Annotated in this window: 51 protein-coding genes and 1 pseudogene (1 of these 52 only partly in view); 31 read left to right on the top strand and 21 right to left on the bottom strand. The window is 74.7% G+C overall.

Going from position 1 to position 55,335, the window contains the following annotated elements:
- The 3 genes from ACZ7JZ_RS33185 to infA form a co-directional block, all read left to right on the top strand.
- Window positions 1–615: the 3' portion of a response regulator transcription factor gene (locus ACZ7JZ_RS33185; RefSeq protein ID WP_470946111.1), read on the top strand. It extends 84 nt beyond the left edge of the window; 615 of the gene's 699 nt are visible here — the last part of the coding sequence; the start codon falls outside the window, past its left edge; the stop codon is at window positions 613–615.
- Entirely contained in the window at window positions 615–1,973 is a 1,359-nt protein-coding gene (locus tag ACZ7JZ_RS33180; RefSeq protein ID WP_470946108.1) for a HAMP domain-containing sensor histidine kinase, read from the top strand. The genes ACZ7JZ_RS33185 and ACZ7JZ_RS33180 overlap by 1 nt, the downstream gene beginning before the upstream one ends.
- A gap of 450 nt (window positions 1,974–2,423) precedes the next feature.
- Window positions 2,424–2,648: a translation initiation factor IF-1 gene (gene infA / locus ACZ7JZ_RS33175; RefSeq protein WP_470946105.1), complete on the top strand. Its 225-nt coding sequence runs from the start codon at window positions 2,424–2,426 to the stop codon at window positions 2,646–2,648.
- Between the two features lie 256 nt (window positions 2,649–2,904).
- On the opposite strand, the gene ACZ7JZ_RS33170 is transcribed toward infA, so the two are convergent.
- From ACZ7JZ_RS33170 to ACZ7JZ_RS33160, 3 genes are all read right to left on the bottom strand, one after another.
- Window positions 2,905–3,300, bottom strand: coding sequence for a hypothetical protein (locus tag ACZ7JZ_RS33170; protein WP_470946104.1), 396 nt, complete (start codon window positions 3,298–3,300; stop codon window positions 2,905–2,907).
- On the bottom strand, window positions 3,297–3,581 hold the full coding sequence (locus ACZ7JZ_RS33165; RefSeq protein ID WP_470946102.1) for a hypothetical protein: 285 nt from the start codon (window positions 3,579–3,581) through the stop codon (window positions 3,297–3,299). Before ACZ7JZ_RS33165 ends, ACZ7JZ_RS33170 begins: the two co-directional genes overlap by 4 nt.
- A 172-nt stretch (window positions 3,582–3,753) precedes the next feature.
- Window positions 3,754–4,158 (bottom strand): hypothetical protein, encoded by a 405-nt coding sequence (locus ACZ7JZ_RS33160; protein WP_470946100.1) that lies wholly within the window; start codon window positions 4,156–4,158, stop codon window positions 3,754–3,756.
- Window positions 4,159–4,311: 153 nt separating this feature from the next.
- Here ACZ7JZ_RS33160 and ACZ7JZ_RS33155 point away from each other — a divergent pair, with 153 nt between their 5' ends.
- Complete coding sequence (locus tag ACZ7JZ_RS33155; RefSeq protein ID WP_470946098.1) at window positions 4,312–5,598, top strand: pyroglutamyl peptidase; 1,287 nt, start codon at window positions 4,312–4,314, stop codon at window positions 5,596–5,598.
- 60 nt (window positions 5,599–5,658) lie between these two features.
- Here the strand turns inward: ACZ7JZ_RS33155 and ACZ7JZ_RS33150 are convergent, their stop codons facing one another.
- The gene (locus ACZ7JZ_RS33150) at window positions 5,659–5,925 is read right to left on the bottom strand and encodes a metal-sensitive transcriptional regulator (protein ID WP_470946095.1); all 267 of its coding nucleotides are present in this window, start codon (window positions 5,923–5,925) and stop codon (window positions 5,659–5,661) included.
- Between the two features lie 68 nt (window positions 5,926–5,993).
- A complete protein-coding gene (locus ACZ7JZ_RS33145) occupies window positions 5,994–6,575 on the bottom strand; it encodes a rhodanese-like domain-containing protein (protein ID WP_470946122.1) in 582 nt (193 codons plus the stop codon).
- A 405-nt stretch (window positions 6,576–6,980) separates the two neighbouring features.
- Here ACZ7JZ_RS33145 and ACZ7JZ_RS33140 point away from each other — a divergent pair, with 405 nt between their 5' ends.
- From ACZ7JZ_RS33140 to ACZ7JZ_RS33130, 3 genes are all read left to right on the top strand, one after another.
- Window positions 6,981–8,609, top strand: coding sequence for an FAD-dependent oxidoreductase (locus ACZ7JZ_RS33140; protein WP_470946093.1), 1,629 nt, complete (start codon window positions 6,981–6,983; stop codon window positions 8,607–8,609).
- A 77-nt stretch (window positions 8,610–8,686) separates the two neighbouring features.
- Entirely contained in the window at window positions 8,687–9,379 is a 693-nt protein-coding gene (locus ACZ7JZ_RS33135; RefSeq protein WP_470946091.1) for a class I SAM-dependent methyltransferase, read from the top strand.
- Window positions 9,380–9,488: 109 nt separating this feature from the next.
- Window positions 9,489–10,148 carry a maltokinase N-terminal cap-like domain-containing protein gene (locus ACZ7JZ_RS33130; protein WP_470946088.1) on the top strand — a complete coding sequence of 220 codons (660 nt, stop codon included), beginning with the start codon at window positions 9,489–9,491 and terminating at the stop codon, window positions 10,146–10,148.
- Window positions 10,149–10,162: 14 nt separating this feature from the next.
- On the opposite strand, the gene ACZ7JZ_RS33125 is transcribed toward ACZ7JZ_RS33130, so the two are convergent.
- The gene (locus tag ACZ7JZ_RS33125) at window positions 10,163–10,702 is read right to left on the bottom strand and encodes a GNAT family N-acetyltransferase (protein ID WP_470946086.1); all 540 of its coding nucleotides are present in this window, start codon (window positions 10,700–10,702) and stop codon (window positions 10,163–10,165) included.
- Window positions 10,703–11,208: 506 nt separating this feature from the next.
- Here ACZ7JZ_RS33125 and ACZ7JZ_RS33120 point away from each other — a divergent pair.
- Complete coding sequence (locus ACZ7JZ_RS33120; protein WP_470946083.1) at window positions 11,209–13,119, top strand: D-alanyl-D-alanine carboxypeptidase family protein; 1,911 nt, start codon at window positions 11,209–11,211, stop codon at window positions 13,117–13,119.
- Between the two features lie 14 nt (window positions 13,120–13,133).
- Here the strand turns inward: ACZ7JZ_RS33120 and ACZ7JZ_RS33115 are convergent, their stop codons facing one another.
- Window positions 13,134–13,727 carry a DinB family protein gene (locus ACZ7JZ_RS33115; protein ID WP_470946082.1) on the bottom strand — a complete coding sequence of 198 codons (594 nt, stop codon included), beginning with the start codon at window positions 13,725–13,727 and terminating at the stop codon, window positions 13,134–13,136.
- A 9-nt stretch (window positions 13,728–13,736) separates the two neighbouring features.
- A complete protein-coding gene (locus ACZ7JZ_RS33110) occupies window positions 13,737–14,693 on the bottom strand; it encodes a LysR substrate-binding domain-containing protein (RefSeq protein ID WP_470946079.1) in 957 nt (318 codons plus the stop codon).
- A 198-nt stretch (window positions 14,694–14,891) separates the two neighbouring features.
- Between ACZ7JZ_RS33110 and ACZ7JZ_RS33105 the strand changes: the two genes are divergently transcribed.
- The 11 genes from ACZ7JZ_RS33105 to ACZ7JZ_RS33055 all read left to right on the top strand — a co-directional run bounded on the left by ACZ7JZ_RS33105 (window position 14,892) and on the right by ACZ7JZ_RS33055 (window position 26,804).
- Complete coding sequence (locus ACZ7JZ_RS33105; protein ID WP_470946077.1) at window positions 14,892–16,364, top strand: 2-hydroxymuconic semialdehyde dehydrogenase; 1,473 nt, start codon at window positions 14,892–14,894, stop codon at window positions 16,362–16,364.
- 62 nt (window positions 16,365–16,426) lie between these two features.
- Window positions 16,427–17,224 (top strand): 2-keto-4-pentenoate hydratase, encoded by a 798-nt coding sequence (locus ACZ7JZ_RS33100; RefSeq protein ID WP_470946120.1) that lies wholly within the window; start codon window positions 16,427–16,429, stop codon window positions 17,222–17,224.
- Window positions 17,224–18,051: a 2-keto-4-pentenoate hydratase gene (locus tag ACZ7JZ_RS33095; protein WP_470946074.1), complete on the top strand. Its 828-nt coding sequence runs from the start codon at window positions 17,224–17,226 to the stop codon at window positions 18,049–18,051. The genes ACZ7JZ_RS33100 and ACZ7JZ_RS33095 overlap by 1 nt, the downstream gene beginning before the upstream one ends.
- Window positions 18,048–18,488, top strand: a complete 441-nt coding sequence (locus ACZ7JZ_RS33090; protein ID WP_470946072.1) for a RidA family protein — start codon at window positions 18,048–18,050, stop codon at window positions 18,486–18,488. The genes ACZ7JZ_RS33095 and ACZ7JZ_RS33090 overlap by 4 nt, the downstream gene beginning before the upstream one ends.
- A complete protein-coding gene (locus ACZ7JZ_RS33085; protein WP_470946070.1) occupies window positions 18,485–19,054 on the top strand; it encodes a 3-hydroxyanthranilate 3,4-dioxygenase in 570 nt (189 codons plus the stop codon). Before ACZ7JZ_RS33090 ends, ACZ7JZ_RS33085 begins: the two co-directional genes overlap by 4 nt.
- Window positions 19,051–20,097: an amidohydrolase family protein gene (locus tag ACZ7JZ_RS33080; RefSeq protein WP_470946068.1), complete on the top strand. Its 1,047-nt coding sequence runs from the start codon at window positions 19,051–19,053 to the stop codon at window positions 20,095–20,097. The genes ACZ7JZ_RS33085 and ACZ7JZ_RS33080 overlap by 4 nt, the downstream gene beginning before the upstream one ends.
- Window positions 20,094–21,071 carry an acetaldehyde dehydrogenase (acetylating) gene (locus tag ACZ7JZ_RS33075; protein ID WP_470946066.1) on the top strand — a complete coding sequence of 326 codons (978 nt, stop codon included), beginning with the start codon at window positions 20,094–20,096 and terminating at the stop codon, window positions 21,069–21,071. Before ACZ7JZ_RS33080 ends, ACZ7JZ_RS33075 begins: the two co-directional genes overlap by 4 nt.
- A complete protein-coding gene (gene dmpG, locus ACZ7JZ_RS33070) occupies window positions 21,068–22,162 on the top strand; it encodes a 4-hydroxy-2-oxovalerate aldolase (RefSeq protein WP_470946065.1) in 1,095 nt (364 codons plus the stop codon). The genes ACZ7JZ_RS33075 and dmpG overlap by 4 nt, the downstream gene beginning before the upstream one ends.
- Complete coding sequence (kynU, locus tag ACZ7JZ_RS33065) at window positions 22,156–23,391, top strand: kynureninase (RefSeq protein ID WP_470946064.1); 1,236 nt, start codon at window positions 22,156–22,158, stop codon at window positions 23,389–23,391. The genes dmpG and kynU overlap by 7 nt, the downstream gene beginning before the upstream one ends.
- 40 nt (window positions 23,392–23,431) lie before the next feature.
- On the top strand, window positions 23,432–25,219 hold the full coding sequence (locus ACZ7JZ_RS33060; protein ID WP_470946062.1) for an LVIVD repeat-containing protein: 1,788 nt from the start codon (window positions 23,432–23,434) through the stop codon (window positions 25,217–25,219).
- Between the two features lie 109 nt (window positions 25,220–25,328).
- A complete protein-coding gene (locus tag ACZ7JZ_RS33055; protein WP_470946060.1) occupies window positions 25,329–26,804 on the top strand; it encodes an amino acid permease in 1,476 nt (491 codons plus the stop codon).
- Between the two features lie 122 nt (window positions 26,805–26,926).
- On the opposite strand, the gene ACZ7JZ_RS33050 is transcribed toward ACZ7JZ_RS33055, so the two are convergent.
- Window positions 26,927–27,358, bottom strand: a complete 432-nt coding sequence (locus ACZ7JZ_RS33050; protein ID WP_470946057.1) for an OsmC family protein — start codon at window positions 27,356–27,358, stop codon at window positions 26,927–26,929.
- A gap of 520 nt (window positions 27,359–27,878) precedes the next feature.
- Here ACZ7JZ_RS33050 and ACZ7JZ_RS33045 point away from each other — a divergent pair.
- Genes ACZ7JZ_RS33045 through xdhC form a run of 3 tightly spaced genes read left to right on the top strand, consistent with a single transcriptional unit; the run spans window position 27,879 to window position 32,549 of the window.
- Window positions 27,879–29,357: a xanthine dehydrogenase small subunit gene (locus ACZ7JZ_RS33045; protein WP_470946054.1), complete on the top strand. Its 1,479-nt coding sequence runs from the start codon at window positions 27,879–27,881 to the stop codon at window positions 29,355–29,357.
- On the top strand, window positions 29,354–31,729 hold the full coding sequence (gene xdhB, locus ACZ7JZ_RS33040) for a xanthine dehydrogenase molybdopterin binding subunit (RefSeq protein ID WP_470946051.1): 2,376 nt from the start codon (window positions 29,354–29,356) through the stop codon (window positions 31,727–31,729). Before ACZ7JZ_RS33045 ends, xdhB begins: the two co-directional genes overlap by 4 nt.
- 1 nt (window position 31,730) lies before the next feature.
- Window positions 31,731–32,549, top strand: a complete 819-nt coding sequence (gene xdhC, locus ACZ7JZ_RS33035; protein ID WP_470946048.1) for a xanthine dehydrogenase accessory protein XdhC — start codon at window positions 31,731–31,733, stop codon at window positions 32,547–32,549.
- A 75-nt stretch (window positions 32,550–32,624) separates the two neighbouring features.
- On the opposite strand, the gene ACZ7JZ_RS33030 is transcribed toward xdhC, so the two are convergent.
- Window positions 32,625–32,936: a hypothetical protein gene (locus ACZ7JZ_RS33030; RefSeq protein ID WP_470946045.1), complete on the bottom strand. Its 312-nt coding sequence runs from the start codon at window positions 32,934–32,936 to the stop codon at window positions 32,625–32,627.
- Window positions 32,937–33,118: 182 nt separating this feature from the next.
- Here ACZ7JZ_RS33030 and ACZ7JZ_RS33025 point away from each other — a divergent pair, with 182 nt between their 5' ends.
- Window positions 33,119–33,907, top strand: coding sequence for a phosphotransferase (locus tag ACZ7JZ_RS33025; protein WP_470946042.1), 789 nt, complete (start codon window positions 33,119–33,121; stop codon window positions 33,905–33,907).
- Window positions 33,908–33,957: 50 nt separating this feature from the next.
- Here ACZ7JZ_RS33025 and ACZ7JZ_RS33020 read toward each other — a convergent pair whose 3' ends face one another.
- Window positions 33,958–34,242 carry an antibiotic biosynthesis monooxygenase gene (locus ACZ7JZ_RS33020; protein ID WP_470946039.1) on the bottom strand — a complete coding sequence of 95 codons (285 nt, stop codon included), beginning with the start codon at window positions 34,240–34,242 and terminating at the stop codon, window positions 33,958–33,960.
- Between the two features lie 248 nt (window positions 34,243–34,490).
- Between ACZ7JZ_RS33020 and ACZ7JZ_RS33015 the strand changes: the two genes are divergently transcribed.
- Together ACZ7JZ_RS33015 and ACZ7JZ_RS33010 are read left to right on the top strand one after the other, a co-directional pair.
- On the top strand, window positions 34,491–36,362 hold the full coding sequence (locus ACZ7JZ_RS33015) for a glycosyltransferase family 2 protein (protein WP_470946036.1): 1,872 nt from the start codon (window positions 34,491–34,493) through the stop codon (window positions 36,360–36,362).
- 202 nt (window positions 36,363–36,564) lie between these two features.
- On the top strand, window positions 36,565–39,702 hold the full coding sequence (locus ACZ7JZ_RS33010) for an SGNH hydrolase domain-containing protein (protein ID WP_470946033.1): 3,138 nt from the start codon (window positions 36,565–36,567) through the stop codon (window positions 39,700–39,702).
- Window positions 39,703–39,737: 35 nt separating this feature from the next.
- Here ACZ7JZ_RS33010 and ACZ7JZ_RS33005 read toward each other — a convergent pair whose 3' ends face one another.
- Window positions 39,738–40,442: a beta-glucanase gene (locus tag ACZ7JZ_RS33005; protein ID WP_470946118.1), complete on the bottom strand. Its 705-nt coding sequence runs from the start codon at window positions 40,440–40,442 to the stop codon at window positions 39,738–39,740.
- A 271-nt stretch (window positions 40,443–40,713) separates the two neighbouring features.
- A complete protein-coding gene (locus ACZ7JZ_RS33000; RefSeq protein WP_470946116.1) occupies window positions 40,714–41,400 on the bottom strand; it encodes an HAD family hydrolase in 687 nt (228 codons plus the stop codon).
- Between the two features lie 117 nt (window positions 41,401–41,517).
- Between ACZ7JZ_RS33000 and ACZ7JZ_RS32995 the strand changes: the two genes are divergently transcribed.
- A complete protein-coding gene (locus ACZ7JZ_RS32995; protein WP_470946030.1) occupies window positions 41,518–42,507 on the top strand; it encodes a TerC family protein in 990 nt (329 codons plus the stop codon).
- 21 nt (window positions 42,508–42,528) lie between these two features.
- Window positions 42,529–42,762: a hypothetical protein gene (locus ACZ7JZ_RS32990; protein ID WP_470946027.1), complete on the top strand. Its 234-nt coding sequence runs from the start codon at window positions 42,529–42,531 to the stop codon at window positions 42,760–42,762.
- Window positions 42,763–42,801: 39 nt separating this feature from the next.
- Here ACZ7JZ_RS32990 and ACZ7JZ_RS32985 read toward each other — a convergent pair whose 3' ends face one another.
- The 3 genes from ACZ7JZ_RS32985 to ACZ7JZ_RS32975 all read right to left on the bottom strand — a co-directional run bounded on the left by ACZ7JZ_RS32985 (window position 42,802) and on the right by ACZ7JZ_RS32975 (window position 44,952).
- Window positions 42,802–43,767, bottom strand: coding sequence for a tellurite resistance/C4-dicarboxylate transporter family protein (locus tag ACZ7JZ_RS32985; RefSeq protein ID WP_470946024.1), 966 nt, complete (start codon window positions 43,765–43,767; stop codon window positions 42,802–42,804).
- Between the two features lie 169 nt (window positions 43,768–43,936).
- Entirely contained in the window at window positions 43,937–44,371 is a 435-nt protein-coding gene (locus ACZ7JZ_RS32980; protein ID WP_470946022.1) for a VOC family protein, read from the bottom strand.
- 125 nt (window positions 44,372–44,496) lie between these two features.
- Window positions 44,497–44,952: an Lrp/AsnC family transcriptional regulator gene (locus ACZ7JZ_RS32975; RefSeq protein WP_470946019.1), complete on the bottom strand. Its 456-nt coding sequence runs from the start codon at window positions 44,950–44,952 to the stop codon at window positions 44,497–44,499.
- A gap of 113 nt (window positions 44,953–45,065) precedes the next feature.
- Between ACZ7JZ_RS32975 and ACZ7JZ_RS32970 the strand changes: the two genes are divergently transcribed.
- Entirely contained in the window at window positions 45,066–46,148 is a 1,083-nt protein-coding gene (locus ACZ7JZ_RS32970) for an asparaginase (protein ID WP_470946016.1), read from the top strand.
- Window positions 46,149–46,180: 32 nt separating this feature from the next.
- Here ACZ7JZ_RS32970 and ACZ7JZ_RS32965 read toward each other — a convergent pair whose 3' ends face one another.
- Window positions 46,181–47,440, bottom strand: a complete 1,260-nt coding sequence (locus ACZ7JZ_RS32965) for a hypothetical protein (RefSeq protein WP_470946014.1) — start codon at window positions 47,438–47,440, stop codon at window positions 46,181–46,183.
- A gap of 176 nt (window positions 47,441–47,616) precedes the next feature.
- Between ACZ7JZ_RS32965 and ACZ7JZ_RS32960 the strand changes: the two genes are divergently transcribed.
- Complete coding sequence (locus ACZ7JZ_RS32960) at window positions 47,617–48,318, top strand: 2-phosphosulfolactate phosphatase (RefSeq protein ID WP_470946011.1); 702 nt, start codon at window positions 47,617–47,619, stop codon at window positions 48,316–48,318.
- Window positions 48,319–48,393: 75 nt separating this feature from the next.
- On the opposite strand, the gene ACZ7JZ_RS32955 is transcribed toward ACZ7JZ_RS32960, so the two are convergent.
- Window positions 48,394–51,342, bottom strand: a complete 2,949-nt coding sequence (locus ACZ7JZ_RS32955) for a M4 family metallopeptidase (protein ID WP_470946008.1) — start codon at window positions 51,340–51,342, stop codon at window positions 48,394–48,396.
- Window positions 51,343–51,517: 175 nt separating this feature from the next.
- On the opposite strand from ACZ7JZ_RS32955, the gene ACZ7JZ_RS32950 reads away from it, so the two are divergent.
- Entirely contained in the window at window positions 51,518–52,579 is a 1,062-nt protein-coding gene (locus ACZ7JZ_RS32950) for a helix-turn-helix domain-containing protein (RefSeq protein WP_470946005.1), read from the top strand.
- Window positions 52,580–52,615: 36 nt separating this feature from the next.
- On the opposite strand, the gene ACZ7JZ_RS32945 is transcribed toward ACZ7JZ_RS32950, so the two are convergent.
- Complete coding sequence (locus ACZ7JZ_RS32945; RefSeq protein ID WP_470946003.1) at window positions 52,616–52,804, bottom strand: hypothetical protein; 189 nt, start codon at window positions 52,802–52,804, stop codon at window positions 52,616–52,618.
- Between the two features lie 304 nt (window positions 52,805–53,108).
- On the opposite strand from ACZ7JZ_RS32945, the pseudogene ACZ7JZ_RS32940 reads away from it, so the two are divergent.
- Window positions 53,109–53,246: pseudogene (locus ACZ7JZ_RS32940) on the top strand (MarR family transcriptional regulator); the annotation flags it as partial.
- 54 nt (window positions 53,247–53,300) lie between these two features.
- Here ACZ7JZ_RS32940 and ACZ7JZ_RS32935 read toward each other — a convergent pair.
- On the bottom strand, window positions 53,301–53,714 hold the full coding sequence (locus ACZ7JZ_RS32935; protein ID WP_470946115.1) for a YciI family protein: 414 nt from the start codon (window positions 53,712–53,714) through the stop codon (window positions 53,301–53,303).
- 100 nt (window positions 53,715–53,814) lie between these two features.
- The gene (locus tag ACZ7JZ_RS32930; RefSeq protein WP_470946001.1) at window positions 53,815–55,077 is read right to left on the bottom strand and encodes an aminotransferase class V-fold PLP-dependent enzyme; all 1,263 of its coding nucleotides are present in this window, start codon (window positions 55,075–55,077) and stop codon (window positions 53,815–53,817) included.
- Window positions 55,078–55,335 lie beyond the last annotated feature (258 nt).

Below are 55,335 nucleotides of genomic sequence, written 5' to 3'. Positions count from 1 at the left end.
CGCTTCGAGGGGTACCGGGTGCTGCTGGCCGCCGACGGCCTCGAAGCGCTCGGCGCCCTCGAAGCGGAGCGGCCCGACCTGGCGGTCGTGGACGTGGGCCTGCCGCATCTCGACGGGCTCGGCCTGTGCCGGATGCTGCGCAGGCGGGGCGACCGTACGCCCGTCCTGGTCCTGACGGCCCGGCACGAGGTCGGCGACCGGGTCGCGGGACTGGACGCGGGCGCCGACGACTACCTCGCCAAGCCGTTCGCCACCGAGGAGCTCTTCGCCCGCATCCGGGCCCTCCTGCGGCGCACCGACCCGCCCCGGGACGGCGCGGTACTCGCGGTCGCGGACCTCACCCTCGACCCGGAAGCCCGCCTGGCCTTCCGCGGACAGCGGCAACTGGACCTGACGAAGACCGAGTTCGACGTCCTCGAACTGCTGCTGTGCCACCCCGGCACGGTACTCACCCGCTCCCGGATGTACGAGCAGATCTGGGGCTACGACTTCGACACCACCTCGCGCTCCCTCGACGTCTACATCGGCTACCTCCGCCAGAAGACCGAAGAGGGCGGGGAGCCCCGGCTGATCCACACCGTGCGCAGCGTCGGCTACACCGTCCGGGCCGCCTGATGCTCCGCACCAAGGTCACGGCCGTCGCCGTCGCGGCCACCGTACTCGCGATGGCCCTGGCGGCCCTCATGTCGTACCGGGGCGTCAGCACCCTGGTCGCCGACGAGCTGGAACGCGGCCTGGAGGACCGGACCAACACGGTCCGTACGCTCCTCGCCGCCGGCCTGACCCCGCCGCCCCGCGACGGCATGACCGAGCAGGTGCTGTCCCCGTCCGGGACCGTGCGCCCGCTCACCCCCGGCGCCCCGGAACTCCCCGTCACCCCCGAAGCCCTGCAGGTGGCCCGCACCGGCCGCGGCGAGCACCGCGCGGACGTCGTCGTCTCCGGAACCGAGTACGGCACCCTGACCCGGCCGCTGCCCGGCGGCGGGGCGGTCACGGCCGGACAGAGCTACGTCGACGCCGCCCGCGTCGACGACGCCTTCCTGTGGCGGATCTCCTGGACCACGGCGGCAGCCGTCGCCCTGTCCGCGCTGCTGAGCTGGTGGGTGCTGGGCCGGATCCTGCGCCCGGTGCGCGAGCTGGCCACTGCCACCGGACGCATCACCGCCACCCGGGACCTCTCCACCGGCTTGCCGCCCGCCGGGTCCGACGAGATCGGCCAGCTGACCCGCAGCTTCGAATCCATGCTCACGGCACTGCGCCGCTCGCGCGCACAGCAGCAGCAACTGGTCCAGGACGCCGGCCACGAACTGCGCACCCCGCTGACCTCCGTGCGCGGCTGCGCCGAACTCATGCAGCGGGCCCGCGGGAGGCTTGCGCCCGAGGACGAGGAGCAGATCCTGACCACCCTGGTCACCGAGACGGCGGCCCTCGACGACCTCGTGCGCGAACTCGTCGAGCTCGCCACCGACCGCCACACGCAGGAGGACCCGGCCGAAGTGGACCTCGCGGCCCTGGCCGAGGACACCGCGCACCGCCACCGGACCAGGACCGGGCGCACGATCACCGTCACCACCGACGGGCCGCCCGTATCCGTCCGGGCCCGGCCCCGCGCCCTCCAGCGGTGCATCGACAACCTCCTCGGCAACGCGGTGAAGTTCAGCCCCGACGGCACCGAGGTCACCGTGCACGTCGCCGGCGGCCGGCTCGCCGTGCGCGACCGGGGCCCCGGCATCGCGCCCGGCGAGCACGACGCCGTCTTCGACCGCTTCCACCGCGGCCCGCGGACCCAGGCCATCCCCGGCTCGGGGCTGGGCCTGGCCATCGTGCACGACATCATCACGGCCGACCACGGGACCGTGTTCGCCGCCGACGCCCCGGGCGGCGGCGCGGAGGTCGGCTTCGTCCTGCCGCCCGCCGCCCCGCCCCGACCGGCCGCCGCACCCCCGAGGCGCAGGCTCCGCCGTACACCGTGAGGCCTCGGGACCGCTAGAAATCCGGTGCCCGGAAAACCGGTTGGAGGGGGCTCAGCCGGTTGCTAGCGTGGGGATCACCGTGACAGGACGCGAGGAGGTGACACCCATGAAGGCTGTATCGAGGTGGGTGCTCCCCCTGCTCTTCACGGTGGACTGCGACTGACCAGACGTCGCCGGAGCGCCCCGCCAACCAGGCGCTCCTGAAAGGCGACACGAGGCCGGCTGGGGGACCATGCCGGTCGAGGTCGTGCACCTCCCGGCCGGGACGGTCCCGGGGGACCCCGCGAACTACTCGGTGGCGGTCCGGGACGGCGAGTACGTCGGCCTGACCCGGGTGGCGCCGATCCCGCGCCGGGCCCGGATCGGACTGCTCACCGTACGCCGCGACCCGCCCAGGAACAGGGATACAGATTCCCCGGACGAGACGAACAGACGGAGAGACGAAGGACATTGCCGAGAACAGCAAGCGGCCTGGAAGTCGAGGGCACCGTCCTCGAATGCCTGCGCAACGCCACCTTCACGGTGGAGCTCAAGAACGGCCATCACGTGCTCGCGCACATCAGCGGGAAGATCCGCAAGAACCGCATCAGGATCCTCCCCTTCGACCGGGTGCTCGTAGAAGTCAGCACCTACGACCTGACTAGAGGCCGAATCCTGTACCGCTACCGCACTTGACCGGGGCAGGACGTGCGCCCGGTCCCTCCGCCGGGCGCACGCTTCCGCCTCCCCGTTCCGCAGCCCCGCCAGCCGCTCCCGTGCCCCGTCCAGCCGGGCCGCCTCGGCGCCCCGGCCGCGGATGCGCTTGCGCAAGTGCCGCTCGGGCCGCCTCCACGGCCTCTTCAGTGGTGGGCGGGACGGGCGCGCCGTCCTCGGGGAGTAGATACGTCGTGGTGCGGCGCGCGCTCGGCGGGCCGAGCGGGGATCCGGGGGTTCAGTGGAAGCCGAGCATGCCGGGGGTGTCGATGCCGATGGCCAGGACGCCGGGCGGGTAGCGGTGTTCGTCCTCGGTGAGGAGGATCGGCATGCCGGCGGTGCCGGTGCGGCGCAGGGCGGTGTAGAGGGCGTGGCAGGTGTCCATGCCGCCGTAGCCGTCGCGGAACATGCTGCCGACCGCGGGTGCGTCGATCTGCCCCAGTGTTTCGACGTCGGTGCACGGGTACCCGAGGACGGCACGTGCTGCGCCGGCCTGGGCGGCTTCGGCCTGGGCCAGGCACAGGGCCGGGACCAGGAGCCGGTCGCCGCTGGCGGTCACGTTCACCGCGAGCGCGTTCAGCGCCTTGTGCCCCGAGGCGAGCGCGGTGACGGCGCCGGTGTCGAGGATGATCACGCGGCGCCCCGGCCGGGCAGGGCGAGGAGCTTCTCCGCCGCGATCCGCCGCAGGTTCCCCAGCACGTCCAGCGAGGCGAACTCCTCATCGCTGATCTCCACCCCGATCACCTCCCGGGCGTGCGCCCGGGAGGCTGCGACCTGCTCGGCCCGCTGCGCGGCGGTGGGCTCGGCGGCCGCGAGGGCGTCGACGAGCTGCCCGATGGACAGCCCGCGCTCTTCCGCGAGGGCGGCGAGGTGGTCCCGGGTCTGCTTCGTCACCTGGATCGTCGTATTCGCCATAGAATCACCGTAGCACCCCTATAGAACCTGGGTCCGGCTTCGGGGAACTCCAGGCGGGTCCGCGCGGCCAGTGGCTGCCCTTGCCTGCACGACCCGGCGGCGCGGCCGTGTTCCGCGACCACGGCCCGAGGATCGCGGTGCGCAGCCTCGCGGCCTGCCGTGCGCGAGCCCGTTAGGAGCAGATGCGCTTGAAGGCCTTCGCGCCGGGGCGGGCGCGGAAGGGCACCTCGTGTCCGGCGTTGTCGGTGAAGACGGCCTCCGTATCGGACTTCAGGGTCATCGTGCCGCGCTGGGTGGGGTTGTCCCATCCGTCGGGCGGGTTGCCCGAGCCGTCGGAGAGCGGGGTCACGGCCTCGAAGTACGTGGAGCCGATCCGGGCCTCGTCGATCCCGCAGTGCGTGTAGAGCTCGAAGGGCATCGTGCGGACGGGCTGTGCGGGTTTGGCGGGCTGTGTCGTGCGGACGGGCGGCGAGGTCCGGGCGGGGCCGGCGCGGTCCTCGTCGGCCGGGACGCAGCCCGCGAGCAGGCCGGCGGACAGTGCGAGGACGAGGACGGCTTTCGCGGCTCTCTGGGTCATGGCCCTTCGACGCCCGGGCCCGGTCGGCGGTTCCGTACCCCGCTGGGCGTGCCCGCAGCCGGGTACGTGCAGCCGCGCGGCCTGAACAGGGCGGGTGAGGGGGCCGGTTCCGGGGTCGTGGGGGTGGGATCCTGCTGTCTAATGTGACATGGCATGAAGTTCTTAAGCCGAGCGGCCCTGGCCGCCACCGTTTTCGGCGCCGTGGGCGCCCTCCTGACCCCCCTGCCGGCGCAGGCCGCCCCGGAGTCCGCCTGCCGGACCGACGCCGGTGCGGTCCTGGACCGGGAGCAGGCCCGGCTGGACGATCCGCGCGCCGTGGCGTTCCCGAAGCGGGCCGGCTTCGGGGAGTTCGTACGCCGCTTCCCCGCGGCGCTGTGCACGGCGCGCAGCCGGGCCGAGGCGGAGCGGCTGCTCGACGCCTGGGGCGCCGGCCTGTGGCAGGCCGCCGTGGACCGGTCGCAGGGGCGCCGGCCCGGCGGGGACCTCGCCGCCGCCGACGACCGGCCGCTGTACTGGGCGCGGCTGGCCATGACGGTCCGCATCGCGCGCTGGCAGCCGGAGTTCGCCGTGGACCGGGCCGCGCTGCGGGCCCGGTTCGAGGACGCCTCCCGAGGGCTCGCCGCCAACGAGTTCCGCGGGACTCCGGGCGTACGGCGGGTGTTCGTGAGCGGGTTCGACCCGTTCGGGCTGGACGCCGAGCTGCGCCGCGGCAATCCGTCCGGCTCCGCCGTGCTCCAGCTCAACGGCCGCCGCCTGACCATGGCCGACGGTACGGTCGCCGAGGTCCGCGCGGTGGTCCTGCCGGTGCGGTACGCCGACTTCGACGCCGGGATCGTGGAGCGCGCGTACACCCCGCGGCTCGCCGCCGGCCCGCGGGCCGCGCACGCGATCACGAGCATCAGCCAGGGCTATCCGGGGCTGTTCACCGTGGAGGCCTGGGCCGGGCGCAACCGGTCCGCCGACCCCTACCCCGACAACGCGGCCGCGCTGTCCGGCGGCACCCGGCAGAGCCCGGTGACCGCGCCGGGGCTCGGCCGGGGCGCGGAGTTCATCGCGTCCACCCTGCCCGACGCCTCGATGGCGGCCGTGCAGACGCCGTTCCCGGTACGGCTCAACACCGCCGTCACGGAGATCCCGGCGGGCGCGCTCCAGCCGGTGGACCGGGCGGACGGGCCGACGCCCGGTTCCCGGGCCGTCGCGGGCGGGGGCGGCGGCTACCTCTCCAACGAGGTCGCGTACCGCTCCAACCGGCTCCGGCTGGAACTCGGCCGTGCGATACCCGGCGGCCACCTGCACACACCCGTCCTGACCGGCCTGCCCGCCGATCCGGCCGCCCTGACGGGCGCCGAGTTCGAGCGGAACACCCTCGCGATCACGGACCAGGTGCGGGAGGTGCTCCGGCACTCCGTACCGGTGGGGGGAGTGGCGGCGGGGCAGTGAACACGGCGGCCCGGCCCCGGTTCGCCGGGGGCCGGGCCTGGTCCGGCCCGGGGCCGCGGGTCAGGCGAGGGTGAGGAAGAGCTTTTCGAGCTCCTCCTCGGTCATGGGAGCCTGGCCCTCTTCGGCGCCCGCCATGCACTGGCGCATACCGCTGGCGACGATCTTGAAGCCGGCGCGGTCCAGGGCCCGGGACACCGCGGCGAGCTGGGTCACGACGTCCTTGCAGTCGCGCCCGGCCTCGATCATGGCGATGACGCCCGCGAGCTGCCCCTGGGCGCGGCGCAGGCGGTTGAGTACTGCGTTGACGGCCTCGTCGTCGACTTTCACCGGTGCCTCCCGGGGCTGTGCTCGGTCCTGGCCACTGTACCCCAGGGGGTATGCGGCGGAGGGAGGGGTCAGTGGCCCCGCAGGGCTTCGAGGGCGGCTTCGAGCTCGCCGCTCCGGGGGCGGTTGTGGGGGAGCCGGGCCAGGAGGGCCGCCATCCCGCAGGTGTCGGTCAGGGCGGAGAAGACCAGGCCGCCGGCGATGCCCGCGGAGGCGAGGCGGAATGCCGCGTGCCGGCGGCCGAGGGCCAGCCCGGCGAGGACGACCGCGCCGGCGGTGAAGCGGACCTGGCGCTCCATGGCCCAGGCGGCGCGGGTGGGACGGGCGGACGCTTCGGGGCGGTGGAGGGCGTGGCCGGCTTCGGCCCAGGCCGCGGTGCCGCCGGTGAGGGTGGCGGTGGTGATGCCCGCCCCGGCCAGGATCCGGCAGGCGTTCGCGGAGCGGGTGCCGGAGGCGCAGACGACGAGGACGCCGCCGCGGTCGGCGGCCCTGCGGATGTCGGGCAGTGCGCGGCCGAGCCGGTCGAGGGGGACGTTGAGGGCGCCGGGGAGGTGACCGGTGGCGAACTCGCCGGGGGTGCGGACGTCGACCACGACCAGTTCGTGCAGGCGGCTGTGCGCCTGGTGGGCGTCGAGGGTGGCGGGGCGGGTCATGGGGTTTCCGTCCTTGTCGCGGGTGGCGTGGGGGTTGCCGGGGATCCGGGTCTCCACCGCAGGGGGCTCCGTACTCCCGTACGGCGGCCGCCGGGGGCCGGGGCTCCGCCCGGATGCGGGGCGGTGGGGCTTCCTGTGGCCCGTGCGGCGGTGGCGCCCGTGGTGACGGCCTCCGTGGAGCGCCCGTGGGTGCTCCTGTCGACCGGCATGTACCCCCGGGGGTATATTCGAGGCTAGCACGGGTACCCCCGGGGGTATTTTCGGCGAGTGCGGGCACCTCCTGCCCGCCCGGCGGGTCGCCGCCGGAGCCCGCTGTTCCGGACCGGACGGGGGCCGTTCGGCCCTGACCGCCGCCTGCCCGGAAAAATACCCTGGGGGGTATCACCGAACATGAGGAGCACTGCTGTGAAGGTCATCATCATCGGAGGGGTCGCCGGAGGCATGTCCGCGGCGACCCGCCTGCGCCGCCTGGACGAGCACGCCGAGATCGTCGTCCTGGAGCGCGGACACCACGTCTCCTACGCCAACTGCGGCCTGCCCTACCACCTCGGCGGGATCATCCCCGACCGCGCGGACCTCCTCCTGCAGACCCCCCGCTCGCTGCACGACCGCTTCCGCATCGACGTCCGCACCCGCCACGAGGCCCTGGCCGTCGACCCCGCCGCCCGCACGGTCACCGTCCGCGACCTGGAGACCGGCACCGAGACCACCGAGCACTACGACCACCTGGTCCTCAGCCCCGGCGCCCACCCGGTCGTCCCGCCGCTGCCCGGTGCCGAGCGCGGCCTGACCCTGCGCGACGTCACCGACGCCGACACCGTCCAGGCGGCCCTGGACGCCGGTGCGCGGACCGCCGTCGTGATCGGCGGCGGCTTCATCGGCGTCGAGCTCGCGGAGAACCTCCGCCACCGCGGACTCGCCGTCACCCTCGTCGAACTCGGCGACCAGGTCCTGGCCCCCCTCGACCCCGAGATGGCCCGCCCCCTCGCCGACGAACTCACCGCCCACGGCGTCGACGTCCGCCTCGGCGCCCGGGCCGCGAAGATCCTTCCCGACACCGTCGAACTCGCCGACGGCACCACCGCCCCCGCCGACCTCGTCGTCTTCGCGATCGGGGTCCGCCCCGAAACGCGGCTCGCCCGCGCGGCCGGCCTCACCCTCGGCCCCCGCGGCGGCATCGCCGTCGACGAGCGCCAGCGCACCAGCGACCCCCGCATCCACGCCGTGGGCGACGCCGCCGAGAAGACCGACCACCTCACTGGCGAACCCGCCCTGGTCCCGCTGGCCAACCTCGCCAACCGGCACGGCCGCCTCGTCGCCGACTCCATCGCCGGCCGCCCCGTCCGCTCCCGTCCGGCCGTCGGAACCGCCGTCGTGCAGGTCTTCGGCCTCACCGCCGCCACCACCGGATGGAACGAGAAGCGCCTGCGGGCCGCCGGCCGCCCCCACCGGGTCATCCACCTCCACCCCGCCCACCACGCCGGCTACTACCCCGGCGCCGCCCGCCTCGCCCTCAAACTCCTCGTCGACCCCGCCACCGAGGCCGTCCTCGGCGCCCAGGCCGTCGGCACCCACGGAGTCGACAAGCGCATCGACGTCCTCGCCACCGCCATCACCGCCGGCCTCACCGCGCCCGAACTCGCCGACCTCGAACTCGCCTACGCACCCCCCTACGGATCCGCCAAGGACCCCGTCAACATGGCCGGCTACATCGCCGACAACCTCGCCACCGACACCGTGCACACCCTCCAGTGGCACGAACTGCCCGCCGCGGCGCAGGCCGGGGCCGTCCTGCTGGACGTGCGCACCGCCGCCGAGCACGAAGCCGGAGCCATCCCCGGCGCCCGCCACATCCCCCTCGACGAACTCCGCACCCGGCACACCGAACTCCCCGCCGGCCGGCAGGTCGTCGTCCACTGCCAGGTCGGACTCCGCGGCCACACCGCGGCGCGCCTCCTCACCCAGCACGGCCACCGCGCGAGCAACCTCGACGGCGGCTACCTCACCTGGTACGACGCCACCCGCACGCCCTGACCGCGCGCCGAACGGGCGGGCCCGGCACGCCGGAACCGGCGGGCGGGCCCGGGGCGGGCGGCTGCGAGGATGCGGGGATGAGAGCCGACACCGCGTACCACGGCGACATGGGTGAGCAGTTCGCCGCCCAGGCCACCGACAGCGCCTACAACGCCCACACCGACCGCCCCGCCATACTGCGCCTGGCCGGCGACGTCAGCGGGCTGCACATCCTCGACCTCGGCTGCGGCGCGGGCCACCTCGGCGCCGAACTGCTCCGGCGCGGGGCGGCGCGGCTCGTCGGCGCGGACGGCAGCGAGAGCGTCCTGCGGGCCGCCCGGCAACGCCTCGGGGACACCGCCGAACTGCACCTCCACGACCTGGAGGAACCCCTGGCCTTCCTGGCCGACGGGTCGTTCGACATGGTGACGATGGCCCTGGTCTACCACCACGTCACCGCCCGCGACCGGCTGCTGTCCGAGATCCGCCGCGTCCTGCGCCCCGGCGGCACCCTGCTCGTCTCCACCACCCACCCCACCGCCGACTGGACGTACCACGGCGGCTCGTACTTCTCCGAGGAGCGGGCCGTCCTGCCCTTCGGCGGCCACGAGCTGCGCTACTGGCGCATGAGCCTGGAGACCTTCCTCGGCGAACTCCTCGGCGCGGGCTTCGTCCTGGAACGCCTCCTGGAACCCCGCGCCACGGAGGAGGCCCGCTCGGTCGACGAGCGCCGCCACGCCAAGACCCACCAGCAGCCCACCTTCCTGACCGTCAGGCTCCGCCGCCCGTAGGGAACTCCGTTGTGAGGCGGCTGCGGAGAGTGCGGCGGCTGTGTCGTGGGAGGGTGGCGGGGTTCGCCGTTGTCGTCGTTGTTGCCGGTATCCGTCGGGAGGACCTCTCATGGCCGTCATCCACCACACCGAGCTCAAGCCGGGCAAGCTGGAGCTGCTCGCCGCCTGGCTTCCGACGCGGGAGTGGTACCGGGGTGAAGCAGGCGGCGGTGCCGGGCTGCGGCTGGAGAAGGCCGGGGGTTTCCGGCTCGACGATCCCGCGGGTGAGGTCGGGATCGAGTTCATGGTGGTCAGCGACGGGGCCGCGGCAGGCGGGGCGACCGCCTACCTCGTACCGCTCACCTACCGCGGGGCCCCGCTCGCCGGGGCCGAGGACGCGCTCGTCGGCACCATGGAGCACGGGGTGCTCGGGAAGCGGTGGGCGTACGACGGCTGTCACGACCCCGTCATGACAGCCCAGTTGGCGGCCCTCCTGGAGGGGCGGGTGCAGGCGCAGGACCAGAACGAGAGCGACCGGCCGGCCGAGGGCGTGTCCGTAGCCGCGTACGACGGCCCCCGGATCGGGGCGCTCACGGCGGCGGACGACGCGGAGGGCACCGTCTTGACCGCGGGCCCGGCCGGGGTGGCGATCCGGGTCCGGCGGGTGCTCGGGGCGGGCGCGGGGGAGAGCAGGGAGGACGCTGGTGAGCTGGGGCGGGTCAGTGCTCCCTGGGCGCACCCCGACGGCAGCAGGCCGCTCGCCGTGTTCGCCACCGTCGGCCGCCTCTGAGGGGGCCGGGCCGCTCACGGCCTGGGCTGCCGCTTCCACTCCGACGAGAGCAGGCCGAGGTAGACCTCGTCCAGGAACTCGCCCATCACCCAGGCCGAGGAGCGCAGGACGCCCTCGCGGACGAAGCCGTTGCGCTCGGCGGAGCGCAGCATGGCGGTGTTGTCCGCGAGGGTCTCGATCTGGAGGCGGTGCAGGCTGCGGACGACGAAGCCGTAGTGGCACAGGACCCCGACCACGTCCGTGCCGTAGCCCTTGCCGCGGGCGGCGGGGAACAGGCCGAGGCCGAGGTGCGCGGACCGGCTGTGGGTGTCGATGCCCCAGAAGGTGGCGGTGCCGATCAGCGAGCCGCCGTCCAGTTCCACGACGGAGAACCGGACGTTGTCCTGGTCCGATGCGTCCGGCATGAAGCGCGAATCGTCGGCGGGGGAGGACGGCCGCCAGGGCGCGGCCTCGGCGCGCGAGCTGTTGACCACGTCGTCGTAGAGCTGGGTGCGCAGGGCCGGTACGTCTTCCTCGTATCGGGCGCGGAGCCCGACTGCATTGCCTCGGAGCATGCACGTTTCCTATCCGGGCGGCCGGGTCGGCAGCAAACGAAATACCGGGCCGGGGCAGCGACCGAAGCGACCGAAGCGACTCAAGGCGGGACATGCCTTGACGGGGTGGGGGTGCTCGTGGTGACTTCAGAGGCGGGTTCAGATTAGGCCAAAGCGGACTTTCTCGGGCATGTTGGTGGGGTGTGTCGCGAGTGCGGGGGAGGGTTCGGTCGCTGCGGACCATGGCTGTGACGTGCAGAAAGATGACCGGACTGTCACAACATCGGTTCGGCGGAACAGTTCCGGGCCTCCGCGCATCTTGGAGGGCGGAGGGTCTTTCCGGCCCTGGTGGACGTATCCGTGAGCAAGGCTGGGCTGGGATGACTGCGACGACGAACAAGACTTCAGGGCTGCCGGAGCGGGCGCCGGGGCCGGCGGCGGGCTCGGATGCGGATGCGGGCACGGGTACGGGTACGGCTTCCGATGCGGGTGCGGGTGCGGGTGCGGGTGCGCCGAAGGATCCGCGGGTGCCCGTGGAGAGGCAGCCGCAGCCTGAGGAAGCGCCGGAGGGGAAGGGCGTGGCGGCCGGTGAGCCCGAGCCCGAGCCGGAGCCGGAGCCGGAGGCTGACCCCGAGCCGGAGCCGGAGCCGGAGGCTGACCCCGAGCCGGAGCCGGAGCCGGAGGCTGACCCCGATCCGGAGCCGCAGCCGGAGCCGGAGGTTGGCCCCGAGCCGGAGACCGAGCCGGAGGCTGAGCCCGCCCCCGAGTCCGAGACGCCCGAGGCTGAGCCGGCCCCCGAGCCCAAGGCCCCCGAGTCCGAGACGCCCGAGCCCAAGGCCCCCGAGCCGAAGGCCCCCGAGTCCGAGGCGCCCGAGTCCGAGGCGCCCGAGCCGAAGGCCCCCGAGTCCGAGGCGCCCGAGCCCGAGGCCCCCGAGTCCGAGGTGCCCGGACGGCGGCCCTCGTGGGCGCGGGGTGGCGCCGAGAGTGAGTCGGAGCGGACCAGTACGCTCGTGCCGCTCCGCGACCTCGACGCTCCCACCAGGGCGTTTGCGGCGCCCGCGGTACCCGTGCCCGCAGCCGTGCCCGTACCCGCGCCGGCCGGGGCACAGGCCCCCGCCCCCGCGGCCCTCGACCTGCTCGCGCAGCTGACCAACACCCCGCCCCCGGCCGAGACCCCGCGCCGGACCGCGGTGCGGCGGGTCAAGGTGTGGACGCCCGTACTACTGCTGCTCGCCGGTGCCTTCACCGGGGCGCAGATGCTGCGGCCGCTGCCCGAGGTGCGGTTGGTGGCGGACGCGCAAGTGCACACCGTGCCGGGGCAGTTCGAGATCCCGTGGCCCGCAAAGGGGCAGGGTGCGGTACGGATCGCCGGGTCCGGGACCATCGGGACCTTCGGGGAGCAGAAGCCGGTGCCCACGGCCAGCGTCGCGAAGATCATGACGGCGTACGTGGTGCTCAAGGACCACCCCCTGCGCAAGGGGCAGGACGGCCCCGGCATCGAGGTCGACGCGAAGACCGTCGCCCAGGGCGACTCCAAGGACGAGTCCCGGATCACGGGGCTGCGCGCGGGCGATACGTTCAGCCAGCTCGACATGCTCAAGATGCTGATGATCCCCTCGGGGAACAACGTCGCCCGCCTGCTGGCCCGTTGGGACACGGGAAGCGATACCGAAGAGGTCTTCGTGCAGCGGATGAACGCCGCCGCCAAGCAGCTCGGCATGGCCGACACCGTCTACACCGACCCCAGCGGCCTGGACAAGGGCACCGTCAGCACGGCCGCCGACCAGCTCAAGCTGGCCGAGGCGGTGATGAAGAACGAGGTCTTCCGGTCCGTCGTGAGCCTGCCCGACGCCGAGATCGAGAACCTCTCCGAGCGGCTCGTCAACAACAACTCCCTGCTGAGCGCGAGGGAGTTGAGCATTCGCGGTATCAAGACCGGTTCGAGCACCCCGGCCGGCGGGGCCCTGGTCTGGGCCGGCTACAAGTCGGTCGGGGACGAGACCCCGCTGATCCTGGGCACCCTCATGGACCAGCGGGCGGACGGGCCCGACCCGAACGCCACCCGCAGTCTGGAACTGGTGCTGGCCAACAGCAGGAAGGTCGTCGAAGCGGTCCGCGGGGCGCTGGCCCCGGCGCAGGTGCTCCGCAAGGGGCAGACCGTGGGCCACGTGGACGACGGCCTCGGCGGCCGCACCCCGCTGGTCGCGGGGAAGGACCTGAAGCTCGTCGGTACGCCGGGCCAGCGGCTGCGCCTGAGCCTGGGCACCGCGGGGCCGGACGGCACGGCAGGCGGCGGTGTGCCGCACGCGGCCGCGGCCGGTACGCAGGTCGGGGTGCTCACCGTGGGGGAGGGGGCCGGGGCGCGCACCGTACCCGTCGTCCTCGGCAGGGACCTGGCCGAACCCTCCTTCGGGACCCGCCTCACCCGCCTCGGCTGACCGGCCCCGGCGGGTCAGCCCGGTCCTGATCCCGATCCTGAACCGGCCCCCGGCGGGTCCTCGCCCGTGAGGCCGTCGACGGACTCGCGGATCAGGTCGGCGTGGCCGGCGTGCCGGGCGTACTCCTCGACCAGGTCGAGGAGGATGCGGCGGAGGTTGGGGCGCTCGCCGCTGCGGGTGGTGTACGCGCCGAGCTGCTCCAGCCCGCCCGTACGGAGCGCCTCCGCGACGACGGCGCGGGAGCGGTCCACCGACTCCCGCCACAGCGCGCGGAGTTGCTCCGGGGTGTCCCCGGCGGCCGACCGGTAGTCCCCGTCGGGGGTGCGGTCCCAGTCGACGGAGTCCCAGGGAGCGCCGACGGGGACGCCGAGCCACAGCCGGGCGAAGTAGCCGTCCTCCACGTGCGCCAGGTGCTTCAGCAGCCCGCCCAGCGTGAGGGCGGACGCGCCCACCGTGGCCCGGAGCCCGGCGGCGTCCAGGCCGGAGCACTTCCAGGCCAGGGTGGCCCGCTGGCGTTCGAGGGCGCCGAGGACGGCGGCGGCCTCGGTGCCGGCGAGCGGGGGTTCCGGCCAGGCGCCGGCCGCGGTGTCGGTGTCGGGATCGGTCACGGGTGCACGTTAGCGAAGGGGGTCCGCGCCCCCGCCCAGGGTGCCGCGCAGCAGGGCCGCCTCCTCGTCCAGGTGGTGCAGCAGCGCCTTCAGGGCGGGGGTGCGGGTGCGGTGGGCGGCCTCCGTGGTGCCGACGGTGCGGCCCACCGACGGGAGGTCCACCGGCAGGGCCGCCAGGCGCTCGTCCTCGCGCAGCACCAGCTCGGGCAGCAGCGCCACCATGTCGGTCTGGAGCAGCAGGGCCCGCATGGTCAGGATGGACGTGCACTCGACGCGGTCCGCGGGCAGGTCCAGGCCGCGTTCCACGAACAGCGCGGCCAGCTCCCGGCGCAGCGCGGTCTGCTCCACGGGCAGGATCCACGGGTGGGTGAGCGCGGCCGCCAGGGTGGGCGGCTCCGCGGCCGCATCCAGCAGCGGGTGCCCCGTACGGACCGCCAGCATGATGCCCTCCCGGTACAGCAGCCGCTGGTGCAGCCGCTCGCCGTCCGCCGGCGCCGGGCCCACGCGGCCCACGATCACGTCCAGCTCCCCGCCGAGCAGGGCCGGGTGGAGCACGTCGGGGGTGCCCTCGCGGACCACCACCGTCAGCCGCGGGCGCTCCCGCTTCAGGCGGGCGATCGCGCGCGGGATCAGCACGTTCGCGCCGGCCAGCAGGGTGCCGACCGTCACCGTGCCCTCGTGGCCCTGCCGCAGCCCCTCCAGGTGCTCCCCGGCCCGGCGGACCTCGGTGATCACCGCCCGCGCGTGACCGGCCAGCGCCTCGCCGTAGACCGTGGGCCGCATCCCGCGCGGTTCGCGCACGAACAGCGGCAGGTCGGCCAGGGCCTCCAGCTCGCGCAGGGTGCGGGTGGCCGCGGGCTGGGTGAGGTGCAGGCTCTCCGCCGCCCGCGCCACACCGCCGTACTGCACCACGGCGACCAGCAGCGTCAGGTGCCGGAACTTCAGCCGGCCGTCCAGCAGGTCCATGTCCTGGGGCTCCTTCCCCGGGGCCGGGTGACTCCACGCCGTGCGGCGGCCCGGTGTCCGCGCACTCTCCCATACCGGTTCCGGTATGGGAACCACCCCCTTTGGCATTGGTTCGGCATACCCGAGTCGGCGCATGATGTCCGCACGCTCCGGGGCCACAGAACCGAACACCCCGGCCAGGCAAGGGAGGTCTGCAAGGTGAGCGCACCTGTGCAGCAGGACGCGCGCAGCGACGCGCAGCACCGCGCGAGGCTCGTGCGGCACTACGTGGGAGGGGAGTTCGACGCCACCGGCGAGCCGTTCCCGCTCGTCGACCCGGTCAGCGGGCGCCCCGCGGGTGTGCTGCCCGCCGCCCCCGCCGAACTGGTCGACCGCGCGGTGCGCGCCGCCCGGGGGGCGCTGCGCGGGCCCTGGGGCTCGTACGCCCCCGCCGACCGCTCGCGGGTGCTGCACCGCATCGCCGACGGCATCGAGCGCCGCTTCGAGGAGTTCGTCGCCGCCGAGTGCGCCGACACCGGCAAGCCGCGCGAGCTCGCCGCCTCCGTCGACATCCCGCGCGCCGTCGCCAACTTCCGTGCGTACGCCGACCTGCTCGCCGGGCGCAGCGAGCGGTCCTGGCACACCGAGACCCCCGACGGGCGCGGCGCCCTCAACTACACCGTGCGCAAGCCGCTCGGCGTGGTCGCGGTCGTCTCCCCCTGGAACCTGCCCCTGCTGCTCCTGACCTGGAAGGTCGCCCCCGCCCTGGCCATGGGCAACGCGGTGGTCGCCAAGCCCTCCGAGCTGACCCCCGGCACGGCCTGCCTGCTCGCCGAGGTGACCGCCGAGGCCGGACTGCCCGCGGGCGCCTTCAACCTGGTCCACGGCCCGGGCGCGAACGCCGCCGGCCAGTGGCTGACCGAGAACCCCGGCGTGGACGCCGTCGCCTTCACCGGCGAGTCCGGCACCGGCACGACGATCATGCGGGCCGCCGCCGCCCGGCTCGCTCCCGTCTCCTTCGAACTGGGCGGCAAGAACGCCGGACTCGTCTTCGCCGACGCCGACCTGGACCGGGCCGTCGCCGGAACCGTCCGCTCCGCCTTCACCCACAGCGGGCAGGTCTGCCTCTGCACCGAGCGGCTGTACGTCGAGCGCCCCGTCTTCGAGGAGTTCGCCGCCCGGCTCGCGGAGGAGGCCCGCGGGCTGAGCGGGTACGGGCCCATGGTCTCGGCCGCCCACCGCGACAAGGTCCTCGGCTACCTGGACCGCGCGGCCGCCGACGGACAGGTCCTCGCGGGCGGCGGCGTACCGCGCTTCGGGGACGACCGCGACGGAGGCTTCTGGGTCGAGCCCACCGTGCTGGCCGGACTCCCCGAGGACCACCCGGCCGTCCGGGAGGAGATCTTCGGGCCCGTCGTCCACCTGGCCCCCTTCGACACCGAGGAGGAGGCCCTCGCCCTCGCCAACGCCGGGCCCTACGGGCTGGCCGCGACCGTGTGGACCGGCGACCTCGCCCGCGCCCACCGCGTCGCCCCCGCCCTGGAGGTGGGCATCGCCTGGGTCAACACCTGGAACCTGCGCGACCTGCGCACCCCCTTCGGCGGGGTCAAGGCCTCCGGGATCGGCCGCGAGGGCGGCGACCACTCCCTCGACTTCTTCTCCGAGCCCATGAACGTGTGCGTGAAGCTGTGAAGACTCCCCGCCCCCACGACACCGCCGGTACCGCCGCAGCCGCGCCCCCCGCCCCCGAAGCCGTGGCGCAAGCCGCCGCCCGGATCGAGGAGGCGCACCGGACCGGCGTCCCCTGCGCCCCCGTACGCGACCTCCTCCCGGCCGGGGACCTGGACGCCGCGTACGCCGTCCAGGACCTGATCACCCGCCGCCGCCTCGCCCGCGGCCGCCGGATCACCGGCTGGAAGACCGGCCTGACCTCCACCGTCGTACAGCGCCAACTCGGAGTGGACACACCCGATTTCGGTGCCCTGCTCGACGACACCGCGGTCCCCGACGGCGCCGACCTGCCCTGGGGGGCGGTCCTCCAGCCCAAGGCCGAGGCGGAGGTCGCCCTCGTCCTCGAACGGGACCTCGGGCACGAGCGCCACACCGTCGCCGACCTGATCCGGGCCACCGCCTTCGCGCTGCCCGCCATCGAGATCGTCGGCAGCCGCATCCGCGACTGGGACATCACGGCCGTGGACACCGTCGCCGACAACGCCTCCAGCGGCGCGTACGTCCTCGGCGGCCGCCCCGTACCCCTGTGCGACCTGGACCTGCGCACCGCCGGCATGGTCCTGGAGCGGCGCGGCGAGCCCGTCTCCACGGGCGCGGGGGCCGCCTGCCTGGGCCATCCGCTGAACGCCGCGCTCTGGCTCGCCGACACGCTCGTACGCCTCGGGCAGCCCTTGCGGGCGGGGGACACCCTGCTGACCGGCGCGCTCGGACCGATGGTGGCCGTGGCCCCCGGCGACGTGCTCGAAGCGCGCATCGAAGGGCTCGGCTCGGTCCGCGCGGCCTTCGGAAGAGACCCGCAGGAGAAGGGAGGGGACATCTGATGGGCACCCGTACGGAGATCCCGGACACCGCCGCCCTCGCCGAGCGGCTCGACGCGGCCGCGCTGGGCGCCCGCACCCTCCCCGGCGGGTCCACCGGGCTGGCCACCACGGCGGAGGCGTACGCCGTCCAAGCCGCCCTGGTGGCGCGGCGGACGGCCCGCGGGGAGCGGATCACCGGGTTCAAACTCGGGTTCACCAGCCTCGCCAAGATGCGCCAGATGGGGGTGTCCGACCTCATCCACGGCCGGATCACCGACCGCATGGAGATCCCGGACGGCGGCCGGTGCGCGCTCGCCGGGCTGATCCACCCGCGCGTCGAGCCCGAGCTCGCCTTCCTGCTCGGCTCCCCGCTGCGGCCCGGCGGCGACCCGGCGGCCGCGGTCGCCGCGGTGGCCCCCGCGCTGGAGGTCATCGACTCGCGCTACGACGGCTTCGCCTTCTCGCTGCCCGAGGTCATCGCGGACAACACCTCCGCCGCCCGGTACGCCGTGGGCCCCTGGTCCGCGCCGGGGCACCCGGACCGGCTCGCCAACCTCGGCGTGCTCCTCGAACTCGACGGCCGCCCGGCCCAGTCCGGGTCCACCGCCGCCATCCTCGGCCACCCCCTGCGGGCCCTGGCCGCCGCGGCCCGGCTCGCCGGGGAGCTGCCCGCCGGGACCGTGGTCCTCGCGGGGGCCGCCACCGCCGCCGTACCCCTGACCCCGGGGACGCACGTACGCGCCGAGGTCGACGGGCTCGGCACCGTCCAGTTCACCGTCGCCGCCGGCGCGGACGCTCCGGCTGCCGCCGACGCGGGCGCCGGCACGGCCCCCCGGGGGTCCGCATGATCGTCCCCGGTGCCGCGCAGCCCCGCGGCCGCTTCCCCCACCTGCGCCGCGCCGGAGACCTCGTGTACGTCTCCGGCACCAGCTCCCGCCGCCCCGACGGCAGTTTCGCCGGGGCCGCGGCCGACCCGATGGGCGTCACCGACCTCGACGTCCGCGTCCAGACCCGCGCCGTCATCGAGAACATCGCCGCGCTGCTCGCAGCCGTCGGCGGCGGGCTCGACGACCTCGTGTCCGTGACGGCGTACCTGGTCAGCATGAACGACTTCGGCGGCTACAACGAGGTCTACGCCGAGTACTTCGACGAGAGCGGACCGACGCGCACCACCGTCGCCGTCCACCAGCTCCCGCACCCCCACCTGCTGATCGAGATCAGCGCCGTGGCCCACGTCCCGCACCACCGGCACCACCGGCAGCACGAGCAGGAGCTCCACCCGTGACCATGTCCCCCTTCAACCTCCACGCCTGGATCGAGGAGCACCGCCACCTCCTCAAGCCCCCCGTCGGCAACGTCCAGGTCTGGCAGGACGCCGACCTGATGGTGACCGTCGTCGGCGGCCCCAACCGCCGCACCGACTTCCACGACGACCCGATCGAGGAGTTCTTCTACCAGCTCAAGGGCGACATGGTGCTGCGCGTCATGGACGCCGAGGGCGAGCCGCCGCGGGACGTCCACATCCGCGAGGGCGACGTGTTCCTGCTGCCGCCCCACGTCCGGCACTCCCCGCAGCGCCCCGAGGAGGGCAGCATCGGCCTCGTCGTGGAGTTCGCCCGCCCGCAGGGCAGCCTCGACGCCTTCGAGTGGTACTGCATGGACTGCCACCGACTGGTCCACCGCAGCGAGGTCCAGCTCACCTCGATCGTCGACGACCTGCCGCCCGTCTTCGGCGCCTTCTACGCCGACGAGCAGGCCCGCACCTGCGGGCACTGCGGGGCCCTGCACCCCGGCCGCGAGTGGCCCGAGGCGCTGCGCCCGCGGACCCGCCGGGACGGGGCGGGCGCATGACCGTCGTCGACACCCACGCGCACGTCTTCCCCGAGATCACCCGCGCCGAGTCCCTGCGGATCACCGGCTCCGACGAGGGCCCCTGGCTGCGCACCACCGACGGGCCCGGCACCGGGATGATGATGGCGGGGGACCGCGAGTACCGGCCCGTGCGCCGCACCCTGTGGGACCCCGCCGAGCGGGTCGCCGACCTCGACCGGCTCGGGGTGGACGTACAGGTCCTCTCCAGCACCCCCCTGATGTTCGGGTACGGGCTGCCCGCCGACCGGGCCGCCGACTGGTGCCGCACGGTCAACTCCCGCATCCTCCAGTACAGTGCGCACGCCCCCGGCCGGCTCGCCCCGCTCTGCCAGGTCCCCCTCCAGGACACCGCGGCCGCCTGCGAGGCGGTCACCGAGGCCATGGGCCAGGGCTTCCGCGGGGTGCACATCGGCAACCACCTCGGCGACCGCGACCTCGACCACGGCGCCCTGCTGGAGTTCCTCGCGCACTGCGCCGACGAGGACGCCGCCGTCCTCGTCCACCCCTGGGACCTGCCCTCCGGCCCCCGCCACTCCCGCTACATGCTCGCCTGGCTGGCCGGCATGGCCGCCGAGACGCACCTGACGATCCTCTCGCTGATCCTGTCCGGGGCCTTCGAGAAGCTGCCCGCCTCCCTGCGGCTGATGTTCGCGCACGGCGGCGGCAGCTTCCCCTACCTCCTCGGGCGCGCCGACAACGCCTGGCACCGCCGCGACCTGGTGCGCGCCGACAGCCCGCAGCCCCCGTCCGCGTACACCGGCCGCTTCTCCGTGGACTCGGCCGTCTTCGACCCGGGCGCGCTGCGCCTGCTCGTGGACGTCATGGGCGCCGAGCGGGTGCTGCTCGGCTCCGACCACCCCTTCCCCCTGGGCGAGGAGCAGATCGGCCGGCTGGTGCGCGAGAGCGCGCTGAGCGCGGCCGAGCGGGAGGCCGTGCTCGGCGGCAACGCCGTCCGGTTCTTCGGCCTCACCGGCCCCGTGGAGGAACCCGCGACCGCCCCCGGGAAGGAGAGCGTGCGATGAAGGCCGCCGTCATAGGCTCCGGGAACATCGGCACCGACCTGCTGATCAAACTGGTCCGCGGGTCCGGAGCGGTCACCGCCGCCGCCCTGATCGGGATCGACCCCGACTCCGAAGGGCTCGCCCGGGCCCGCCGCCTCGGGGTCCCCACCAGCGCCGACGGGGTGGGCGGGCTGATCGCCATGGACGGTTTCGAGGACATCGGGGTGGTCTTCGACGCCACCTCCGCCGCCGCCCACCGCGCCAACGCCGCCGCCCTCGCCCCGTACGGCAAGACGCTGGTCGACCTCACCCCGGCCGCCCTCGGCCCGTACGTGGTCCCGCCCGTGAACCTGGACGCGCGCCTGGACGCGTCCGACGCGCCCGCTGGTACCGGCGGGCGCAACCTCAACATGGTCACCTGCGGCGGCCAGGCCACCATCCCCGTCGTCGCCGCCGTCTCCCGCGTCACCCCCGTGCACTACGCCGAGATCGTCGCCTCCATCGCCTCCCGCTCCGCCGGGCCCGGCACCCGCGCCAACATCGACGAGTTCACCGAGACCACCGCCCGCGCCATCGAGCAGGTCGGCGGCGCCGCCCTGGGCAAGGCCGTCATCGTGCTCAACCCCGCCGAGCCCCCGCTGCTCATGCGCGACACCGTGCACTGCATCACCGGCGACTGCGACACCGCCGCGGTCGCCGCGTCCATCGAGGAGATGGCCGCGTCGGTCGCCGCGTACGTACCCGGCTACCGGCTCAAGCAGCGGCCGCAGTTCCGCACCCTCGCCGCCGACGACCCCCTCACCGGCCTCGCCGGCGGCGGCCGCCTGCTCGTCTCCGTCTACCTGGAGGTCGAGGGCGCGGCCCACTACCTGCCCGCCTATGCCGGAAACCTCGACATCATGACCTCCGCCGCGCTGCGCACGGCCGAGCGCCTCGCCGAACGCGCCGCCGCCCGCACCGCCGCGCGCCCCTCCGAACGGAGCCCGGCCCGATGACCCGCGTCTACGTCCAGGACGTCACCCTGCGCGACGGCATGCACGCCGTCTCCCACCGCTACACCACCGACCAGGTACGCGCCATCGCCGCCGCCCTCGACGCGGCCGGCGTGGACGCCGTCGAAGTCGCCCACGGCGACGGCCTGTCCGGCTCTTCCGTCACCTACGGGCCCGGCGCCCACACCGACTGGGAATGGCTCGAAGCCGCCGCCGGCGTACTGGAGCGCGCCCGCCTCACCACCCTCCTGCTGCCCGGCATCGGCACCGCGGCCGACCTGCGCCGCGCCCACGCCCTCGGCGTCACCTCCGTCCGCGTGGCCACCCACTGCACCGAGGCCGACATCTCCGCCCAGCACATCGGGCTCGCCCGCGAACTCGGCATGGACGTCTCCGGCTTCCTGATGATGTCCCACCTCGCCGAACCCGCCGAACTCGCCCGCCAGGCACAGCTCATGGAGTCCTACGGCGCCCACTGCGTGTACGTCACCGACTCCGGCGGCCGGCTCACCATGGACGGGGTCCGCGACCGCGTCCGCGCCTACCGCGAACTCCTCGACCCCGAAACCGAGATCGGCATCCACGCCCACCACAACCTCGGCCTGGGCGTGGCCAACAGCATCACCGCCGTCGAAGCGGGCGCCCACCGCGTCGACGCCTCCCTCGCCGGACAGGGCGCGGGCGCCGGGAACGCCCCGCTGGAGCCCGTGATCGCCGTCCTCGACCTGATGGGCCGGGAGCACGGCTGCGCCCTCTTCCCCCTGATGGACGCCGCCGAGAGCCTCGTACGGCCCACCCAGGACCGGCCCGTGCGCGTCGACCGCGAGACGCTGACCCTCGGCTACGCCGGGGTGTACTCCAGCTTCCTGCGGCACGCCGAGGCCACCGCCGCCCGGCACGGGCTCGACACCCGCGACCTGCTCGTCGAGGCGGGCCGCCGCCGGCTCGTCGGCGGACAGGAGGACCTGCTCGCCGACATCGCCCTCGACCTGGGCGCCCGCCCGGCCGCCGTACCCGAAGGCGCCGCCCCCGCCGGTCCCGCCGCCGGCACCCGAACCGCCCCTCCGTGTACCGAGGACGTACCCGCATGCTGAACCACCGCGCCGCCGCACTCGACTCCACCGACCCCCTCGCCCCCGTACGCGGGCGCTTCACCCTCCCCAAGGGCGTCGTCTACCTCGACGGGAACTCCCTCGGCGCCCTCCCCGCGGCCGTGCCCGCCGCCGTCGAGGACGCCGTACACCGCCAGTGGGGCACCGACCTGATCCGCTCCTGGAACGCCAACGGCTGGTGGGAGGCCCCGCTGCGCACCGGCGACGCCATCGGCCGGCTCATCGGCGCCGCCCCCGGCCAGACCGTCGCCGGGGACTCCACCAGCGTCCAGCTCTTCAACACCCTGCTCGCCGCCGCCCGGCTGCGCCCCGGCCGGCCCCTGCTGCTGACCGACCCCGACCACTTCCCCACCGACCAGTACGTCGCCGACTCCGTCGCCCGGCTGCTCGGGCTGGAGGTCCGCCGGGTACCGGCCCGCGAGGCCGCCGCGGTGCTGGCCGCCGAGGGGGACCGGGTCGCCGTCGCCGCGTACGCACCCGTCGACTACCGCACCGGAGAGCTGTACGACACGGCGGCCCTGACCGCCGCCGCGCACGCCGCCGGGGCCCTCGCGCACTGGGACCTGTGCCACGCCGCGGGCGCGCTGCCCGTCGAACTGGACGCCATCGGGGCCGACTTCGCCGTCGGGTGCGGGTACAAGTACCTCTCCGGCGGACCCGGCGCCCCCGCCTTCGCGTACCTCGCCCACCGCCACCAGCAGGCCTTCGACCACCCGGTCACCGGCTGGCACGGACACGCCGAGCCCTTCGCCATGTCGGGCACGTACGCCCCCGCCCCCGGCATCGCCCGCGCCCGCATCGGCACCCCGCCGCTGCTCTCCCTGATCGCCCTCGAAGCGGCGCTGACCGCCTTCGACGGGGTGGACATGGCCGACGTGCGCACCAAGAGCCTGTCCCTGACCGGCTTCTTCCAGGAGTGCGCCGACGAACTCCTCGACGGGCTCGGCTTCACCATGGCCACCCCGCGCGACCCCGCCCGCCGCGGCAGCCAGGTCGCCCTGCGCCACCCCGAGGCGTACCCGCTGGTCGCGGCCCTCACCGCCCGCGGGGTCATCGGCGACATGCGCGCCCCCGACCTGCTGCGCTTCGGGTTCAACGCCCTCTACCTCACCCACGCGGACGTCCTGCACGCCGTCCGCGAGCTGCGCGAGGTCGCGGTCACCGGCGCCCACCGGGCCCCGGCCTTCCAGGACCGCCCGACCGTCACCTGAGCACCCCCCTCCCCACCGCCGAGCCCTCCCGAGGTCCCCCATGCGATCCCTGCGTACCAGAGCCGCACTCGCCACGGCCGTGGCGGCCGCCGCCACGGCCACCCTGCTCGTCCCCGGCGCGACCGGCGCCACCGGTTCCGCCGCCGCCACGGGTCCGGCCGCCACCGCCGCCGACCCGCACATCCCCGACGCCTGCCAGGACCGCCGCCCCGGCCCCGCCGACCCCGGCGCGTACGGGATGCAGCTCGACGGCAGCTTCCGCCACCCCTCCCTCACCCCCGTGGACGAGGAGCACGAGCACTCCTTCCCCGGCCGCAACAAGGAGTACGACACCCGCTCCTACATCAAGAACATGAAGGTCGAAGCCGCCTACGAGGGACCGGACTTCACCCCCGACCTCTTCCACACCTGGCAGAACGTGGTCGACTTCGACGGCCGCCGCTACCTCTTCCAGTACGACCGCTCCGAGGGCCGCGTCTACGACGTCACCGACGTGAAGAAGGTCCGGGTCGTCGAGAAGCTCAGCCGCGGGGACGTCGGCGGCGACGAGACGAAGGCCAACGGCTCCTGGGCCGCCCACGACTACTGGGGAGCCTCCACCATCCAGTGGAACAGGAAGCTCAACGCCTACGTCATGGTGCAGAGCTTCGAGGGCAAGCGGCAGATCTCCGAGCTGAAGGACGACCCGGCCCGCGACAAGTACAACAACCCCGAAGGGGTCCGCAAGCTCCGCGCGAAGCCCGGCCTCAAGGGCTTCAAGGTCTACCGCCTCGACGGCCCCCGCAAGAAGGACTGGAAGCTCCTCGCCACCGTCTCCACCGACTCCACCCAGAAGGACCCCCTGAAGTCCGACCCGGCCGCGGCCCAGCAGGGCTCCGGGTCCCTGGACGTCCCGTACTGGACCGGCGGGAAGTACATGTTCCTGGCCACCGCCCCCGACGACAGCTACTCCGGCACCGAGTACCCCACCAACCTCCACTCCGCCGGCTACCAGTCCTGGGACATGTCCGACCCCGCGCACCCCCGGCTCCTCGACACCTGGCACCTGCCCGGCCAGCGCACCGGCGAGGACGCCGCCTACCGCGCCAACCCCCGCTGCGGGAACCGCACCAGCTGGATGGGCGCGCGGATGCCGCTCTTCCTGCCCAGGCCCGTGGAGCAGGGCGGCCGCTACGCCTTCGCCGCGATGGGCGGGTACGGGCTCACCGTCCTCGACGTCTCGGACCCGGCCGACATGAAGGCCGTCGGCCACCTCGACCTGCCGCCGTCCGTCGCCGGCACCGAGGGAGACAACATCGACGTCTCGCAGTACGAGAAGACCGGGCTGGTCTACTACTCCGGCTACCCGCTCACCGAGGACTGCTACGAGCCGTACAAGGACGTCTACCAGATCGACGCGAAGGACCCGCGCAAGCCCCGCATCGTCGGCACCCTGCCCCGCCCGGTGCCGCCCCGCGCCGCCGGGATCGCGGACTTCTGCCAGCGCCGCGGCAGCTTCGGCCCCAAGCGCACCGGCTACTACACCAACCCCGGCCGGCACGACGCCGGAGTCCTCGGCTACGGGTTCTACAACGCGGGCGTCCAGTTCTTCGACGTCAGCGACCCGGCCCGCCCCCGGGTCGAGGCCTACTTCGTCCCGAAGGCCTACGGCCCGGACACCCCCGAGTACGCGTACGGGAACCAGACCCACGGCGTGTACGTGGAATGGGACCGCAACATCGCCTGGGCGCTCACCAACCACGGCATCTACGCCCTGTCCGCACCGAAGGTGCTGGGCAAGCCGCGCCTGACCGCGCCCGAGAAGCCGTTCCGCACCAGCGAGTTCTGAGCCGGCCGGCCCCCTGAGGGGGGCCGCCCCCGCTCCCCTCCGCACGGCGCCCGCCCCGATCCCCTCCCCCCGCTCCCGCACTCCGCGCGCACAGAAGGACGTCCCCGCCATGGCTGCTCCGGAAAGACCCGCCCCCGCGCCCGCCTCCGCCGCTGCTTCCACCCCCGCCGCCGACCCGGGCCCCGGCTCCGCCCCCGCCGCCCCCGGGGAGGGCTCCGGCGGTCTGGTCCGCTCCCTCACCCCCCGCCAGACCACCATGATCGGCCTGGGCTCGGCCCTCGGCACCGGCCTCTTCCTCGGCTCCGGCTCCGCGATATCCGCCGCCGGGCCCGCCGCGATCCTCGCCTACGCCGTCGGTGCGGTCCTCGTCGCCGTCATCGCCGTCCTGCTCGGCGAGATGTCGGCCGCCCACCCCGTCCAGGGCTCCTTCGGCGCCATCGCCCACCGCTACCTCGGCCCCTGGGCCGGGTTCGTCACCCGCTGGACGTACTGGTTCAGCGCCGTGGTCGTGATCGGCACCGAGGTGGTCGCCTCCGCCCTGTACCTCCGCTGGTGGTGGCCCGGGGTCCCCATGACGGGGGCGATCCTCGCCGTCGCGGCGGTGGTCCTCGCGGTCAACGCCATCAACGTGAAGTCCTTCGGGACCACCGAGTTCTGGCTCTCCACGATCAAGGTGACCGCCCTGTGCGCGTTCATCCTGTGCGCGGCGTTCCTCGTGTTCTTCGGCCTGCCGGACGCGGAGGCCACCGGCTTCGCGCACCTCAGCGACGACGGCGGGTTCATGCCGCACGGGGCCAAGTCCGTCTGGATCGCCATGTCCGTGGTCATGTTCGCCTACGCCGGCTTCGAGGTCGTCGCCATCGCCTCCGCCGAGGCCACCGACCCGCAGCGCACCATCCGCACGGCGATGCGCCAGCTCGCCTGGCGGCTGAGCGTCTTCTACGTCCTGTCGATCACCCTGGTCCTGGCCCTGATCCCGTGGCAGCGGCTCGCCGCGGGCGACGGCAGCGTCGAGGCCAGCCCCTTCGTACGGGTCTTCTCCGACGTGGGCGTGCCCGCCGCGGCCACCCTCACCAACCTGGTGGTCCTCATCGCGGCGATCTCCGCCGCCAACGCCCACCTGTACGGGGCCTCCCGGCTCCTGCACTCCCTCGGCCACGACGGCCTGGCCCCGGCCCCGCTGGCCCGGCTGACCGCCCGCGGCGTCCCCGCCGCCGCCCTGGGCGCCTCCACCCTCGGCATCGCGGTCGCCGCCCTGCTCGCCTTCTCCGGGGTCGGCGGGGTCTTCGGGATCCTGATGTCCATCGCCCTGTTCGCGGTGCTGCTGGTCTGGCTGCTGATCCTCGCCTCGTACGTGGCCTTCCGCCGCCACCGGGACGCGCACCCGGAGCAGTTCACCGGCTTCAGCGTCCCCGGCGGACCGGTGCTCGCCCTCGTGGCCGCGGTCGGCGTGCTCGCCGTGGCCGCCACCGCGGTCGAGGTGCCCGACATGCGGCAGGCGGCGGGCGTGGGCCTGGCCTTCACCGCCGTACTGATCGCCGGGTACGGGCTGATCGCGGCCCGCAAGCGCAGGCAGCAGGGCTGACCGGCCCGCAGCGCCCCGGCCGACGGCCGGCTGCCGGGCACCGGCCGCCGGTACCGCGAGCGGATGACCGCCCTTCGGGGGGACGGTCATCCGCTCGCGGCGTTCCGGGCCGCGCGGCCCGGTCAGTGCGCGTCGACGACCTCCACCGCGACCGGGGTCCCGGCCTCCACCGTCCGGCTGACCGTGCACAGCTTGTCGTGGGAGGTCTTCACCGCCCGCGGCAGGATGGCCCGCGCGCGGTCGCCGCCCTCGCCCTCCGGGAAGGCCACCGAGAAGGCCACCCGGAGGTCCTTCATGCTGTTGCCGCCCTCGTCCGCGATCTTGTGCCCGCTGACGTCGAGGGTGAAGGAGCCGGGCTCCGCGTGCCGGCTCGTGGCCGCGTCCACATCGGCGGCCGAGCAGCCCGCGATGGCCGCGAGGAACAGCTCCACCGGGGTGAAGCCCCCGCCGGACCCGGTGCCGAAGGAGAGGGTCTCGCCGCGGGAGTTGGTCGCCGTGAACCGGCCGGGCCCGGTCCGCTCGACGGTGACGGAGCGCAGGGAATCATCAGTCATGGACCCGACGGTAACCCGCGCCGTGCGCCCGTGCGCGCAGCCCCGCCCGCTCCCGCCCCGCGCCGCCGCTCCGAACCGTCCGCCCCCCTTGACCCCGGGACCTGCGACAACGTAGCTTCGGGCGGACCGAGTCGTGGAGCCTGGGAAGGAGGCGACGCCGGATGTCCACCCCCTCCGCAGCGCCGCACCGCCCCGCCCACCAGGTGGCCTGGGCCCCGGGCCGCGTCGCGCACGGCTGCTGAACCAGCCCCCGCCGTACCGGACGTGCCGCTTCCAGGCCCCGGTACTCCGCCGTTTCCGGCCCCGGCAGACCGGTCATCAGTAACCCGTCACCGCTTCTGCTCCCGCACCTGCCGCAGCCGCTGCCCCTGCCACCCTCACGGCACACCCCCGCGCCCGTCCCGGACCGCCGCGCCGCTCCCGGACGCCGCCGCGACCCGTGCCGCGACCGCACGAGAGAGCCCTTCCCCATGGCGACTACGCCCACCAGGTCCACCGCGCACCGCGACGGGGACCGCCCGTGACAGCCCCCCGGATCACCGTCAACGGGGTCGAGACCCCCCTCGCGCCCGCCGCCCCGCACACCACCGCGCTGGACTTCCTGCGCGGCCGCGGCCTCACCGGCACCAAGGAGGGCTGCGCCGAGGGCGAATGCGGGGCCTGCGCCGTCCTGGTCGCCCGCCCCGGCACGGACAAGCCGACCGACTGGGTGGCCGTCAACGCCTGCCTGGTCCCCGCCGCGGCCCTCGACGGCCAGGAGGTCGTCACCTCCGAAGGCCTCGCGACCCCGGGCGCCCCCGGGACGCCGGCCGTACTGCACCCCGTACAGGAGGAGATGGCCGCACGCGGCGGCTCCCAGTGCGGCTACTGCACCCCCGGCTTCGTCTGCAGCATGGCCGCCGAGTACTACCGGCCGGGGCGGTGCGCGCCCGCTGGCGGTGACGGGGCCGCTTGCGGTGCGGACCCCGAGCACGGCCCGAACGGCTTCGACCTGCACGCCCTCAGCGGCAACCTGTGCCGCTGTACGGGCTACCGGCCCATCCGCGACGCCGCGTTCGCCGTCGGCGACCCGGCGGAGGACGACGTACTCGCCCGGCGCCGCGAGGAGCAGCCGCCCGCGCCGGCCCCCACGGCGTACGTCCACGGGGACGGTTCCTTCCTGCGCCCTGCCGACCTGGGCGAGGCCCTGCGGCTGATGGGGGAGCGGCCGGAGGCGGTCGTCGTGGCGGGCAGTACGGACTGGGGGGTGGAGGTCAACATCCGCTCCCGCAGGGCCGGTTGTGTGATCGCCGTGGAGCGGCTGCCCGAACTGCGCGAACTGCGCGAGGGACCCGGCGCCATCGAGATCGGCGCCGCCCTCACCCTCACCGAGATCGAGCGCCGCCTCGACGGCAGCGTCCCGCTCCTCGCCCAGCTCTTCCCGCAGTTCGCCTCCCGCCTCATCCGCAACAGCGCCACCCTCGGCGGCAACCTCGGCACCGGATCGCCCATCGGCGACACCCCGCCGGTCCTGCTCGCGCTGGAGGCCTCCGTGGTCCTCGCCGGGCCCGACGGAGAGCGGGAGGTCCCCCTCGCGGACTACTTCACCGGCTACCGGCAGAGCGTCCGCCGCCCCGGCGAGCTGATCCGCGCGGTCCGCATCCCCCGGCCGCTGTCCCCCGTCACGGCCTTCCACAAGATCGCCAAGCGGAGGTTCGACGACATCTCCAGCGTGGCCGCCGCCTACGCCCTCGACATCGACCCGGCGGACGGCACGGTCCGCCGGGCCCGCATCGGCCTCGGCGGCGTGGCCGCCACCCCCGTACGCGCCCTCGCCACCGAGGCCGCCCTCGAAGGCCGGCCCTGGTCGGCGCAGACCGCGGGGGAGGCCGCCGCGGTGCTCCGCACCGAGGGCACCCCCATGGACGACCACCGGGCCAGCGCCGCCTACCGCGCCGCGATGCTCGGCCAGAGCCTGCTGAAGCTGCACGCCCAGACCACCGAGGCGGTCCCCTCATGAGCCACCTGTCCGCCGTCCCCGAGGGCCCCTCCGTCGGCCTGCCGCTGCCCCACGAGAGCGCCCGCGGACACGTCACCGGCACCGCCCTCTACACCGACGACCTCGTCCACCGCACCAAGGACGTCCTGCACGCCCACCCGGTGCAGGTCATGAAGGCCCGCGGCCGGATCACCGCCCTGCGCACCGCCCCCGCCCTCGCCGTCCCCGGCGTGGTCCGGGTCCTGACCGGCGCCGACGTACCCGGGGTCAACGACGCCGGGATGAAGCATGACGAACCGCTCTTCCCCGACGAGGTCATGTTCCACGGCCACGCCGTGGCCTGGGTGCTCGGCGAGACCCTGGAGGCGGCCCGGCTGGGAGCCGCGGCCGTCGAGGTGGAACTCGAAGAACTCCCGTCAGTGATCACCCTCCAGGAGGCCATCGCCGCCGGGAGCTTCCACGGCGCCCGCCCCGAAATGGCCACCGGCGACACGGCCGCGGGCTTCGCCGCCTCCGCGCACGTCTTCACCGGCGAGTTCCAGTTCTCCGACCAGGAGCACTTCTACCTCGAAACGCACGCCGCGCTCGCGCACATCGACGAGGGCGACCAGGTCTTCGTCCAGAGCAGCACCCAGCACCCCTCCGAAACCCAGGAGATCGTGGCCCACGTCCTGGGCCTGCACAGCCACGAGGTCACCGTCCAGTGCCTGCGCATGGGCGGCGGCTTCGGCGGCAAGGAGATGCAGCCGCACGGCTTCGCCGCCGTCGCCGCCCTCGGCGCCAAGCTCACCGGCCGCCCGGTCCGCCTGCGCCTGACCCGCACCCAGGACCTCACCATGTCCGGCAAGCGGCACGGCTTCCACGCCTCCTGGAAGATCGGTTTCGACACCGAGGGCCGCATCCAGGCCCTCGAAGCCGTCCTCACCGCCGACGGCGGCTGGAGCCTCGACCTGTCCGAACCGGTCGTCGCCCGCGCCCTGTGCCACATCGACAACACGTACTGGATCCCCAACGCCCGCGTCACCGGCCGCATCGCCAAGACCAACAAGGTCTCCAACACCGCCTTCCGCGGTTTCGGCGGCCCCCAGGGCATGCTGGTCATCGAGGACGTCATGGGCCGCTGCGCCCCGCTCCTCGGACTGGACCCGGCCGAGCTGCGGGAGCGCAACTTCTACCGGCCCGGCCAGTGCACCCCGTACGGACAGCCGGTCCGCCACCCCGAGCGGATCACCACCGTCTGGGAACAGGTCCGCGCCGACGCCCGCATCGCCGAACGCGAGCGCGAGATCGCCGAGTTCAACGCCGCCCACCCGCACACCAAGCGGGCCCTCGCCGTCACCGGCATCAAATTCGGCATCTCCTTCAACCTCACCGCCTTCAACCAGGGCGGCGCCCTCGTCCTCATCTACAAGGACGGCTCGGTCCTGATCAACCACGGCGGCACCGAGATGGGCCAGGGCCTGCACACCAAGATGCTCCAGGTCGCCGCCACCACCCTCGGCATCCCGCTGCACAAGGTGCGCCTCGCCCCCACCCGCACCGACAAGGTGCCCAACACCTCCGCCACCGCCGCCAGCGCGGGCGCCGACCTCAACGGCGCGGCCGTCAAGAACGCCTGCGAGCAGCTGCGCGAACGCCTGCTCCAGGTCGCCGCCACCCGCCTGGGCACCGCCGCCGCGGACGTCCGCATCACCGACGGGGTCGCCCGCGCCCTGGGCGGCACCGCCGAACTGGACTGGGACGACCTGGTCCGCACCGCCTACCTCCAGCGGGTCCAGCTCTCGGCTGCGGGCTTCTACCGCACCGAGGGGCTGCACTGGGACGCCAAGAGTTTCCACGGCTCCCCGTTCAAGTACTTCTCTTACGGGGCCGCGGCGGCCGAGGTGGAGGTGGACGGGTTCACCGGCGCGTACCGGATCCGGCGCGTGGACATCGTCCACGACGTGGGCGACAGCCTCTCCCCGATGATCGACACCGGGCAGGTCGAGGGCGGGTTCGTGCAGGGCGCGGGCTGGCTGACCCTGGAGGACATGCGCTGGGACGCGGGCACCGGCCCGGGCCGCGGCCGGCTCCTCACCCAGGCGGCGAGCACGTACAAGCTCCCCAGCTTCTCCGAGATGCCCGAGGCGTTCCACGTCCGCCTCCTGAAGAACGCCACGGAGGAGGGCGCGGTGTACGGCTCCAAGGCCGTCGGCGAGCCCCCGCTGATGCTGGCCTTCTCGGTACGGGAGGCCCTGCGCCAGGCCGCGGCGGCCTTCGGCCCGGCGGGCACCAGCGTGGAACTCGCCTCACCGGCCACCCCGGAAGCGGTGTACTGGGCACTCGAGGCGGCCCGCGGAAACAAGCGCGACGACACCGCCCGCACCGCCGGCATCCCGCTCACCCGTGCCTGACATGACCTGGGTCGCCGCGGTCGCGCGGTTGCGGGCCCGCCGGGAAGCCGGCGCGCTCGTGACCGTCGCGACCGTGCGCGGCCACGCCCCCCGCAAGGCCGGCGCCAAACTCGTCGTGGGCCGCACCGAGACCTGGGGCTCCATCGGCGGCGGCAACATCGAGGCCGTGGCCGTCGACCGGGCCCGCGAGACCCTCGGGGTGCCCGGTACCGGGCCGGAGCTGATCGAGTTCGCCCTCAACGACAAGGTCACCGGCAAGCACGGGGTGCAGTGCTGCGGCGGGGCCGTCAGCGTCCTCCTGGAACCCCTGCCGGTCGTCCCCGCCGTGGCGGTCTTCGGCGTCGGACACGTGGGCCTCGAACTCGCCCGCATCCTGTCCCGCCAGGACCTCGACCTGCACCTGGTCGACAGCCGGCCCGACCAGCTCACCCCCGAGCGCCTCGCCGTGCTCTCCGACGCCCTCGCCCAGGTCCACGTCCACCACACCCCCCTCCTCCCGGAGGAGGTGCTCGCGGACCTGGCCCCCGGCACGCACGTGCTGATCATGACCCACGACCACGCCGAGGACGCGGCCCTGTGCGACGCCGCCCTGCGCACCCCCGGCCTCGGCAGCATCGGCCTGATCGGCTCGGCAGCCAAGTGGACCCGCTTCCGCCACCGCCTCACGACGGAGGGCGGCCACACCCCCGAATCCCTCGCCCGCATCACCTGCCCCATCGGCCTCCCCACCCTCTCGGGAAAGGACCCCGCGACCATCGCGGTAGGAGTGGCGGCCGACCTCCTCCACACCTTCGAGCAGGCGGAGCCCCTGCCGGGGTGACCCGGGGGCGCCCGCCCGGGTCCCATCCCGGGCGGGACGCCCTACGGAGCTGCCCCACGGGACCGACCGACCGCCCTACGGGACGATGTCCTCCGACACCTCCACATCGCAGTCCGTGAACCGCGGCGGCCGCAGCGACAGCTCCGCCAGCTTCGCGGCCAGCTCGCCGGTCTCGGGCGCATTGCTGTTCGCCATGGCCTCCTCGTACGAGTTGAACTCGATGACGGCGAGGTAGCGGTTCGGGTTCGCCCGGTCGCGCAGCATCATCCGGTGGGTGGGGGCGGGCTTGCGGCCGGCGGCCCGGGCGGCCGCCTCGTACTCCTTGAGCAGCTCGCCCATCTCGTCGGCACGCTCGGTCTCGAAATCGATGATCTGCGCGAACTTCATGGGACCCTCCCGGTCCACGGGCCCCCGCGGCCGGGGACTCTCCCGTCCAAGCAAGCACCCCCGCCCCCGCCCGGCAACCCGACACCGCCCCGCCCCACCCGCACGCCCCTCGAACACCCCCGCACGCCCCCGCCCCGCCCCCGGCCCGCGGGCAGCCGCCGCGGCGTCCGTACGATGCGGACATGATCCAGGACGGGGAATCGGTGCGGGGCGGGCTGTCGACCGTGCGGCGGGTGGGGGAGACCGTGTGGCGGCCGTGGCGGGTGTGGACCCCTGCGGTCAGGGAGCTGCTGCGGTACCTGGAGCGGGTGGGCTTCGAGGGGGTCCCGCGGGCCCTGGGGGAGGGGCCCGCCGAGGGCGGGTACGAGGTCGTCTCCCTGCTGCACGGCGAGGTCGGGACCTCGCCGTGGCCGGCCGGACTGCTCGCGGACGAGGGGGCGGTGGCGCTCGGCCGGTGGCTGCGCGGCTACCACGAGGCCGTACGGGACTTCCGGCCCTCCGAGGACGCCGTGTGGTGCGATCCGGGCGCCCGCTGGCGGCCCGGCCAGGTGATCCGGCACGGGGACCTCACCAGCTGGAACACCGTCTGGGCCGACGGCCGCCTCGTCGGCGTCATCGACTGGGACCTGGCCCTGCCGGGGGAGGCCCTGGACGATCTGGCGCAACTTGCCTGGTACGCCGTCCCGCTGCGCACCCGCGAGCGGCAGCTCCGGGCCGGGTTCGGGGAGCCGGGCGCCCCGCTGGCCCGGCGGCTGCGGCTGCTGTGCGAGGCCTACGGCGGCGTGGGCCCGGCGGAGGTGCTGGACGCCCTGGCGCGGCTCCAGCGCACCGAGACCGGCCGGATCACGCGGCTCGGCCCGCTGGGCGCCGACCCCTGGGCGGCCTTCCTGCGCCAGGAGTTCGTCCCGGACATCGAGGCGGAGCGCACCTGGGCGATGGACCGGCGCGCGGAGCTCCTCGGCGGGTCCTGACCGCTCCCGCCAAGCTCCGGAAGAGACGGCCAGGTCCGGGAGGGGACCGTCTACGGCAGGGGCGAGGTGGTGAAGTGGCGTACCCGCAGCGGTTCGAGGAGGTAGTCCTCCTCGCCCGGCAGGACCACCGGCTGCTCGCGCCAGTGCGCGCCCGCGTACGCGGCCAGGTCCTGTTCGCTGCGCCAGCGGCTCACGTACAGGAGTGAATCCGGCGGCGCGATCAGCACCTCGTGCCCCAGCAGCCCCGGATGGCGGCCGGGGAAACCGGCCACCGCCGCGACGATCATGTCGTGGAACTCCTCGAAGCGGTCCGGCCGTACGCGTGCCTCACTCACCCTGACGATCACGCGCCCAGGGTGCCACGCATCGGGCCCCGGGACCATGTCCTTGGTGGCCAGCGCTGGTTCGTGCGCCGTTCATACGCCCGTGACCTGCGTTTTTCAAACAGAGGTGTAGACCAATCAGGTCGAGCCAATCCCGTGTCCGATTTTGCTCACCCGGCCCTTCTTAGGCGAATGGTCTAAACCTTTGGTACTACCGTGGGACCCCTGCAAGAGGCTCGAACACAGCCGTGGGGGGCTCCATGACCGTGCACCATCTCCCGCAACCTCCGTCCGACGAAGAGCTCTACTGGTATTTCGGCCCGCAACGGCGCTGGGTCCTCATCGGCAGCTCGCTCGCCTTCGTCTTCACCGCGGCGACCATGTTCACCTTCGCCCTGCGCACGCCCGCCCTCTGGGCCTTCCTCGCCGTGCTCGGGCTGAACGTCGTCGCCCTCGCCCTGTCCTCCGTCAACAGCCTCCGCCAGCGCCGGCTGACCCGCCAGTCCCACGAGGTCCTCGTACGGGCCTGGCAGCCGGCCCGGGCCCCGGGCGTCGACCTCTACCTGCCCACCTGCGGCGAACCGCTCCCGGTCCTGGCCAACGCCTACCGCGCCGTCTCCGCCGTCCGCTGGCCCGGCGAGCTCACCGTCTGGGTCCTCGACGACGGGGACCGGCCCGAAGTCGCCGCGCTGGCCGCCTCGTTCGGCTACCGGTACGTCGTACGCCCCGACCGGGGCCACCTGAAGAAGGCCGGCAACCTCAACCACGCGCTCACCCTCAGCAGCGCCGAGCTGATCGCCATCCTCGACGCGGACTTCGCACCCCGCCCGGACTTCCTGCACCACCTGGTGCCCTATTTCTCCGACCCGGGCGTCGGCATCGTGCAGAGCCCGCAGTGCTTCGACACCGACGAGACCATGGGCTGGATCCAGCGGGCCGCCGGAGCCGCCCAGGAGTGGTTCTTCCGGTGGATCCAGCCCTCCCGCGACGCCAGCGACGCCGCCATCTGCTGCGGCAGCAACGCCGTCTACCGGCGCACCGCCATCGACGCCGCCGGCGGCTTCGCCCGACTCGACCACAGCGAGGACCTGTACACCGGACTCGCCCTGCACGCGCAGGGGTTCCGCACCCTGTACGTCCCCGTCCTGGTCGCCAAGGGCACCTCGCCCGACGAGGTCACCGCCTTCGTCAACCAGCAGTACCGCTGGGCCATGGGCAACCTCCACCTGCTCGGCACCCCCGTCCTGCGGCAGATGGACGCGCCCTGGCGCATGCGCCTGTGCTTCTACGAGGGCATCGTCGGCTACCTCACCACCGCCGTGAACACCTTCGCCGCGCCGCTGCCGCCGCTGGTGATGATGTTCTGGTACCCCGACCACATCCGCCCCTGGCACGTCCTGCCCCTGCTCGCACCCCTGTGGCTCTGGCACGTCCTGCTGCCGCGCATCAGCCGCACCCGCTGGCGGGTGGAGGTCATCCGCGCCAACGTGCTGACCAGCGTGGCCGCCGCGACCGCCTTCGTGCACACCCTCCGCGGGCGCAGCGCCGACTGGGTGCCCACCGGCGTCCGCGCCAGGAAGGCCCGCGGCGGCATGGCCCGCCGGGTCGTCGGCTTCTCGCTCGCGTGGCTCGTCGTCTCCAACGGCGCCGCCGCCGCGGGCCTCGCCCTCGCCGTCGCCCGCAACGGCTGGGAGCCCAACTGGGGCCTGCTCCTCTACCTGCTGGTGCAGTGCCAGATCAACGTCCCGCTGATCCGCGACCTGGCACGCGAACTGCGCCCCGCCCCGGCGGCGGGCGCGGGCGAGCCCGAGCCCGGGACGGCACCCGGCAGCTTCGCGGCGGGCGGGGCGGGGACCACCGCACCCGCACCCGTACCTGCTCCCGTACCCGTACCCGTGTCCGCGGGCACCGGACGGCTCGTACCCGTCGGCCGCGCGGCCGCTGCCGCCCGGCTCCGCCGCCTGGTGGCCGCCCGGACCGCCCCGGACGCGCCTGCATCCCGTCCGCCCCGCCCGCACAGCCGCATGCTGCCCCGCCGCTGGCCCGAGACGGTCGCCGCCTCCGCCCTCCTCCTGCTCACCGGACTGGTGGCCTCCGGCTGGGTCAACCCGATGCTCCCGTGGCTCGGCTGACCCCGCCCGCCCGCACCCCGGGACCGGGACCGGGGCGGTCCTGCGCCACCCCGCAGTCCCGCTCCCTCCTGCGGCCGCGGGCCGTGCCCCCGGCCCCCGGCACGCTCCGACTCCCCGGTGCGCCCCCGGCCCACCGCACCCCGCCGGCCCGCCCGGCGCTCTCCCACCGGCCCGACGGGCCGCACCGAAAGGCCTCCTGACCATGGCATTCCCCGTGGCACCCGGCTCCGGCAGACCCCGCGGGCACGCGGACGCGCCGCCCGCCGACCCACCCGCCGCTGCCGATACCGCTGATGCTTCCGATACTGCCGACACCGGCCGCACCTCCCGCACCGGGCGCGGGTCTTCCGGAACCGCCACCGCCGCCACCGGCACCGGTGCCGAGTCCGGACCCAGCCCGCACCGGTCCGCCTTCCGCCCCGACATCGAGGGCCTGCGCGCCGTCGCCGTCCTCGCCGTCCTGGCCTTCCACGCCGGACTGCCCTGGGCGACGGGCGGGTTCGTCGGCGTCGACGTCTTCTTCGTGATCTCCGGCTACCTGATCACCGGCCTGCTCGTCCGCGAGGCCATCACCACCGGCCGGATCCGCCTCGGCGACTTCTTCTCCCGGCGCGCCCGCCGCCTCCTGCCCTCCGCGGCCGTCGTGCTCTGCGCCGTAGCGGCCGCCGGGGCCTGGCTGACCGTCCCCCTGCACCGCACCGACCTGGAGCGCGACGTCCTCGCCGCGGCCCTGTCGCTCGCCAACTGGCGGTACGTCGCCCAGCAGACCGACTACCTCGCCGCCGGGCACGCCGAGAGCCCCCTCCTCCACTTCTGGTCCCTCGCCGTCGAGGAGCAGTTCTACCTCGCCTGGGGCCCCCTCCTGGCGCTGCTCGTCCTCCTCTTCGGCACCGCCCGCGCCACCCGCCGCGGCCGCGCCGTGCGGATGCTCGTGGCCCCGGCCGCCGCCCTCCTCGCCGTCGCGTCCTTCGCCCTGTCGCTGCACTGGACCACGCAGGGCTCCGCCTCCCTCGCCTACCTCGCGACCCCCTCCCGCGTCTGGCAGTTCGCCGCCGGAGCCCTCCTCGCCCTGCTGCCCTGGCACCTGCTGCGCGGGCCGCGGCCGCTGCGGCTGCTGTGCGGCTGGGGCGGCGCCGCCGCCATCGCCTGGTGCGTCTTCGCCTACGACTCCTCGACCCCCTACCCCGGCTACGCCGCCCTCGTGCCCACCGCGGGCGCCGCCGCCGTCATCCTCGCGGCCGTCCCCGGCCGCGGCGAGCGGTACACCGAGGACCCGCTCGGCATCGGCCGGATCCTGGCCCGCCGCCTCCCGAGGGCGGTCGGCAGGCTCTCGTACAACCTCTACCTGTGGCACTGGCCGGTGCTCGTCCTCGCCGGGGCGAGCCTCGGCGGCCCGCTGGACTGGCCCGCCAAGACCGCGCTGACGCTCGCGGCCGTCCTGCCCGCGTACGCGACCATGCGCTGGGTCGAACAGCCGCTGCGCCGCAGCCGCACCGTCTCCGCGCACCCGCGCCGCGGCCTGTCCGTCGGGGTCTCCGCGATCGTCCTGCCGGTGGTCCTCGCCCTCGTGGTCGGCAGTACGGCGGTCCGCCAGCTGGGCCCCGGCGGCCCGGTCGACCCGGCCGGGCTGCCGCCCGGCGCCGCCTCCGGCCCCACACTGCTCGCGCGCACCGCCGGGCAGCCGCTGCCCGGCGGGCCCGTGGTGCCCGCGCCCGCCCAGGCCCGGACGGACTTCCCGCCGGACGGCGCCTGCCAGGTCGCCCCGGCCGTCACCCGCAGCCCCCGCTGCCTCTTCGGCGCCGCAGACAGCCCCGACCGGATCGTGCTGCTCGGCGACTCGCACGCCGGGCAGTGGTTCTCGCCCGTGCTCGCGCTGGCCGCCCGACGCGGCTGGGCCGTGCAGGAGCTCGTCAAGCAGGGCTGCCCGCTCCCGCAGGTGCCCGTCCACAACCCGCAGCTCGGCCGCGCCTACCGCGAATGCGACACCTGGCGCGCCGACGCCCTGGCCCGGCTGCGCAGCGGCCCGAAGCCCCGGCTGATCGTCATCGGCTCGCTCAACCGCTACACCGCCGACGACCGGCAGCTGGCGGCAGGCTGGGAGAAGACCCTGGCGCCCCTGCGGGCCCTCGGCGCGCCGATCGTCTACATCGAGGACACCCCCGTGCCCGGCACGGACGTCCCGGCCTGCGTCTCCGGCAGCCCGGACACCCCGGACGACTGCGCCTTCAGCCGTACGGAGTCCAGCCGGCCCGACCCGCTGGCCCGCCGGATCGCCTCCGGAGCCCTGCCCGGCGTCCGCAGCATCAGCGTGAACCCCGTGCTCTGCCCGGGCTCCGGGCCCACCTGCCCGGCGGTCCTGGACCGCGTCCTCCTCTACCGGGACGACTCCCACCTCACCAACGCGGCGGCCGTGGTCCTGACCCCGCGGCTGGAACGGCTCCTGACCGCATCGGGCGCCCTCCCGGCAGCCGGTGCGCCCGAGGTGCCGCCCGCCCCGCGCGGCACCCCCGGCCCGGACGGCTGGACCACCCTCTTCCGCGACGACTTCGACGGCCGGGCCGGCAGCCCGCCCTCCGCCGCGCACTGGATCCACGACATCGGCACCTGCTATCCGGGCTGCCCCGCCCCGCAGTGGGGCACCGGCGAGATCGAGACCATGACCGACTCCACGGACAACGTCCGCCTGGACGGCCGGGGCGTCCTGGAGATCGTCCCCACCCGCCGCAACGGGCAGTGGAGTTCGGGGCGGATCGAGACCCGCCGCTCGGACTTCGCCGCGCCCCCGGGCGGGACCCTGCGGATCGAGGCCTCGCTCGCACTCCCCGACGTGACCGGCCCGAAGGCCGCCGGGTACTGGCCCGCCTTCTGGACCCTCGGCGCACCGCTGCGCGACGGCTACACCGGCTGGCCCGCCATCGGCGAACTCGACGTCATGGAGTCGGTCAACGGCCGCGACACCGTCTTCGGCACGATGCACTGCGGGGTCTTCCAGGGCGGCCCCTGCCGCGAGCCGCAGGGCCTGTCCTCGGCCCGGCAGCCCTGCCCCGGCTGCCGCACCTCCTTCCACTCGTACGCCGTCGAACTGGACCGCACCCCGGGCGCGGAGGAGGCCCGCTGGTACCTCGACGGGCGCCTCTACCACCGTGTCGCCGCCCGGCAGATGCCCGCGGAGACCTGGCGCAAGGCCGTGGACCACGGCCTCTTCCTGATCCTCAACGTGGCCATCGGCGGCAGCCTGCCCGCCGCCGACGGCGCCACCGCGGGCCCCGCCACCGAACCGGGCCACCCGCTGCGCGTCGACCACGTCACGGTCTCCACCCGGGAGCGGGCCCGCAGTTAGCGGGCTCGGGCCGGCACGGGCCGTGGCCGGGGTCCTCACCAGGGCCACGGCCACGGCCATCCGCCGCCTCCCGAGCGCCACACCCGCAGCCACGCCACCTCGTAGTCCATCGCGGAGACGTCCGGCTCCGGGGCGGGGTGGTAGCGGCCCGCGCACACGGACAGGTTGACGATCAGGTACGCCGACCAGCGGCGGCCCACCCCGCGGCGGTCGTCGAAGACGCGGGCGCCGTCCAGCCACCACACCACCGACCGCGCCCCGAACTCCACCTTGAGGTCCACCCAGCCGCCGGGGCGCACGCGCGGGTCCCGGTGGTAGAGGTGGCCCCCGCGGACGTGGTTCGACAGCTCCAGCATGTCGGGGTTGTCGGGGTGGTACTCGAACACGTCGATCTCGTTGCCCCCGTCGCGCCAGGTCCAGATCGCCGGCCAGGCGCCGATCTGCTCGGGCAGCCGGACGCGGGCCGCCAGCACGTCGCCCGTGCGCAGCATGAACCCCTGCTCGCTGCCCTCCGTGGTCAGCAGGCCGGCGTCCCAGTTGCCGTCGGTGCGGCGCGAGGCCCGGAAGACCCCGCTGCGGCTGTAGGCGGGATCCGCCGTGAGGTGGTCGAGCTTGTTGTCCCCGGGGTTGACGGGGCCGCCGCCCGGATAGGCCCAGGACCGCCCGGCGACCCACTGGGCCTCCGAGGCGAAATCGGCCTCGAAGTCCGGCGGCCGGTCCTGGGCGGCGGCGGGGCGGATCCGCAGCAGCTGGCGCAGATCGATGAGGAAAGGGGACACGGGCTCGCTCCTCCCGGTGCGGTGGGGGGTCTCCCGACCGGTTCTGCCCGGTCAGGAGCCCGCCACACCCATCTCCTCACACAAAGCGACGAAATAAATACAGAATGTGATGACGTGACGTTCCTGCAGGTCAAAAGAGCCCGGCAGGCAGAACGAAGCCCCGCACTCCGGCCCCCGCCCCACCCCCTCCCGCGCCGCGCCACCCACCCCGCCCTGCTCCGTCCCGTCCCCCTCAGGCGAGCCTCAGCACCTCTGCCAGCGCGTCCGGCCGCTCCCCGGCCGGCAGGTGCTCGACGAAGTGCACCGGGCACCCGAGCGCCGCCGCGCCCCCGTCCGCCTCCCGGCTGTCGCCGACCATCAGCACGGCCTCCGGCGGCAGCCCCAGCGCCTCGCACGCCCGCGCGAAGATCGGCGCGTCCGGCTTCTGGACCCCCTCCTCGTACGAGAGCACGTAGGCGTCGACGAGCCCGTCCACGCCGTGGTGGCGGAACACCGGCCGCAGGTCCCAGCCGATGTTGCTGACCACGGCCACCGGCACCCCCCGCTCCCGCAGCGCGCGCAGCGTCGCGGCGGTGTCGGGGTACGGCTGCCAGGCGGCGGGCGTGTAGTGCCGCTCGTACAGCGGCTCCACGAGCTCGGGCCAGGGGAGCCCGGAGCCGCGGGTCAGCGCGGTGTACACGGCGCGGTGGTCCGCCGCGCTCAGGTCGCGGGCCTCCCACAGCTGCGCGAGCTCCTGCGGGAGCCGCACGGGGGAGGCTCCGCCGGGCAGCGCCCCGGCCTCCTCCAGCCGCTCGGCCCAGACGGCGAGCTCTGCAGCGGAGGCTGAGATTCCGGCCTCGGCGGCCACGGCGGACAGCCAGGTGGCCGTCGGCTCGACCCGGAACAGCGTCCCCGAGAAATCGAACATCACACCTTTGATCATGATCGGATCCTCGCCCCCGGCCCCCCGCCGCCACAAGCCCCCGCCGCCACGCCGGGCGCGCGGGCCCCGGATGTCCCAGACTCGAAGGAAGAAGCGTGCGAGGGGGTCGGACCCGTGCATGACGTACCGGTGTGGCTGTGGACGGTGTTCGCCGTCACCGTGCTCGTATCGCTCGCCGTCGACCTGCTCGCGCACCGCAGGGCGCACGTCATCGGCTTCCGCGAGGCCGCCGCCTGGAGCGCGGTCTGGGTCGGGCTGGCCGTCGCGTTCGGCGTCCTCGTCTTCTTCGTGGTCGGCACCGACGCCGGGGTGGAGTACACCACCGCCTGGATGCTGGAGAAGAGCCTGTCGGTCGACAACCTCTTCGTCTTCGCGCTGATCTTCGGCTACTTCAAGGTGCCGCGCGCCTACCAGCACCGCGTGCTGTTCCTCGGCGTCCTGGGCGCCCTCGTCTTCCGCGGCGTCTTCCTGGCCGCGGGCGTGGCGGTGGTCAGCCGCTTCACCGCCGTCCTGTACGCCTTCGCCGCCGTGCTCTTCTACAGCACGTACAAGATCCTCAAAGAGGAGGACGACAGCTTCGACCCGGGCCGGAGCCTCGCCGTCCGCCTGCTCCGCAAGATCGTCCCGGTCCGCGACGAGTACGCGGGCCACCACTTCTTCGTACGGGAGGCCGGCCGGCGGGTCGCCACCCCGCTGCTCGCCGTGGTCGCCGCGATCGAGGCCGCGGACCTCGTCTTCGCCGTCGACAGCGTGCCCGCCGTCCTGGCCGTCAGCAGCGACGCCTTCATCGTCTACACCAGCAACGCCTTCGCCATCCTGGGCCTGCGCGCCCTGTACTTCATGCTGGCCGGCCTGCTGGAGCGCTTCCACTACCTCAGCAAGGGCCTGGCCCTGATCCTCGCCTTCATCGGCGTGAAGCTGATCCTCCAGGCCTCGCACAAGCTCATCAGCCCCGCCGTCCCCGAGATCCCCTCCCTGGTCAGCCTCGGCGTCATCGCCACCGTCCTGGCCGTCTCCATCGCCCTGAGCCTCCTCCGCCCACCCCCGGACCCGCCCTCCCCCGATCCAGAACAAACAGGCAAATCCCCTACCAAAAACCAGTAAAGCGGATCTAAAATGGCCACCATGAACAGCGACCTGAAACACAGGGCGCGCCGCCCGGCCGGACACGTCTGCCCCGCCTGCAAGGAACCGGTGGCCGACGTGGTGGAACGGCACAAGACCATGGGCGTCTACGTCCCCCACTGGACCGCGGGCCCCTGCCACAACCCGCACTGCGAGCAGTACGTCCCCGAACTCACCCCCGTCCACTCCGTCCGCGCCGCAACATGGCGCACCCTGACCGACTGGCAGCACTGACCCCGCCTCCGCCCCCGCAGCGGCGGAGGACGGGTGGGGCTAGCCGCCCGGCCGGGGTCCCGGCTGGGGGTGGGGGCGGCTGCGGAGGTTCAGGGCCAGGGCGCCTGCCGTCAGGAGCCAGGCGCCCAGGGCGATCCAGAGCAGGACCAGGCCGGTGGAGTGCAGCCAGCGGACGCCCGTGGCGTCCGAGGCGGCCAGGCAGGCCGCGGCGGACATGCCGAGGGGGAAGACCGTGGACCAGCGGCGGATGTCGTACGCCGGGCGCGGCCAGCGGGTCTCGGCCGTGAGCAGGACGACGTACCAGGCCAGGTCGAGCACGACCAGGACCAGGGCCAGCCACCGCAGGGCCCCGTGCCCGCCGCCGGACCACTGCGGCAGCACGTACAGCCGGGAGGCGGCGAGGGCCGAGATGCCGAGCGCCCCGCCCGCGATCCACTGGTCCCCGAGCCCGCGGCACACCTCGCCGAAGTCGAAGCGCACCAGCGCCTCGACGTAGAGGAGCACTCCCAGCGCGAAGGCGGCCAGGGCCGCGTCCCCGAGCCATGGCACCCCCTCCGCCAGGCTGAGGGTCGCCGCCAGGGCCGACAGCCCCTGGGTCGCCACGCACACGAGGAAGGCCGACCCCGGCATCCGGCGCTGCCAGCTGCGCACCACCGTGAAGACCAGCACGGGCCAGGCCAGCGCGGCCGCCGCGAGCAGCCCGTACGCGAGCCCCTGCCAGCCCTCCTGCGAGCAGCGCACGCCGACCACGGTCGTCGCGGCCACGGCGGTCAGGGCCGGCGGGGTGTCGGCCTCGGTGAGCCAGCGCCGCCGGTTGCCGAGCAGCCGGGCCAGGAACTCGCCCGCCAGCAGGACCCAGCCCAGTCCCCCCAGGGCGAGCATCGCCAGCGACAGCGCCTCGAACCCGGTCAGGTGCAGGCCGACGGACAGGATGCAGGTGGCCATGACCGCGGCCCCCGCGGCGGGCGGCAGCTCGGCCCACCACGGACCGGGACGTTCGTGCATCCCCCCAGCGGACCCCACCGTCCCCTCCGACGCCGTCCGACACCCCGTCACCCGCCCCCGCCGTACGGCGTTCGGTCGCCCGGACCCGCCCCGGCGGCACGCCGGATGCCCCGGCAGGTGGCTCCGGCCGTGCGGGGCATCCGGTCGTGCGGGAAAGGGCAGGGGCGGGTCAGTCCAGGCAGAACTCGTTGCCCTCGGGGTCGGCCATGACGATGATGCCCTCGTCCATGCCGTCCGCCTCCAGCCGGTACAGCTCCTTCGCCCCCAGCTCCGTCAGCCGCTCCGCCTCCACGGCGAGGGCGGCCATGCGCTCGCTCCCCTTGAGGCCCGGCGCCGAACGCACGTCGAGGTGCACGCGGTTCTTCACCGTTTTGCCCTCCGGGACCTGCTGGAAGAAGACCCGCGGACCCTTGCCGTCCGGATCCGAGATGGCCGACCGGGAGTTGTGGCGTTCGGGCGGAACGCCCCAGGCCGTCAGGGCGGCCGGCCAGTCCGCGAAGCCCTCCGGCGGGGGCTGGACCCGGTACCCCAGCACCTCGGCCCAGAAGGCCGCGAGCGCAGCCGGGTCGGCACAGTCGAACGTCACCTGGAATTCCTTGGCCATGGATCCTCGTCTCCTGACGTCGTGCGGTCGGCGGCCGCTGCCCGCGGGCTCCCGGCACGCCGTGTCCGGTGTCCGGACAGAGCCATCCTCGCACCGGGGTATGACAACTGCCGCGGGAGCGCCGGTTACTGACCCACCGGCAGCCCCCTCGGCTCCTTCACGCGCTTCATGATGATCTGCGAGTTGACCTCCGTCACCCCCGCCAGCGTGGTCAGCCGCTCGATCCACAGCCGCTCGTACGCCGCCAGGTCGGCCACCGCGATGCGCAGCAGGCACCCCGGGCTGCCGAAGAGCCGGTACGCCTCGATCACGTCCGGGATGTCCTGGAGCGCCTCCTCGAAGGCCTCGACCGTCTCGCGGTCGCGCCTGACCTCCACCGACACCAGGACCTCGAAGCCCCGGCCGACGGCCCCGGGATCGATCACCGCGCGGTACCCCTGGATCACCCCGTCCTGCTCCAGCTGGCGGACCCGCCGCATGCAGGGGGAGGGGCTCAGGCCCACCCGTGCGGCCAGCTCCTGGTTGCTCAGCCGGCCGTCCTCCTGGAGCTCGCGCAAGATATGCAGATCGATTCGGTCCATGGCGCAATTATTGACTACAGATCCCGGAGAGGAGTGGTGGAACTTGCAATCGTATTGCGCGGCTCTTCGTCTATTGTTGCCGCGCTCGCCCCCCAGGAAAGGACACCATGATCATGAACCGCACGCGTGACGCCCGGCCGCGCCGCATCGTGGTCATCAGCACCGGCGGCACCATCGCCAGCCGCTGGACGGGCAGCGGGTACGCCGCCGACGCCTCCGGCGACGACGTCGTGGCCACGGCCGCCGTCCCGGACGGGGTGCACCCCGAGGTCCTCGACCTCTTCAACATCAACAGCTCGCAGATGACCACCGGACGGCAGCTCACCCTGCTGCGCGCGGTCCACGAGACCCTCGCCGACCCGGGCGTCGACGGCATCGTCGTCACCCACGGCACGGACACCCTCGAAGAGTCGGCCTTCTTCGTCGACCTGCACCACACCGACCCCCGCCCGGTGGTCTTCACCGGCGCCCAGCGGCCCTTCGGCAGCGGCGACGGCGACGGGCCGGGCAACCTCTACGACGCCCTCCAGGTCGCCTCCACCGTCCGCGGCCTCGGCGTCCTCGTGGTCTTCGACGGGCTCGTCCACGCGGCCCGCGGCACCGTGAAGACCAAGACCCTGGACTCCGACCCCTTCGGCGACCCCTCGGGACAGCGGCTGGGCCGCCTCGGTTTCGGCCAGGTCTCCGTCGAGCGGACGCCCGTGCGGCCCGCGCCCCTCGCGCTGCCCGCCGCCGGCCGGCCGCTGCCCCGCGTCGACATAGTGGTGCACCACTCCGACGCCGACCCGGTCCTCTTCGAAGCCGCCGTCGCAGCCGGGGCCCGCGGCATCGTCCTCGTCGGCACCGGAGCCGGGAACGCCACCCCCGACATGGCCGCGGCCGTCGGCCGCGCCGTGGCGCAGGGCGTCCTCGTCGTCCTGTCCACCCGGGTCGCCTCCGGCCCCGTCGCCGAGGTCTACACCGGCGGCGGCGCCGTCGACCTGGCTGCCGCGGGCGCCGTCCTCGCCGGCACCCTGCGCCCCGGCCAGGCCCGGATCGCCCTGCTGGCCGCCCTGCTCGCGGAGGTCCCTTCGGCCGACCGCCGCACCGGGCTGCTCCGCTCGCTACTGGGCACCCCGGCACCGGCCGACGAGCCCGCCCCCGGGGCGCCGGCCCCGGCCGCCGACGCCCCGGAAGCCGCCGCCTCAGCCGCCTGACGCTCCCGGCCGCCCGCCGCTCAGGCCCCGCCCTACGCGCCTGCCCCTCCCGGCCCTCCCGCCCCGCCCTCGGGCGAGGGCGTGGGCGCGGGCAGGGCCGGGGGCAGGACGATGCCGAGGGCGTTCGCCTCGGGCCCGGGCCGCAGGGTCCACGGCACGGAACCCGTCTCCGTCAGCCACCCGTCGGCGAGGATCCCGCCGACGATGAGCGCGCGCAGGCTCCGGTGGATCTTCTTCCAGCCCAGTCCCTTGCACAGCTGCCCGTACGAGGGCCCGTGGCCGTGCTCCGCGCGGAACTCGACCGTGAACCGCGCCGCCTGCTCCCCGGGCCCGGGGTGGTCCCGCTGCCAGTTCTCGTACGCCTCGTACACGCGCCGCGGAACCGGTACGTCGACCTGGAGCGCCCCGAACGCGGTCGCGACCCGGGCGGTGGGCATCTTGCAGACGGCGCAGTGCTCCACGGCCTCGGCGTGCGCTCGCAGCCGGGGGCTCGCCGCGGCCTTCCACTGCGCCCAGTCCTCCGGCCGGTACTCGGGGGGCTTGACCCGCCGCGGGCCCGTCGGAACGGGCGGCGGGGGCGGGGGGGCGTCGGCCGGGTGCGGGAGCAGACCCGAGTGGTGCTGCACCGCGGGCCCGAGCAGGTAGTAGCCCCCGCCCCCGGCCCCCGCCGCGCTGTCCGGCCCTTCCGTACCCTCCGCGAGCTCAGTAAGGAAGCCCTTCTCCAGCAGTTCGGGGAGGGCGGCGCGGCAGGAGCCCGGGAGGTCCGGCGGCAGCGTGCCGTGCCGCTGGGGTGAGGCGTACGCCGCCGTGAACAGGGCGGCGAGCCGGGCCGCGGGCGAGGCCTTGCGCACCGGCTTCGCGGCCAGCGTGCGGGCGGTCCAGCCCGACACCCGCGAGCGCGTGTACTTGCCGAAGCGCAGCGGGTGTCCGTCGCCCGCCTCCGGGGCGAGCGCCGGTACGGTCACCGCGACCGGGACCTCGGGCGGCCCGTCGAGCAGCGGATCGGGGATCTGCCAGCCCAGGGCGCGCAGGGCGCCGACCGCCCCGGCCGGGTCGGACAGCTTCAGCGACCGCAGGTCCTGGCCCGAGATGTTGCCCGCGCCGGTCCGGGCGGCCCGGATGGCCACGACCGCGGCGAGGATCCGGGCGTCCGGACCCGAGAGCGGCAGCGCGGCGACGTACGCGAGCAGACCGCGGGCCGCAGCGCCCTGACTGGGGGTGAGCAGCCGTGGCGGGGGCGGCGCGGCGGGGGCGGCAGCGGGCGGGTTCGCAGAGGAGACAGTCGTCGGCACAGCCGGTACAACGAACCCGCCCGTCCCGGGTTACGGGTCGGATTCGCCGAAACGGGCCCGCGGCCGAACGGCGTGCGGGAAGGGGTGCGCGGGGAGCCCGGCCCGCCGCCCCCTCCGCCCCCGGAGCGCGGAACAAAGCCCGTGCGCCCCGCCCGGCCGTGTCCGATCATGATCGGATGGACGCCAGCTTCCTCGGCATACCCGAGATCGACGCACGCCCCGAAGTCCCGCCCGTCGCCGTCGCCGCGGTCGTCGTCGACGTCATGCGCGCCTATACCGTGGCCGCCTGGTGCTTCGCCCGCGGTGCCGAGAAGATCGTCCTGGCCGGTTCCCTCGAGGAGGCCCTGGCCCTCAAGGCCCGCCACCCGGACTGGACGGCCCTCAAGGACGGCGCCCCGGCACCCGGGTTCGACGCCGTCAACTCGCCCGGCCGGCTCCGCTCGGCGGACCTCGCCGGCCGGACCGTCGTCCAGAAGACCACCGCGGGCACGGTCGGCGCCCTCGCCGTCAGGGACGCCCCGCTCGTCCTGTGCGCGGGCTTCGTCGTGGCGGAGGCCACGGCCCGGCTGCTGCGGGCGCGCGGCTGCGACGAGGTCGCGTACGTGGTCACCGGCGAGGACGGGACGGCCGAGGAGGACCTGGCCTGCGCCCAGTACATCGCCGGGCGGGCCGCCGGAGAGGACCCGGACCCGGCCGGCTACCTCGCCCGCGCGGGCGCCTCGCGCGCCGCCGCCGAACTGGCGCAGGGCCTGCGCGCCGGGGCCCACCCCGACGACGTGGCCCTCTGCCTCGAACTCGACCGCTTCCCCTTCGCCATGGTCGCGGCCCGGGAGGACGGGCTGACGGTCCTCCGCCCGTACGCCGTGCCCGAGGCGTAGGAAGGCCGAAGGCCCCGGTGGGGGCGGCGCGGAGCCGCCCCCACCGGGGCCCGGGGGAACAGGAGGGCTGCGGCCTCAGCAGCGGCCCGCCGGGCGGGCGCGCGTCACCAGGTCGGTGTGCCCGGTGGTGCCGTCCAGCCACACCGTGCGCCGGCCGGTGTCCGCCGCCAGGCCCAGCTGCTCGCCGCGGTTGCAGGAGATCCGCTGGAGGCCCCGGCCGTCCGCGTCCGTCTGCACCGCCTTCGGCAGCTTGTCGTTGGACCAGCGCGGACCGGTCTGCGGACCGTGGTCCGGCTTCCAGAAGAGCAGGCTCACGGCGGTGTCCGTGGCGTCCAGGCTCCAGAAGTGCGCCGACGGGTCCTGCTCGCCGACCAGGTCCGTCAGGCCCGTGCCGTCGAGCTTCGCCCGGCGCAGCGCCATCCGGTTGTCGTCCGGGATGTCGTCGACCAGCCAGTACACGTGACGGGACGTCACCACCGGTGAGGCCAGGCCGTTGTACGCGCCCTTCGGCGGGACCAGTACCGTGCGGCCGGTCCGCACGTCGGCCACCTCGACGCTGACCTGCTGGTAGCCCCCGGAGTCAGTGAACAGCTTCGCGTACCCGAGCGCGGAACCGCTCAGCGTCGGCATCGCGGTGACCACCTCCGGCCGCCCGCCGTCCGCGTAGCGCGGCGCGCGGTCGCCGGCGCGCAGGTACCCGACCCGCTGCCGCCCCGCCGTCGAGACCTCCTGGAAGGCGATCACCCCGCCGGACACCCGCACGTTCCCGACCGCCGCGACCGCGGCCGACGCGGGCGCCTTCCACACCGTCCGCACCGGGCCCCCGGCCAGCGGCCGCGCCAGTACGGCCACCCCGTCCGGACCGTACGCCGCCCAGGCCGCGGTCGTGCCGTCGGTGTCCGGGTAGACGTGCGCCCGGCCGTCGTTGGGGCTCAGCCGCCGGGCCCCGCCGCGGCCGTCGGTCCGGCCCGCGTACACCGAGTACGCCTCCCCGCCCGACTCGTCCGAGGAGGACGAGGCCCACCAGCCGCCGCCCGCGCCCGGCTGGGTGCCCGTGGTGTTCACCTCGCCGAGCAGCCGGTCGGAGTCCACGCCGAGGGCCTTCTCCCAGCCCGGGACGATGCCGTGCCCGTCGAAGGCCCGCTGCACCGCCCGCCGCTGCTCCCCGGTGGCCTTCAGGTCGCGGGCGGCGGCCAGCACCGCGGCCCGCGCCTGCGTGAACCCGTCCAGAGGGGTCAGGTACCGGGTCAGCGCCCGGTAGACGATCCGGTCGGCGAGCTTCGCGCCGAGGTCCTCGCGGATGTCCCACAGGGCGCCGGAGAAGATCGTCGAGTTGAGGTGCACGCCGCCGTTGTCGGTGCCGTACGTCGCGCCGAGGAAGTCCTTCGCCGTGGTGCGCCCGTCGTTCAGGTCGCGCAGCGCGCAGTCGCGGGGCTTCTGCGTCCGGCACAGGTCCTCGCCGATCAGACCCGCGTCCGGGTGGCCCGTCGGGGTACGGGCGGCGGTCACGTCGATGGCGTTGCCGAAGTAGTCGGCCACGGCCTCGTTCAGGGCCCCCGACTGGCCGACGTAGACCAGGCCGGCGGTGTGCTCCACGATGCCGTGGGTCATCTCGTGGCCGACCACGTCCAGGTCCGCGGAGAGCGGCCGGTACTCCTCGTCGCCGGTCCCGTACACCATCTTGGTGCCGTCCCAGAAGGCGTTCACGTACGGCAGGCCGTACTGGTCGCGCACGCCCACCAGGGAGTTGACCGCCGCGCCGCGGCCGTCGAGACCGTCGCGCCCGTGCTTGGCGCGGAAGTAGTCGTAGACCTGCCCGGCGGCCCAGTGGGCGTCCACGGCACCGGACTCGGTGGCCGCCCGGCCCAGCTTCTTCGAGGCGGAGGCCACCGGGGCGATCCCGGCCGGCCAGGTGCCCGCGACCTCGTCCACGCGCTTGCCGCTCGCGTCGTACGTGGTCAGGGGGTTGCGGGTGGTGTCCCAGGTGCGGCCGTAGTCCGTGAGCGTGTAACCGGCCTTGCCGCGGTGGAGGTTGAGGGGGACCTTCGCGCCGTCCAACCGGGTGCCGGAGCCGGTGGTCACGGGCGCGGCGGCGGCCGGTGCGGAACCGGCCGCGGTCCCGGGCGTCGTGGTGGTCTTGCTGGTCTTGGTGGCCTTGGCGGTTTCGGAACCCGCCCTCCCCGGGACCGTCTCGCGGATCGCCGAGTACGACAGGACCGGGAAGCCGGTCCGCGCGTCCACGTACACCTCCTGCCGCACCGGGCCGCCGGTGGCCGGGTCGCTGCCGGTGACCGTGACGTGCCGGGTCAGCACGCCCCCGCCCTGCGGCAGGACGACCAGCCCGCGGGGGGCGGCGCTCAGCGGGGCGGTCAACGCACCCTTGGGGCGCGGGAGTCCACCGGTACCCGAGGCCGCCGCGGTCCGGGCGCGCCCGGAGCCCGCCGGGGCCAGCTTCTGCCGGGACAGCTGCTCGCGCACCGCGGCCACCGCCCGCTGCCCCGCCAGACCCGGGGCCACGGCCGGCCGGACGTCCACGGACAGGCCGGTGAAGTACCGGCCCGAGGTGCCCGTGACCACGCGCTGCCCGCCGCGCCGCTCCAGGCGGACGACGTACTGGCCGCCGAGCACGGGCACCCCGCGGTGCTTCTGCCGGAAGCGGACGGTCTCCTCCTGCCCCTCCCGCACGGTCGACGCCGCCACCAGGTCCCGGTACGGGTCCCCGATGGCGTACCGCCCCTTGCGGGCCGCGAGGTGGCCGGCAGCGGCCTCGGCCGCACTGCCGGAGGCCCGTACCGGCTCGGCCAGCCCCGCGACCAGGGCGGGGGTCGCGGTGCCCTCCCCGGGCACCGACTCCACGGCCGGCGGGACCGGTCCGGCCTGCGCGGCGGCCGGCAGCACGCCGGACAGCAGGGCGGCCGCGCCGAGCAGCGCGGCGGCGCCGGCCAGCCGGGACGGCCTGCCCGAACCGCCGGGCGCGCCGGGCGTACGGGGTGCGCTGGGCACACGGGATCTGGACGTGCTCACGATCGGCTTCCCTCCCTCTGCGCGGACACCGCGCGACGGCGCCGGCGCAGCGGGCGCGCCGGGGTTCCGGACCGCCATGGAATGTGTTGCGCAGCTGTTGATCAAGGAATAAGTGCTGGTCACAACTGTGGAAGCACACTTGTGGGCAGAAGGAGCAGACGCTGAGAATCTGCTCATGACCACGAAGACCACACTGGGGGAACTCGGTCTGGGGGCGGATGCGGAGCGGGTCTACCGCGCCCTGGCCCGCGGCCGGGAGGCCGGCCCCGACCGGCTGAGCGCCGAACTGGGCATGGACCGGGCGGAGTTCGACGGCGTACTGGCCCTGCTGGCCGAGCACGGGTTCGTCACGGGCGGCGGTTCCGGCGGCGGTGCGGCGGGGGAGGGCGGTCCGGGGGGACTGCCGCACCCCGTGCCCGCGGGCCCGGCCATCCGCGCCCTCGCCCACCGCAGATCCGCCGAACTCCACCGCAGGGCCGCCGAACTGGAGCGGATCCGGCTCGCCTCCGACGAGATCGCCCTGCGCCTCGCCCCCGGCGATCCGGACCGCCCGGACGGCAGCGGTACGGCGGCCCGCTCCGGCGGCGCCGGCTGGGAGACCGTCACCGGCCGGGACCGGATCGTGGAGCGCGTCGCCGAACTGCTCGCGCAGGCCCGCCGCGAGGTGGCCTTCCTCGACCGCCCGCCCTACGCCATGCCAGCCCGGCCCGAGCAGTACCTCCCGGGCGACGGGCTCGACGGACTGCTCGCCCGCGGGGTCGCCGTCCGCATCGTCGTCGGGGAGGAGGCCCTCGACCGCCCGGGGCGCTGGGACGTCCTGGCCCCGCTGCTGGCCTCGGGGGTGCGGATCCGCGCCGCGGCCTCCGTACCGACCAAGCTCCTGGTCGTCGACGGGCGGACCGCGCTGCTGCCGCCCACCGCCGAGGCCGACCCGACCAGCGCGGGCCTGCTCGTCTCGGACGGGCTGCTGGCCCCGGCGATGGTCGGGCTGTTCGAGGCGGTCTGGCAGGGCGCCCTGCCGTTCGGCGGCCCTGAGGGGCGCGCGGAACCGGTCCCGGAGGGCCGGCTCGCCCTGCTCGGCCTGATGGCCGGCGGCCTCAAGGACGAGGCCATAGCCCGCCAGCTCGGCGTCCACGTCCACACCGCCCGCCGCCGCATCAACGCCCTCCTGGGCGACCTCGGCGCCACCACCCGCTTCCAGGCCGGCGCCCGCGCCGCCCTCCGCGGCTGGCTGTGACCCCGCCCGCCGGGCGGGGTCCTGCTCCCGGGCGCCCTACAGGCCCGCCTCCGCGTTGCGGCGGTCGCGTTCCGCGACCGGGGTGGAGTTGATCGCGCGCAGGGCGTCCGCGCAGACGCGGGAGAGGACCCCGTCCGGGACGCCGTGCGCCTTGAGGGCGTCGATCATCGCGTCCCACGTGATCGGGTCGAGCTCGCAGGTGGGTTCCGCGGGGGTCGGGGGCATGGCGGGTCCTCGGGTGGGTGCGGGGCCGCGGGGCGGCCGGTGTGTCCTTCATTGTGGCGTATGTCCCGCGCGGAAGCGGAGGGTGTGACCTCAAGCGGACGTGAGGTCCTGGCTTTCGGGTACGGCCCGCAGACCGAACGGGCGCGCCGCGCCGAAGTGCCAGGAGGGGATCCGCCATGACGACCCGGCAGCTCACCGAGGACCAGCCCACCGACGACCGGACCACCCGGAACCGGAGCGCCCAGGACCAGACCATGCAGGACGGGCCCACCGGCGACGAGCCCGCCGGACAGCCCGCCGCCTACGGGCCAGGGCCGAACTCGCCCGCAACGCCCCGGCGATCCGCGCGGCCCTCCACGAAGGGGTCGACGACGCGGACTACGTCACCGCGCTGAAGGTGCTCCGCCGGATGATCCGCAACGCGGGCGGTACGGTCGCGTGACGGCGACGGCGACGGCGACGGCGGGCGCCCCCGTCCCCCGGTCCGCGCCGCGGATCAGCCCTCCGCCCCGTCGAGCGGCCGGATCAGGACCGGGTGTTCCGGGGAGCCGGGCGGGACCGGGCAGCGGGAGACGCGGGCGGCGATCTCCGTGACGCGGTCCAGGGAGGGGCAGTCCAGCACCCAGTAGCCGGCGAGGACGACCTCCGTCTTGCCGTACGGGTCCTCGGTGACGACGGGGGAGCCTTGGGCGTCCGCGGTGACGGACCAGGTCCTGGCGGGCTCCGCCAGGCCCTGGCCGTCCACGAACTCGCCGCTCGCCCGGAGCTCCTCGTTGATCGCGCCCATGTACGCGTACATGGCGGAGAGGTCCTGCTCGCTCCAGGCGGGGCTGGGGTTGTCCGGGGCGGCCGCTCCGGTGGCGGCCTCGTAGTCGGCCTGCGTGCCCTGCACCATCACGAGGTACTTCATCGCGCTCATCCCGTCAGCAGCCGGATCGGACCCGCCCAGCACACACCCGGGCCCGGCGGCCCGCCAGCCAACGCGCCCGGGTGCACCCGTACGGCCCCCCTCAGCGGCCCGCGGCCAGCCCCGCCAGGACCTCCGCGGCGCGGTCGACCTCGGCCTCGGTGTTGTAGTAGTGCGGCGACAGCCGGACCAGGGGGTGGACGCCCCGCACCTCGGTGTCGAACTGGTTCTGGAGCGGGTCGGTCGTGCTGACGTTGACGCCCTGCCCGGCCAGCGCGGCAGCGACCGCCGCGGTCGCCACCCCGGCGACCGCGCAGGTGACGATCGCGCACCGCTCCCGCCCGAGGTCGTACGTCGTGACGCCCGGCACGGAGTCCAGCGCCCCGCGCAGCCGGGCCCCGAGCGCGTACGCCCGCCGCCCGGTCCGCGCCGGGTCCAGGTCGAGGGCCTGCTGTACGGCGGCGCCCAGCCCGAGCACGCCGGCCCAGCCGGCCTCCCAGGTCTCGAACCGGCGCGCCCCCGGCCGCCAGGTGAATCCGCGCCCGCCGTCCCAGGTCGCCGCCGCGATCTCCGTGACCTGCGGCTCCAGGTACGCGAGGGCCTCCGGGCGCACCCACAGGAAGCCCGTACCGCGCGGGCCGCGCAGGAACTTGCGGCCCGTCCCGGTGAGCATGTCGCAGCCGAGCTCCGCCACGTCCACGGGGAACTGCCCGACCGACTGCGTGGCGTCGAGCAGGTACGGGACCCCGGCGGCCCGGGTGATCTCCCCGATCCGCGCGGCCGGGTTGACGAGCCCGCCGCCGGTCGGGACGTGCGCCACGCCCACCAGCCGGGTGCGCTCGTCGATCAGGTCCTCGAGGGCGCGCGTGTCGAGCTGCCCGTGCGCGTCGTCCGGGACCACGACCACCTCCGCCCCGGTGCGCTGCGCGACCTGGAAGTACGCCAGCACGCTGCTGCCGTACTCGGCCCGGCCGGTCAGGATCCGGTCGCCCGGCTTGAAGGACGCGGCGAGGGCGTAGAAGGCGGAGTTCCAGGCGTGGGTGGAGTTGTCGGACAGGGCGATCTCGTCCGCGCGCCCGCCGAGCAGCCGGGCCAGGAGCCCGTACACGGCATCGATCCGCTCCCGCTCCCGGTCGGCCGCCTCGTAGCCGCCGATCGCGGCCTCCAGCTCCAGGTGAGAGGTCACGGCCGCCAGCGTCTGACGCGTCATCAGGCCCGCGCCCGCGTTGTTGAGGTGGATCCGGTTCGCGGTGCCGGGGGTGTCCCGGCGGAGCGCCTCGATGTCCAGGGGGGAGGGGGAGGGCGGGTGCGGGGGCTCGTGCCCTGCCTCGGGCTGGTGCGGGGGCTTGTACTCGGGGGTGTCCATGACCGGTGCCTACCCCGCGGCGCCGTCACCTGATTTCTCCCAGGATGCCCCGTCCTTTAGGGCGGGGAGGAATGGGTCCTTGGGGCGGAGCCGCGGAGCGGCGGAGTTCGCTGCGCATCTGTTCTGACCTGCGCTCTCTTTCGTTGTCAGTGGGGGCTGTTAAGTTGCGGATCATGACGACAGCAGCGATGGCCGAGACGGTGGCCGGGCACGCCCGGTACACCTACCGGCTGCGTGTGTCGTCCACCGCCCGTACCG

The organism is Streptomyces sp. NPDC038213 (assembly GCF_055600495.1).
Note: the sequence above shows the minus strand (reverse complement) of the source record. Positions and strands in the feature narration are given on the sequence as shown.

What these genes read in the sequence shown, in the direction of transcription:
- ACZ7JZ_RS33180 (WP_470946108.1), top strand. Translation starts at nt 615, where the DNA reads ATGCTCCGCACCAAGGTCACGGCCGTCGCCGTCGCGGCCACCGTACTC.
- ACZ7JZ_RS33165 (WP_470946102.1), bottom strand. Translation starts at nt 3,581, where the DNA reads ATGGCGAATACGACGATCCAGGTGACGAAGCAGACCCGGGACCACCTC.
- ACZ7JZ_RS33160 (WP_470946100.1), bottom strand. Translation starts at nt 4,158, where the DNA reads ATGACCCAGAGAGCCGCGAAAGCCGTCCTCGTCCTCGCACTGTCCGCC.
- ACZ7JZ_RS33155 (WP_470946098.1), top strand. Translation starts at nt 4,312, where the DNA reads ATGAAGTTCTTAAGCCGAGCGGCCCTGGCCGCCACCGTTTTCGGCGCC.
- ACZ7JZ_RS33145 (WP_470946122.1), bottom strand. Translation starts at nt 6,575, where the DNA reads ATGACCCGCCCCGCCACCCTCGACGCCCACCAGGCGCACAGCCGCCTG.
- ACZ7JZ_RS33135 (WP_470946091.1), top strand. Translation starts at nt 8,687, where the DNA reads ATGAGAGCCGACACCGCGTACCACGGCGACATGGGTGAGCAGTTCGCC.
- ACZ7JZ_RS33130 (WP_470946088.1), top strand. Translation starts at nt 9,489, where the DNA reads ATGGCCGTCATCCACCACACCGAGCTCAAGCCGGGCAAGCTGGAGCTG.
- ACZ7JZ_RS33125 (WP_470946086.1), bottom strand. Translation starts at nt 10,702, where the DNA reads ATGCTCCGAGGCAATGCAGTCGGGCTCCGCGCCCGATACGAGGAAGAC.
- ACZ7JZ_RS33110 (WP_470946079.1), bottom strand. Translation starts at nt 14,693, where the DNA reads ATGGACCTGCTGGACGGCCGGCTGAAGTTCCGGCACCTGACGCTGCTG.
- ACZ7JZ_RS33095 (WP_470946074.1), top strand. Translation starts at nt 17,224, where the DNA reads ATGGGCACCCGTACGGAGATCCCGGACACCGCCGCCCTCGCCGAGCGG.
- ACZ7JZ_RS33090 (WP_470946072.1), top strand. Translation starts at nt 18,048, where the DNA reads ATGATCGTCCCCGGTGCCGCGCAGCCCCGCGGCCGCTTCCCCCACCTG.
- ACZ7JZ_RS33080 (WP_470946068.1), top strand. Translation starts at nt 19,051, where the DNA reads ATGACCGTCGTCGACACCCACGCGCACGTCTTCCCCGAGATCACCCGC.
- ACZ7JZ_RS33075 (WP_470946066.1), top strand. Translation starts at nt 20,094, where the DNA reads ATGAAGGCCGCCGTCATAGGCTCCGGGAACATCGGCACCGACCTGCTG.
- dmpG (WP_470946065.1), top strand. Translation starts at nt 21,068, where the DNA reads ATGACCCGCGTCTACGTCCAGGACGTCACCCTGCGCGACGGCATGCAC.
- kynU (WP_470946064.1), top strand. Translation starts at nt 22,156, where the DNA reads ATGCTGAACCACCGCGCCGCCGCACTCGACTCCACCGACCCCCTCGCC.
- ACZ7JZ_RS33060 (WP_470946062.1), top strand. Translation starts at nt 23,432, where the DNA reads ATGCGATCCCTGCGTACCAGAGCCGCACTCGCCACGGCCGTGGCGGCC.
- ACZ7JZ_RS33055 (WP_470946060.1), top strand. Translation starts at nt 25,329, where the DNA reads ATGGCTGCTCCGGAAAGACCCGCCCCCGCGCCCGCCTCCGCCGCTGCT.
- ACZ7JZ_RS33050 (WP_470946057.1), bottom strand. Translation starts at nt 27,358, where the DNA reads ATGACTGATGATTCCCTGCGCTCCGTCACCGTCGAGCGGACCGGGCCC.
- xdhB (WP_470946051.1), top strand. Translation starts at nt 29,354, where the DNA reads ATGAGCCACCTGTCCGCCGTCCCCGAGGGCCCCTCCGTCGGCCTGCCG.
- xdhC (WP_470946048.1), top strand. Translation starts at nt 31,731, where the DNA reads ATGACCTGGGTCGCCGCGGTCGCGCGGTTGCGGGCCCGCCGGGAAGCC.
- ACZ7JZ_RS33030 (WP_470946045.1), bottom strand. Translation starts at nt 32,936, where the DNA reads ATGAAGTTCGCGCAGATCATCGATTTCGAGACCGAGCGTGCCGACGAG.
- ACZ7JZ_RS33025 (WP_470946042.1), top strand. Translation starts at nt 33,119, where the DNA reads ATGATCCAGGACGGGGAATCGGTGCGGGGCGGGCTGTCGACCGTGCGG.
- ACZ7JZ_RS33015 (WP_470946036.1), top strand. Translation starts at nt 34,491, where the DNA reads ATGACCGTGCACCATCTCCCGCAACCTCCGTCCGACGAAGAGCTCTAC.
- ACZ7JZ_RS33010 (WP_470946033.1), top strand. Translation starts at nt 36,565, where the DNA reads ATGGCATTCCCCGTGGCACCCGGCTCCGGCAGACCCCGCGGGCACGCG.
- ACZ7JZ_RS32990 (WP_470946027.1), top strand. Translation starts at nt 42,529, where the DNA reads ATGAACAGCGACCTGAAACACAGGGCGCGCCGCCCGGCCGGACACGTC.
- ACZ7JZ_RS32985 (WP_470946024.1), bottom strand. Translation starts at nt 43,767, where the DNA reads ATGCACGAACGTCCCGGTCCGTGGTGGGCCGAGCTGCCGCCCGCCGCG.
- ACZ7JZ_RS32980 (WP_470946022.1), bottom strand. Translation starts at nt 44,371, where the DNA reads ATGGCCAAGGAATTCCAGGTGACGTTCGACTGTGCCGACCCGGCTGCG.
- ACZ7JZ_RS32975 (WP_470946019.1), bottom strand. Translation starts at nt 44,952, where the DNA reads ATGGACCGAATCGATCTGCATATCTTGCGCGAGCTCCAGGAGGACGGC.
- ACZ7JZ_RS32970 (WP_470946016.1), top strand. Translation starts at nt 45,066, where the DNA reads ATGAACCGCACGCGTGACGCCCGGCCGCGCCGCATCGTGGTCATCAGC.
- ACZ7JZ_RS32960 (WP_470946011.1), top strand. Translation starts at nt 47,617, where the DNA reads ATGGACGCCAGCTTCCTCGGCATACCCGAGATCGACGCACGCCCCGAA.
- ACZ7JZ_RS32950 (WP_470946005.1), top strand. Translation starts at nt 51,518, where the DNA reads ATGACCACGAAGACCACACTGGGGGAACTCGGTCTGGGGGCGGATGCG.
- ACZ7JZ_RS32945 (WP_470946003.1), bottom strand. Translation starts at nt 52,804, where the DNA reads ATGCCCCCGACCCCCGCGGAACCCACCTGCGAGCTCGACCCGATCACG.
- ACZ7JZ_RS32935 (WP_470946115.1), bottom strand. Translation starts at nt 53,714, where the DNA reads ATGAAGTACCTCGTGATGGTGCAGGGCACGCAGGCCGACTACGAGGCC.
- ACZ7JZ_RS32930 (WP_470946001.1), bottom strand. Translation starts at nt 55,077, where the DNA reads ATGGACACCCCCGAGTACAAGCCCCCGCACCAGCCCGAGGCAGGGCAC.